This is a genomic window from Cryobacterium sp. 10S3, from assembly GCF_034344045.1.
GTDB lineage: Bacteria > Actinomycetota > Actinomycetes > Actinomycetales > Microbacteriaceae > Cryobacterium > Cryobacterium glucosi.
In genome coordinates, this window is record NZ_CP133773.1 from 2,572,922 (window position 1) to 2,630,592 (window position 57,671).

Consider the following 57,671-nt stretch of genomic DNA (forward strand, 5'->3'; position numbering starts at 1 on the left):
GTTCCGCGGCCCCGGGAAGGACCACGATGCCCTCGAGGTCGTCGAGTTCGAGTTCGAGTACCCGGCCGATCGACCACTCGATCTTGTCCTCGGGAACGAGCCTGGCGACCATCTGCCGGGCTGGCACCCCGTGTTCGGCCCCGGTGAACGACGGGCCGAGGCCCGCTTCGGCTCCCCAGCGCATCCACGCCCGGTTCACGGCCCGCGTCGAGTCGACCAGGGTGCCGTCCATATCGAAGAGGACCGCATCGAAAACCCGGCCGAGGAGAACGTGCCCTGTTGCACCATCCGTGCTGGTGCTCGTGCTGCTCTCCGTCATGCTTGCGGCGGTGGTGAGGCCCTGCTCCATGTGCTGTTTCCTTCCGTGAAGCCGCGATAGCCGGCTTCGGTACTCCTCCAATTCTCCCTCGTCTCCAGCCTCAGTACGCTGAACACCATGACTACAGCTGCCGTCGTCCCTCCCCTCGCCGCGAAGAAGCCCGTCGAACGCCTGCACCACAGCGACCTCTTCACCGACGACTACGAGTGGTTGCGCGACAAGGAAAGCCCGGAGGTCCTCGCCCATCTCGAGGCCGAAAACGCGTACACGGATGCCCGCACCGCGCGGCTCGCACCGCTCCGGGAGCAGCTGTTCGACGAGATCAAGGCCCGCACCCGCGAGACCGACCTCAGCGTGCCCGTGCGGGAGGGCCGGTGGTGGTACTACACCCGCACGGTGGAGGGCCAGGAATACGGCATCCACTGCCGCGCCCCGATCTCGGGCCCGGACGACTGGGCGCCGCCGATCCTGGACCCCGAAGCCGCCGACGCCGGAACGTCCGCCACCGTCCGGGCAGGCCTCCCCGGTGAGCAGGTGCTGCTCGACGACAACGCCGAGGCGGCCGGCCACGAGTTCTACGCCCTCGGCAGCTTCGACGTGAGCGCAGACGCCACCCGGCTGCTCTTCGCCGTCGACACCGAGGGTGACGAGCGGTACACGATCCGGGTGCGCGACCTCACGACGGGCGAGAATCTCACCGACGAGATCACCGATACCGGCGAAGACGCCCTGTTCGAACCGAGTGGCCGCTACCTCTTCTACACGACCGTCGACGAGGCCTGGCGCCCGGACACCGTCTGGCGGCACGAGATCGGCACAGACCCCTCGAGCGACGCGCAGGTCTTCCACGAACCCGACGACCGGTTCTGGGTCGGCATCGGGCTGACCCGCAGCCGCAAGTACCTGCTGATCGAGGCCGGCTCGAGCGTGACGACCGAGACCCGGCTGCTCGACACGAGCGACCCCACCGGCGAGTTCGCAATCGTCTGGCCGCGCCGCGACGGCGTCGAGTACGACGTGGAGCACGCCGTCCTCGCCGGGGAGGACCGGCTCCTCATCGTGCACAACGACCAGGCCGTCAACTTCGAACTCGTCGACGTCGCCGCCGGAGACCCGCACGGCCCCCGGCGGATGCTGCTGCCGCACGACGAATCCGTCCGGCTCGAAGGCGTCGACGCGTTTCGCGACTTCGTCATCGCCGAGTACCGGCGGGACGGCTTGACGCAGGTGGCGATCGCGTCGCTCGGGACCGAGGCCGAGGCATCCGCTGCGCCCGCCGACGCTGCCCGCCCGCTCACGTTCACCGAGCTTGCCTTCGACGAACCGCTCTTCACGGCAGGCACAGGGGCGAATCCCGAGTGGGAGCAACCGACGATCCGGTTCGGCTACACGAGCTTCGTCACCCCGTCGACCGTGTACGACCTCGTGGTCGCGACCGGAGAGCGCCGCCTGCTCAAGCAGCAGACCGTGCTCGGCGCGTACGACCCGGCGAGGTACGAACAGCGCCGCGAGTGGGCGACGGCCGCAGACGGCACCCGCGTGCCGATCTCGCTCGTCTACCGGAGTGACCTGGTCACCCCCGGCGAACCCGCGCCGACCCTGCTCTACGGCTATGGGTCCTACGAGATCAGCATCGACCCGACCTTCAGCATCGCCCGGCTCAGCCTGCTCGACCGCGGACTGGTCTACGCGATCGCGCACGTGCGCGGCGGCGGCGAACTCGGCCGGCTCTGGTACGAGCACGGCAAGGAGCTCGAGAAGCGCAACAGCTTCACCGACTTCATCGACTGCGCACAGCACCTGATCGATGTGGGGCTCACCGCGCCCGACCGGCTCGTCGCCGAGGGCCGCAGCGCCGGCGGCCTGTTGATGGGCGCCGTCGCGAACCTCGCCCCCGAGCTGTTCTCCGGCATCCTCGCCGGCGTGCCGTTCGTGGACCCGCTCACGTCGATCCTCGACCCCTCGCTGCCGCTCACGGTCATCGAGTGGGACGAGTGGGGAGACCCGCTGCACGACCCTGAGGTCTACGCGTACATCAAGTCCTACTCACCGGTCGAGAACGTTCGAGACACGCACTACCCGCGGATCCTCGCGGTCACGAGCCTCAACGACACCCGCGTGCTCTACGTGGAACCGGCGAAGTGGGTCGCGCACCTGCGCGAGGTCGGGGCGGATGTCCTGCTCAAGACCGAGATGTCCGCCGGCCACGGCGGGGTGTCCGGGCGCTACGCCCGCTGGCGGGAAATCGCCTTCGACAACGCGTGGATCCTCGATGCGGCCGGGGCGCATCCGCTGCCCTGAGCTGCGGGAGCGTGAGAGCATGGGGGAATGTCGCAGACCGGGCCCCCTGCACCGGCGCCGGGGTGGCGGATGCGCGCCCAGACCCCCGCTGGACCGCCCGCCGGAGTACTGGGGAGCGCTGCGGCTTCCCCGGGAACCGCCGCCCCGACGGCGATGGGACTCCAGTTCGAGCTGCGCGAGCTGACCCCGCGCACCGATGAACGCTGGCGCGGGCCGACGGCGCAGACGGTCACGAGCCTCCGCGGTGGCCACGGCACGCTCAGGCTCGGCGTGCGCCCGGTCGTCCTGAACGCGCGTGGCAACTGGGTGCGTGGCAGCGTGACATGGAACCAGCTGAGCTTCCACGTGAACCGGCTCGCCCTCAACCCCGAGCACAAGCGCTGGCTCAGCGAACTCTGGGCCCTGAACCGCGCGGTGCGCGGGGTGTACACGAACCAGGAGGCCGACTGGCTCTACCTCGACGACTTCGAGAGCTCCCTGCTCTGGGCCCACCTCGGCGAAGCGCGCCGGCTCGGGATCGCGCTCGTCGGCACGAAGAAGGGCGCGACCGTCACCGTGGCGGCGGAAGCTGTGGTCGCACTCGACGTGACACAATCCCCGTCCGAGACTGCGGCAACGGCTCCTGCTGGGAGCGCGCCCGGCCTGCGCCTGACCACGACACTCACGATCGACGGCAATGCGCAGCCCCCGGCCCAGGCCGGCGCGATCGGCAGCCACGGCGTCTACGTCTATGCGCAGACACCCCCCGCGTCGCCGACCTCGACCCCGACCTCGACGAAGTCCCCGCCCCGGTCCCCCGCCCTCGCCCTCTCCTTCCTCCTCGCACCCACCCGCGGCCCGCTCAGCCCGGAGCAGAGCCGCCTGCTCGGGGTGCCCGCCACCGTGGCCGTGCCCGCGTCCGAGACGGCCGAGTTCCTCGGCGACTTCTACCCGAGCCTCCGTCATGCGCTCCCGGTGACGAGCACGGATGCCTCGGTGACCTTCCCGGAGGCCGCCGCTCCCGTCCTGGTGCTCACCGTGCGCTTCCTCCCCAAGCAGGCGCTGAGCCTCGCCTGGGACTGGGAGTACCGCGAGGGCCGTGCCGTCACGCGCGTCCCGCTCGACGCCGGCCCTGGCCCCGGCCGCCCCGCCGGTCGGGACGCCTCCGCGGAGGCCGCGCTCATCGCGGCGGTCGAGTTGCGGACAAAGCACCTTCCTCCGCGCCGCGACGGTGTTTTCTCCGCAACTCACCCAGGCACCGCACCCGGCTCGCCTCCGGACACGCTCCGCGGGCTCGACGCGGCCGAATTCACCTCAGGGGAACTCCCCCGGCTCGACGAGCTGAGAGGGCTGCGGATCGACCGGATCGGCGCGGATCCGGGCTACCGCGAACTCACCGCGACGCCCGAACTGACCATCACCACGGTCGAGACGAACCAGAGGGACTGGTTCGACCTCGGCGTGATCGTCACGATCGACGGCCGCACCGTGCCCTTCGGCCCACTGTTCAAGGCACTCGCCCTGGGCAAGCCGAAGCTGCTCATGATCGACAACACCTATCTCTCGCTGCGCCAGCCCGCGTTCGAGCGCCTGCGGACGCTCATCGACGAGGCCCGCAGCCTCACCGAGTGGGAGACCGGGCTGCGGATCAGCCGCTACCAGGCCCAGCTCTGGGCGGAGTTCGAGGACCTCGCCGAACACACCGAGCAAGCAACGGCCTGGCGGTCCGCGGTGTCCGGGCTGCTCGAACGGACCCGCGCGGTCGACGCCGGCGACCGTGACGGCGACGGCCATGGCCTCCTCGAGCCCGTTCCTGTGCCCGAGGGAGTGACCGCGACCCTGCGCCCGTACCAGCGCGAGGGCTTCGCCTGGCTCGCCTTCCTCTGGAAGCATCGCCTCGGCGGCATCCTCGCCGACGACATGGGCCTCGGCAAGACCCTGCAGGCGCTGGCCCTGATCGAACACGCGACGCGCGAATCCGGCCCCGCACCCGCCGTACCGCGCCGCCCGTTCCTCGTGGTCGCCCCGACCTCCGTCGTCTCCAACTGGATCGCCGAGGCCGCCCGCTTCACCCCCGGGCTCCGCGTGCACGGCGTCGAGACGACCCAGTCGACCGTCCTCGGCCGCGGCGGCACGACGCTCACGGATGCCGTCGCGCACCACGACGTGATCGTCACCTCATACACGCTCTTCCGTCTCGACTTCGCGGCGTACCGAGCCCAGGGCTGGGCAGGGCTGATCCTCGACGAGGCGCAATTCCTGAAGAACCACGCCTCCCGGCTGCACGCCTGCGCCCGCGACCTCGACACGCCCTTCAAGCTCGCCATCACCGGGACGCCGATGGAGAACCGGCTTCTCGAACTCTGGTCCCTGTTCGCGATCGTCGCACCCGGCCTGTTCCCCTCCGCCCGCCGGTTCAGCGAGGAGTACGTCCGCCCGATCGAGAACCGCGACGAACACGGCGTGAGACCTGCCGGCACAACAGACGACGCCGGGCAACCCGGCAACCCGGCGCTGATCACCCGGCTGCGCCGCCGCATCCGCCCCCTGATCCTGCGCCGCACCAAGGACGTCGTCGCCCGCGAACTGCCCGAGAAACAGGAGCAGGTACTGCGCATCGAGCTGAATCCCCGGCACCGCGCGCTCTACGACACCTTCCTGCAGCGCGAACGGCAGAAACTCTTCGGGCTGATCGAGGACCTCGACGCGAACCGGTTCATCGTGTTCCGGTCGCTGACCCTGCTGCGGATGCTGAGCCTCGACCCGTCCCTGCTCGGCGACACCTACGCGGACGTGCCCTCGAGCAAGCTCGACGCCCTCTTCGACCAGCTCGACGACGTCGTCGCCGAGGGTCACCGGGCGCTCGTGTTCAGCCAGTTCACCTCGTTCCTCGGCAAGGCAGCCGCACGCCTCGACGCCCAGGGCACCCCGTACTGCTACCTCGACGGCTCGACGCTGAAGCGCTCAGAGGTGATCGACCGGTTCAAGAGCGGCACGGCGCCGGTGTTCCTGATCAGCCTCAAGGCCGGCGGCTTCGGCCTCAACCTGACCGAGGCGGACTACGTCTTCCTGCTCGACCCGTGGTGGAACCCGGCGACGGAGACGCAGGCGATCGACCGCACCCACCGCATCGGCCAGACCCGCACGGTCATGGTCTACCGGCTCGTGGCCGCGGACACCATCGAGGACAAGGTGATGGCGCTCAAGGAGCGCAAGGCGCGTCTCGTCGGCTCGGTACTCGATGGCGCGGGCCTCGACGGTGCGGCGACGGCAGCGGATGTCGGCGACGACTTCACCGCGGAGGACATCCGGGCGCTCCTCGCGCCCTGAGCCCCGCAGGCGGGGCTGGTGGCGAGCGGCCTAAGCGGTCGCGGGCAGCTCGGCGGCTATCGACGCGGCCCAGGCGTCGATGGCGACCCAGTCGCGGAAGTCGCCTTCAGGGAGCAGCTCCCGGCCGGCCGGGATCATCCGCACGAGCCGGTCGCGGCGGCGCAGCGCCTCCGGGTTGAGCGCCCCGAAGAAGACCTTGGTGCCCTGCGGTTCGAGCGCGGTCACGAACTCGTCGAATTGCTTCGGCTCGGCCTCGATGATCAGTTCGTGTCCCTCGGCGTCGCGGGTCGCGGTGCCGAGCGGGCCGCTGCTGAACAACCAGAGCGGGCGGGAGGTGAGCAGCTCGAGGTTGCCGCGGACGAAGTCGACGGCGTCCTTCCGCCAGGAGCCCATGTACGCGGCGCTCCCGATCACGAACGCGGTGTACCGGTCGGGATTCTCCACGACCGAGACCGGCTTCGCTTCGGCGTCGCGCCCTGCCTCGCGCAGCTTGCGCGCGATGCGCTCCGCGATCCCCTCCGTGGCACCGTACTTGCTCGAATACCCCACGAGAACCACCATGGTCCGCCTCCTGCGCCTTAGGTCATGCCTGCACAGCCATTCTGCTCCTCCCCGCGGCCCCGGCGCCCCTGGCTGCCGCCCCTCCTTCGGGAGGTGGTCCCGATAATCCGGTCTGTCCCGCTGATATGCTGGGCACACGCAGGCGGAGGGGCACCGGTAACCATGACAACGCTGGCTCGCCGCCTCGGCACGTTCGCCCGGTATGTGGCCTCATCAGGCAATTGGCTTGTCTGGTTCATGTGTCTCCTGCTCTCCGTCTATACCGTCGCGCTCGTCTCGCAGGGCTCGGAGTTCAGCCCCTTCGTCGATGTGTGGCTCGCGATCATCACGAAGCTGAGTCTTGTCGCCGTCGCCTGGACCGCCGTCGTCCGCGCGGGCTTCGACCGCCGCGAGATCGTGTTCTCGGCGAGCGCCATCACGATCGTCGTCGCAGCGGACAGTTACGCATACTTCCGGCCCGGAGACTCCGACCAGTCCCAGACCCTCCCCGACATCGGATACTTCCTCTTCTATCTCCTGATCGTCACGGCAATCGTGGCCCTCGCACGTCGGCAGCGCCGCCCGCCGGGCTGGCCGGTGCTCCTCGAGGGCGCGATCGGGATCCTCGGCGCCGGCTCCGTGCTCGCCGCGCTCCTCACCCCGATCCTCGACTCCGTGGGCACGACCATCGAGGCCGGCGCGACCGCCGTCGTCGTGACGTACCCGCTCTTCAACGCGATGCTCGTGCTCGTGATCGCCGGAACCGCCGCGACCCAGGGCCCGGATCCGCGCCGGCGCTGGATGCTGCTCGTCCTCGGGCTGATGATCTTCTCCGCGACCGAAATCGTCTACCTGCGCATCGGAGACGCCTACGTCACGGGCACCTCCCTCGACGCGGGCTGGGCGATCGGACTCGCCCTCGTCGCCGTCTGGATCGATGCTTCGTCGCGCCAGACCGAGACGCACAGCCACACCCAGGACAGCGTCGCGGCCGTCGCCGTTCCGATCGTCTCGACGGGCGCGGGCCTCGGCGTGCTGATCCTCGCGAGCCAGGTCCCGGTGACCGGCTTCGCCATCGGGCTGGCCGCGACCGCCCTCGCCCTCGCTTCCCTGCCACTCGTCTCCCGGCAGATCGTGCTGCGGCACCAGGCCAGGACCGACGATCTCACCGGGCTGCCCAACCGGCGGGCCCTGTACGGCGATGTCACGGCCCGGATCACCAGGGAGCCCCGCCGGCGCCGGGCCCTCCTTCTGCTGGACCTCGACCGGTTCAAGGAGGTCAACGACAGTCTCGGGCACAATGCGGGCGATCGCCTGCTCGTGCAGGCCGGCATCCGCCTGTCGAACGAGCTGCGCGAACAGGACTTGCTCGCCCGGCTCGGCGGCGACGAGTTCGCGATCCTGCTCGACGACGTCGGCCATGCCGAAGCCGTCGACTTCGCGATCCGGGTGCGCGCTGCACTCGCCGTGCCGTTCACCCTCGAGGGCATCGCCCTGCAGACCGGGGTGAGCGTGGGCATCGCCCTGTACCCGGATCAGGGCAGCGACCTCACCGGGCTGATGCGCAAGGCCGACATGGCCATGTACAAGGCCAAATCGACCCGCAGCGGCCACCACGTGTACCGCAGCAACGACGACAGCCACGGCGACCTGCGCCTGCGCACCCTCTCCGAACTGCGGCTCGCCCTCCAGGACGACCAGCTCATCGTGCACTACCAGCCCAAGATCGACCTCGCATCGGGAAGCGTCGCCGGCGTCGAAGCCCTCGTGCGCTGGCAGCACCCCACCCGCGGACTCCTCTTCCCCGACCAGTTCCTCGTGCTCATCGAGGAGGCAGGGCTCATGCACGCCCTGACGCAGCGGGTGCTCGCCGTCGCGCTCGACCAGGCGAGGGTCTGGTCCGCCGCCTGGGCCGGGGACCTGCCCCTCTCGATCGCCGTGAACCTGTCGGCGAGTTCCCTCGTCGACGCCGAGCTTCCCGAACGGATCGAAAGCCTCCTCGCCGAGCGCGGCCTGCCTGGCTCGGTGCTCGAACTGGAAATCACCGAGGACTTCCTCATGAGCGACCGGGACCGGGCCAGGGACATTCTGGCCAGACTCCGCGCGAACGACATCCGCATTTCGATCGACGATTTCGGCACCGGCTACAGCTCGCTCGCGTACCTCCGTGACCTGCCCATCGACGAACTGAAGCTCGACCAGTCCTTCGTCTTCCCGCTCAAGGACGACCAGCGCGCCGCGGCGCTCGTGAAGTCCTCGATCGAGCTCGCGCACGGCCTCGGGCTGCGCATGGTCGCGGAGGGCGTCGAGAACGCCGCCACCTACGGCGCCCTCGCCGGCTTCGGCTGCGACCAGGCCCAGGGGTACTTCATCTCCCGGCCGATCCCAGCGGATGCCTTCGACCGGTGGCTCGCTGACCGCCGGTCGGTCGCGGAGCCGGTCGCGACATGACGATCCTGCGCGGAGGGACGCGCACCCTGAAGTCGTCTCCGGAGCAGACGATGGACGCATCCGTCGGGCAGCCATCCAGCCGACCCCTGTGGATCATGGGCATACCGCTCGCCCTCTACGTCGTGATGCTCGTCGGCAAGGGCGGCGACTACAGTGTCCTCGTCGACTTCGTCCTCGCCGAGCTCGCTGGCCTGGCGACCGTCGTGGTCTGCTGGACCGCCGTCCGCCGGGCCGACTACGTCCGGCGAGAAGTGACACTCGCCGCCGCCGCCGTCACGTGCAATTTCCTCGGTGACGTCAGCTTCACCATCTCCACCCGGTTCCTCGGTGGGCCCGGTTCCCCGTCGGTCGCTGACCTGTTCTACCTGGCCTTCTACGGCCTGATCCTTGCCTCCCTCTTCGTCACCGCACGCCGGCAGCTCCGCAGGGTGCCCTGGGCGGCCTTCCTGAACAGTGCCGTCGGCTCGGTCAGTGTCGCCGCATTCATGGCCGTCCTCCTCAACCCGGTACTCGTCTCTGCTTCCGCCGAACCGGTGTCGCTCGAAACGCTCGTGAATCTCGCGTACCCGATGCTCGATCTGCTGTTGATCGCTGCTATCGCCGGCGTTGCCGCGCTCTACGGCCGACACGCCGGGCGCGCCTGGGTCTCTCTCATCGGCGGCCTCGTCGTCTACGCGGGCGCCGACGTGGCATACGCCCTCCTCGACGGCGGCTACTCCCTGGGAACCCTGCTCGATGCCAGTTGGGCGATCGGCCTGGCGCTCATCGCCGTCTGGGTCGACCGCGCGTCCTATCCCGTCGTCGCGGCGCCGCGGGAGCCGAACGGTGTGATGGCCTTCGTCGTTCCCGCGATCGCAACGGCCGCGGGACTCGGGATCCTGGTCTACGCGACCCAGAATCACATCTCGGCGCTCGCGATCGGTCTCGCGAGCGTGACCCTGGCCCTCGCGGTCATCCCGATGATCTCGCGGGAGCGGGGACTCAACCACCTCTCACGCACCGACGACCTGACCGGGCTGCCGAATCGCCGGGCCATGTATTCCGACGTCGCGGCCCGGCTCGCGTCCGACCGGAAGCAGGGCAGCGCGCTCCTCCTCCTCGACCTGGACCGGTTCAAGGAGGTCAACGACAGCCTCGGTCACGATGCCGGCGATCGACTCCTCGTGCAGGTGGGCGTGCGGCTGGCGCGCGAGCTCGGACCGCTCGACCTGCTGGCGCGGCTCGGCGGCGATGAGTTCGCGATCCTCGTCGCACGAAACAGGGATGGCGAGGCATCCGCTCTCGCCGATCGATTGCGGGCGGCGCTCGCCGTACCCTTCACGCTCGAGGGTATTTCCCTGCAGACGAGCGTCAGTATCGGCATCGCACTGTACCCGAGCCACGGCCGCGACCTGGGCGCCCTGATGCGCAAGGCCGACACCGCCATGTACGTGGCGAAGTCCACCGGCAGCGGGTTCCACGTCTATCAGTCCGACGACGACCGGCACAGCGAGGTGCGCCTGCGCACCCTTCAGGAACTGCGGGAGGCGCTCGTCCAGGACCAACTCACCCTGCACTACCAGCCCCGCATCGACCTCGACACGTCCGAGATCCATGCCGCCGAGGCTCGGATCCGCTGGAATCACCCGGTCCGTGGCCTGCTGCACCCCTCCGAATTCGTCGATCTCGTCGAGGACGCCGGCCTCGTGCGGGCGCTGTCGGAGGCCCTGCTCGTGCAGGCGCTCGACCAGGCCGCCGCCTGGCGGGACCGGGGACTGGACCTCGGCGTCGCGATCCGGCTTCCCCAGGCCGCGCTGATCGACGCCGCCCTCCCCGAGCACCTCGGCGCCATGATCGCGAATCGCGCGTTGCCGCCGTTCGTGTTGACTCTCGAGATCAGCGAGGAGTTCCTGCTCGCCGACCAGTCCCGGGCGCGCGCTGTGCTGAACCGGTTGCGAGGCCAGGGTGTGCGGATGTCTATCGACGACTTCGGGACGGGCTACAGTTCCCTCGCCTTGCTGCGCGACCTCGCCATCGACGAACTTCGCCTGGACGAATCGTTCATCGTCGCGATGGGACACGACGAACGCTCATCGACCCTCGTCAATTCCGCCATCGCCCTCGCCCACAGCCTCGGACTGCGAATGGTCGCCGAAGGCGTCGACAGTGACGAGGCATACGAGGCCCTCGTGCGGTTCGGCTGCGACTCCGCCCAGGGCAGCCTGCTCTGCGAGCCGCTTCCCGCCACCGAGTTCGACGCCTGGTTGACCGCCCGCCTTGTTGCGGAGCAGACCCGGGAGTAGAACGAGGAGTGGAGAGGAGCCGTATGTTCTGCTCCCAACGAAAGCTCGGACTTCCCGTCGTACTCGCCGTCAGCATGGTTCTGGCCGGCTGCGCGCCGTCGTTCCCCAGCCCGACGCCAGCCCCGACGTCCACGTCTGCTTCCACCCCCACCGCGTCCCCCACCGCCTCCCCGTCCGCACCCGGAACGGACAGCGCCACGCCGCCTCCCGACGACGCGACGGCGACCCCGCAGCCCGGTGACAGGGTCCTCTCCGCCCGGATCAGTTACGGCTGGGCCTGGCCGGGACCCGGGCAACCGGCAACGATCGGCCATGACATCGCGGTCCCGATCGCCCCGCCGCCGAGTCCGCCGCTCCCGTCACTGACCTCGATCGGTGCGGGTGCGCATCCGCTCGCCTCACCGCCATACGACCAGCTGAGCTTCCGGTTCGAGGGCGGCTTCCCCGGTTATGAACTCGAATACGTGCCGGTCCTGACCGGAGATGCGAGCGGCCTGACGATTCCGATGGACGGAACCGACAGCATCCTGCGGGTGGTGTTCCGCCTCGCGCAGGCCCACACCGAGGACGGTATCTCGAGTGTGCTCGAGGCTCCGCGCGAAGCGGTCGGCCTGGCCGCCATCACCCGGTACGCCCCGGCCGGGGACTTCGAGGGCACCGTGACCTACGGGATCGGGGTCGGGCATCCGGTGCCGAGCACAGTGAACACCGCCGTGCGGGTGTACGAGGTCGAGCGGATCGAGCAGGGCCGCCACCTCTACGTCGTGGCCGTGCAGGTCGACGCCAGCCCCTGGCGCTGACGAGCGGCATGCCAGAATCGTCTCATGGTGACTTCCCCGCCCGAACAGCCCACGCAGCCCGACCACGCCATGCGGCCCGAGCACACTGCGGCGGTCGTGTCGGTGAGCCTCGATGACGCGCACCGGTTCAGCAAGCCGGCCGCGCCCCGCATCCTCCTGCTCGAGGGTCTCGGCGTCGAGGGCGACGCGCACGCGGGTGCGACCGTGCAGCACCGCTATCACGTGAAGAAGGACCCGACGGCGCCGAACCTCACCCAGGTCCACCTGATCCCGTCCGAGCTCTTCGACGAGCTCGCCCACGACGGCTACACCGTGCGGCCCGGCGAACTCGGCGAGAACGTGACCACCTGGGGGATCGACCTCACCGGGCTCCCCCTCGGCACCCGGCTGCACCTCGGCGCCGACGCCGTCGTCGAACTGACCGGCCTGCGCAACCCCTGCTCACTGATCAACGGATACCAGGGCGGGCTGATGAAGCAGCTCATCGAAACGGATGCCGCCGGCCGCATCACCCGCAAGGCCGGCGTGATGAGCGTGGTCGCGTCCGGTGGTGCGGTCCAGCCGGGAGACATCATCCGGATCGAGCTGCCCGAGGGGGAACAGGTCCCCCTCGACGTCGTCTGAGACGACCGCTCGCGCGTCGGACGGCCTAAGCGGTGACCGGCTCCGAGGCGTGGAACCACGGCGGGTACACCGCGACCTTCGGGCGGTGACCGGACTCGGCGAGAATGCCGCGCACGACGTCACGGACCTTGTCATTCGCGACGGCGACGATGGTGACGAGCTCGAACGGGAAGGTCTCCTCGACGAGGAGTTCGGCCTCGAGGAGCGCTGCGGCATCCTTCTCGGCACGCAGCCGGCGGAGGACCCGGTCGCTCGTCTCCGGCGTCGCACCGACACGGGTCAGGGTGCCCGCTGCATCGCCGTCGGTCACGGCGATGACGCCGAGGGCGGGCTCACCGTGCCCGGACTGGGCCTCGACGACCTTCTTGACGGTGCTGACGAGGATCACGAAGTCGAAGTTCTCCGCATACGGGGCGTCCCTGGACAGGCGCGGGTCGCCGGTGTTCGTGAGGATGCTGTCCCAGATGGTCGCGTTCGGCGAGAGGAAGAACGGCACGAAGTGCGCGACGGTCGTGTTCTCGGTGCCGGCGATCAGCGTGCTGCGGCGCTTCTCACGGTTGGGAACGGAGGAGATGTCGACGGCGGGTCGCACGGCCCAGGCCTCGCTCGCGTCGGCGAGGAGGCCACCGCTGGCGAGGATGCCGGCGAGGTTGCGGATGTGGGTCAGGTGATAGATGCGCTGCTCGCCGACGTTGTCGGGGGCGGATTTCGGCCCGATCGACGACTTGGTCCGGGTCGAGGGGCGGGGGCGGGTCGCACTCGTCGCACCGGAGGCGCTGCTTGCCGGGGCGCTCCGCAGCGACGGAGGCTTCGAGGCCGTCTTCGAGCGCGCCGGCGACGGGGCGGACTTGGCCCGGCTCGCGCGAACCGCGGGTGTCGCGGGCACAGCCTCCGGAACCGGTTTCGGGAAACAGATGGCGCACAGGCCACCCTCGAGTCCGTGGATGCATTCGTTGCTCAAAGCCAGAAAACCTCTCGTGTTCGTGTCCCCCACATTCTTCGAATACCCGTGTTCGAAGACCACGACTCAACGCTACGGTGATTTTGCCCCGAGCGGTTACCGGGATCGGCCCTGAACCCGGTTATTGGATGCAGAACTCGTTTCCCTCGGGGTCGGCCATGATGTAGTGGAATTCCGGGAACGGCCCCCACTTCTCGTCGACCATGCGAACCACAGATGCCCCGAGCGCGACGATCCGATCCCGTTCCGCATCGATCTCGTCCCTGCTCGGCGCCCGTCCCGGTGTCGCGCTGATGTCGAGGTGCACCCGGTTCTTGACGGTCTTGCCCTCCGGGACCCTTTGGAAGAACAACCGCGGCAACAGGCCCTCCGGATCCCCGGCGATGCTGCGCGTCTCGAGGTCCGCGTCGGTGAGGTCGCTCGTGAGTACGAGTTCGCGCAGCTCCGGCGGCCACTCGGCTCGGGGATAGCCGAGTACGTCCGCCCAGAAGTGCGAGAGCTCGCGCGGGTGTGCGCAGTCGAACACGATGTTTCCGATCTTGCCGGCCATGGGCCCTCCTCGGGGTTGGGGTCTTCGCGACCACTATGCACCCTTACGTCGCTTCGGGCGGCGGTCTACTGTGGGCCGCAGCGGGTCCCTCCGGGGCCCGGCAACCGACCAGGGAGACTCCATGAAGGCCGAACAGATCACCCTCGAACCCCGCACGTTCCTCGGAGTCCACGAGGTGATCCCGATGAGCAGGCTGACCGAATATTTCGATCGCGCCTTTCGTACCTCCGCCGCCGAACTCGGCAGGCTGGGCGCCCACCCGAGCGGTCCGCCGATCGCGCTCTATCACGGCGCCCCCACGGATGCCGCGGTCGACGTGACCGCCGGATTCCCCGTCGTCGACGAGGTCAGTGCGACCCGGGCCGTCGAGGTCGTGCACCTTCCGTCCGGTCCGGCCGTCGAGACGTTCCACGTGGGCTCATACGAGACGATGGCCGAGACGTATGCGGCCGTGACGGACTGGATCACCGCGCAGAAGCTCACCGTCGCCGGGGACATGTGGGAGGAGTACCTGGTGGGTCCGGACGCCGAACCGGACCCTGCCAAGTGGCGCACCCGGATCGTGTTCCCGCTCGCCTGAGTCCGCCACGCTTTTTTCGAAACGCGGGCGCAACAATCACCCTCTAACATGAGCACGCGACCTGCGACCATGACGAGCCAGGAGAAGGCGATGTGAGAAGCTCCCGCTGGGAACGCGCGACCGACACTCCCCTGCTCGCGCTCGGAATCGCTTTCCTGATCGCGTACGCGACGCCGATCATTGCGCCGGAGATCAGTCCCGGCTGGCACCTGTTCCTCGAGTGGATCGAGATCGGCAGCTGGGCGGCCTTCGCGGTCGATTTCGTGGTGCGGGTAAGCCTCGCGGAGGATCGACGCGCGTTCATGCGCACCCATATCCTCGACCTTCTCGCGGTCGCCCTGCCGTTGTTCCGACCGTTGCGGGCCCTGCGGGTGGTCTCGGTCGTGATCCTGTCCACCCGCCGGCTGAGTAAGGTGCTCAAGAACCGCGTGATGACCTACGTGGGCATCACGGCGGTGTCGGTCTGGTTCATCGCGGGCCTCGCGGTGACCGATGCGGAACGGAACGCGACCGGCGCGAACATCGTGACGGTGTGGGACGGCTGGTGGTGGTCGTTCATCACGATGGCCACCGTCGGATTCGGGGACCACTTTCCCGTCACGACGGACGGCCGCCTCGTCGCTGTCGGCCTCGTGGTCACCGGGATCGCGCTGATCGGCACCATCACCGCGTACATCGCATCCTGGTTCGCCGCCGCCGGCCGCGAGGCCGAGGAGGCCATCAAGGTCGAGCTCGGCGTCAACGAGGACAAGATAGACGCCCTCACCGTGGAGATCGGCGAGCTCAAGGCCCTCGTCGAGCGCCTGGTCGGCCAGCCACTCCCGGCCCCGCCGACCGCGGACTGACGAGCAGGCTCAGACCCGCAGGCCCGCACCCGCACCTTTAGGTCCAGACCGGTCGCAGGCCGGCCGTCTCAGATGTCGAAGTCCGTGCTCGGCGGTGCAGCTGCGGTCTCGGTCGCGGTCGTCGTCGCGGTCCTCGCGACCGAGCGGGCGGCATCCGTCTCACGGATGCTCTTCCGCGCGCTCTGCCGGAGGGTCTGGCTCACGGGCTCCGCGGTGTAGGAGGAGGTCACCAAGATCGGCATGTGGTCGGATGTGCCGCGCGGGAGCGTCTCGACATTCTCGATGGTCAGGCCGACCGAGGTTGCGAGGTCGAAGTGACCCCTGAAGAACCGGTAGCGCGTGTATGTGCGGGTGTCGCTCAGGGTGAGGTCGTAGCCGGACTCCGTGACCTTGTCGCCGAGGTTGCCCTTGAAGATCGGGTAGTTGTAGTCGCCGACCATCAGCGTCGGCAGGCCGGGGCCGAGGCGATTGAGTTCCTCGTGCGCCGAACGGATCTGGTTGCGGCGCAGCGAATTGCGCGCGGTCAGCGGCGCAGCATGGAAGGACGCGACGACGAGCTCGCGATCGGCGACCTTGTCAACGAGCCGGGTGCCGATCAGGCGCTCGTGCGCCGGGCGCAGCACCATGTCGTGCAGGGACTTCTTGAGCGCGAAGGCCTGGGTGGTGACGGCGTCGAAGCGGTCCTGGCGGTAGTAGATCGCGAGGCCGAGCCGGTTGGTCAGGGTCGAGTCGGCGAGATGCAGGGTGCCGATGTCGTCGGGCAGTTCGAGGGTGTCCGCCTCCTGGAGGCAGAGCACGTCCGGCTCATAGGTGACGGAGAGCGCGGCGAGTTCACCGACCGCTCGGTTCTTCCGGAGGTTGTAGCTGATGACCCGCACGTCTCTGACCTGGCTTCCGACTCGTGGTGGTGATTCAAGCCTAACGCGCGCGGCTGAAAGGTTCACAAGGCTTCGGGACGCTTGAGTGGGCTACCGGTCAGTTCCCCACGCGTTCTGTGCCGGGGTCGTGCGGCGGCCTCAACGCCAGCCGAGACCCGGGGCGACGTGGGTGACGATGCTCTCCAGGAGGCGCGCGTTGTATGCGACTCCGAGCTGGTTGGGGATCGTCACGAGCACGGTGTCTGCGGCCTGCACCGCGGCATCCGTCTTCAGCTGGGCGACGATCTGGTCGGGCTCGCCGACGTAGCTTTTGCCGAAGCGGGCGAGGCCGCCGTCGAGGTAGCCGACCTGGTCCTCGGACTCCCGGCTGCCCGGCCGGCCGAAGTAGGCCCGGTCCTCTTCGGTGACGAGCGGCAGGATGCTGCGGCTCACGGACACCCGCGGCGTGCCGGTGTGGCCCGCGGCGGCCCAGGCTTCACGGTAGATCGCGATCTGCTCCGCCTGCAGGTCGCCGAACGGGACACCGGTGTCTTCGGTCAGCAGCGTCGAGCTCATCAGGTTCATGCCCTGCTCACCGACCCATTTCGCGGTCGCCCGGGTGCCGGAGCCCCACCAGATCCGCTCGCTCAGTCCCGGAGCCTGCGGCTGGATCGGCAACAGCGCCGTTCCAGCGGACATCTGCGGGTTCGGCGTCGCGACACCGGCCCCGATGATCGCCGCCCGGAAGACCGAGGTGTGCTCGCGGGCGACATCCGCGTCGGTCTGCCCGTCTGCGGGCGCATAGCCGAAGTTCTCGTAGCCGCGCTGCGCGGTTTCCGGTGACCCGCGGCTGATGCCGAGCTGGAGGCGCCCGTTGCTGATCAGGTCGGTGATCGCGGCCTCCTCGGCCATGTACAGCGGGTTCTCGTAGCGCATATCGATGACGCCGGTGCCGAGCTCGATCCGGTTCGTGCGCGCCGCCATCGCCGCGAGCAGCGGGAACGGTGAGGCGAACTGCCGGGCGAAGTGGTGCACACGCACGTATGCCCCGTCCACGCCGAGTTCCTCGGCGGCGACCGCGAGCTCCACCGTCTGGAGGAGGGCGTCGCGTGCGGTGCGGGCAAGGGAGCCCCGCACCGCCTGGTGGTGGCCGAAGGAGAGGAATCCGATGCGCTTCATGACCGGTGCAGCGCGGAGGGGCCGCCGGGTATTCCCGTCGCCCGCGCGGCACCACCGCTCCCCGGACTGGCCGCGCTACCCACGCTCCTTCCCGCGCCGCTTCTTCGCCGCGGGCACCCGTCGCACAGTGAGCCTGTCGAGGCGGCGTTCCACAACGGTGCCCTCCTCGAGGATCGTCGCGAGCGTGATGAGCTCGTCGACGAGTTCAGGGACCGGGCGCGCCTGGCAGCAGACGCACCAGCCGCGCGCGTCGAAACACGCGCGCAGGGCCTGCTCGTAGTAGTCCCTCGTGAGGCCGGGCACGTCGCATACCCGCGCCGTCGTCGTGGACTGGAGCGAGTTCATTCCGCTGAACGAGCGCCCGCAGCCGCAGTCCCCGTATGGGGCCCACCGGCTATACGGGCACGGCTCGAGCATCCACACGAGCTCACCCTCGATACAGCCGTTCGAGTCACTGCCGCGGGAGCCCTGCGTCGCCCCGGTGGCCACCAAAACCTTCATTTCCGTCCTCCTCGGTCTCGGCACGAGCCTCAGGGAGTGGATGGAATAACGCTAACAGTGGCCACCGACAGACGAACGGGTGGAGCGGCGCGGGCGAGCGACGGCGGGTCAGCACCCGACCGATCAGTAGTAGCCGAAGGACTCGGAGTGCGCCCAGGCAGAGCAGGGAGTGCCGTAGGCCGACTTGATGTAGCCGAGGCCCCAGCTGATCTGCGTCGCCGCGTTCGATGCCCAGTCCGAGCCAGCGGAGGCCATCTTGCTGCCGGGCAACGCCTGCGGGATGCCGGTTGCTCCGCTGGAGCTGTTGTACGCCTGGTAGTTCCAGCCGGATTCCCTCTGCCACAACTGACTGAGGCAGCTGAATTCCCCGCTGCCCCAGCCGTACTGGGAGGAGGCCATCGCACTCGCCGTCGCGCGCGCGCCGGCCGGGCTGTTGTCCCCCGACGATGACACGGACGCCGCCGCTTGCGGCGCAGCGGCCGCAGCAGCTGCCGCAGCCGCCTTCGCTGCTTTGGCCGCCTGGGCCGCCTGGGCTTCCGCGGCGGCCCTGGCGGCGGCAGCGGCTGCGGCCTCAGCGGCGGTCTTCTCGGCCGCAACGCGGTCGACTTCTGCGACCGCAGCCTGCACGGTCGTCGTCTCGGCCTTGGTCCGGGCGGTCAACGACTCGACCTGGTCGATGGGCAGGACCTGGAAACTCGCCAGCGAACTCGCCGCTGCGGTCAAAGTGGAAGCATCCACTTTGTTCGCGGCTGCGGCGACGACCTGGTTGGCGTCGACCAACGCAGCGGATGCCGCATCCTGGGCGTGTACCTTCGCGATCGAGGTGTAGACGGTGAGCTGGTCGTGTTGCCGGCCTGTCGCCGCTGCGACGTCGGCCGTTGCCGCGATCCGGCTCTGGGAACGGGTGGCCGCCTCGGCGGCCGCACTGACCGCGAAGCCGCTTCCGGCCACGATCGCGGCGATCGCGAGACCGGCCGTGACGAGGGTGAACCGTTTCGGGCGACGTCCCCTGGATCCGTTCCTGCGCGAGGCCCGGGTGTCGACCGGAGCCGAATCTGTTGGCGAATCTGGTGCGGATTGAGCTGAGTTCATGATTCCTGCCATCGAGAACCGGCTCGAAAACCGCCAGGTTCGCTGAGTGTCAGGCCCACGCTCTCGGTGACGGCGCGGGCGAATTGGCCATAGTGCAGACGCTTTCTGGCAAAGTCCCGACCAAAACCTCCACAAGTCATCCACGGGGTAACCGGTCAACCGGGTTCTGCAGGGGTGGCGGGCCGCACTAGTCCCGGCCCGCCGCCCTTGTTGAGCGCGATTCCGCTTTTCTGAGGTTTTCTCAGGAATGCAGGGGCCTATTTCCGGCCACGGGCATCCGGATCGGTGGAACGCGGCTCCCGATCAGCGGGCACTCAGTAGTAGTTGTAGGCCTCGGAGTGCGCCCAGGCCGCGCACGGCGTCCCGTAGGAGGCGGCGATGTAGCCGAGACCCCACGCGACCTGCGTCGCGGCGTTGGTGGCCCAGTCGGAGCCGGCCGAAGCCATCTTGCTCCCCGGAAGAGCCTGCGGGATACCGGTGGCCCCACTCGAGTTGTGGGCCGTGTACGACCAGCCGGACTCCCTCTGCCATAACTGCACGAGGCAGCTGAACTGGCCGTCGCCCCAGCCGTACTTCGAGGCGGCCAGGCCCTGGGCCACCGCCTTCGCGCCCGCGGGCGTGTTCGCTGAGGCGAGGGCCTGCAGCCTTTGGGCCTCTGCCGAAGCGGCTGCGGCAGCGGCCTTCTCGGCGGCGACCCGGTCTGCTTCGGCCGCAGCGGCTTCGACGCTTGTCGAGATGGCGGCCGTGCGCTGGGTGAGCGACTCGACCTCGTCGATGGGCAGGACCTGGTAGCTCGCGAGCGAGCTCGCGACGTCGCTCAGGGTGGTCGCGTCGACCTTGTCCTTGGCGGCAGCGAGCACCGCGTTGGCCCTGTCGAGCGCGACGGCGGCGGCGTCCTTCGCGTGCACGGTGGCGATCGAGTCGTACACGGCCAGTTGGTCGTGCTGGCGGCCGGTGCTCGCGGAGAGGGCTGCGGTGGCGGTCACGCGGTCCTGGGCGGCGTTCGCGGCCTGAAGGGCGTATGAGCCCCCGGTGACGAGGGCCACGGCGACGGCGGAGGCCAGGGAGATGGCGATGATCCGGCGAGAATGCGGTGAGCGGCGGGGTGGTGCTGAATGCGATGTCATATAGTCCCGGTGTCGCAAACGCGGGCGCACGAACAGGGCTCGTGGGCCAGCGCTCACTGGTCTCGGGCCCACGCGCTCGGATGCTGCGCAGGCGAATCGGCCATAGTGGCCGGGATTCCTGCACAAACCCTCACTTTTTCCTCCGAAAGTCATGGGTATCGGGGCGCGTTCCGCACGCGTGCCCCGTCAGGCTCCGCGACGAGCCTGTCTAAACTCGAAGAATCGACATGTTCATTCCGGTCGATATCCGCGGACGTTCCCACGACGCTGAAGATCACGAGGTTTCATCATGACCGCGCACGACATCGTCCTGATCCGGCACGGGCAGACCGAGTGGAGCATTTCCGGTCGGCACACCGGCCGCACCGACATCCCCCTGACCGACCTCGGTCGGCAGCAGGCGGACGCGCTCGGCGAGATGCTCGACGGCGAGGCGTTCCCGACGGTCTTGTCCAGCCCGCTTCAGCGGGCCTGGGAAACCATGGAGCGCGCGGGATATGCCGCGCAGGGCATCGCTTCCCAGGACATTCTCGAGTGGGACTATGGCGTGTTCGAGGGGCGCACGACCGAGGCCATCCGCCGGGAGATCCCGGACTGGTCCGTGTGGACGCACTCGATGACCGGCGGCGAGTCCGCAGACGAGGTCGGCGCGCGTGCCGACCTCGCGATCGAGCAGTGCCTCGCAGCTCCGGGCCCGGTCGCCGTGTTCGCGCACGGACATTTCCTGCGCATCATGACGGCGCGCTGGATGGGCCTGCCTGCCTCCTCGGGGAAGCACTTCAGCCTCGGGACCGCCACGGTGTCCACCCTCGGCTGGGAACGCGATAACCGTGTGCTGCAGATGTGGAACGACGCCTGCCACCTGAACTCGATGGACCCGGTTCTCTGACGTACCGTTCCCGGCCGCGCGTTAAACCGCAAACGCGGCGTCCAGGGGCCGAAGCACGTCCTGGACGCCGCAGTCTTTGTGCGACTCGCTCTCGCTGAGTCTTACTTCCGGCCGGCACCCGTCAGAGCGGATGCTGCGCTGGCGGCGATGAGGCCGCGCACGAGCTCGAGCTGGGCGTCGTCCGCGAAGGACGAGCTCAGGCCGACGACGCTAACTCCGGAGGAGAGGAAGTCGGGCGCGTTGAGCGCGGTGACCCCTCCGGTAGCGATGAAGTTCATGTCGGGGTACGGCCCCTTCATCGACTTCGCCCAGTTCGGGCCGAGGATCGAGGCCGGGAAGACCTTGACCCAGCGGAGGCCGAGCGCACGAGCCTGGAGGATCTCGGTCGCAGTAGCCACCCCCGGAAGATGCGGGATGCCGCGGCGAACGCTCTCCGCGACGATCTCCGGGCTGAAGCCCGGGGAAACGGTGAAGGCGACGCCGACCTTCTCGGCGGCGTCGAGCTGCTCGAGGGTCGTGACGGTGCCGGCGCCGACGACGAGGCCGCGCTCGGCGGCCGCCTCGGCGACGGCCTTCAGGACGGGAACCGCGTCACTGGTCTGGATCGGGATCTCGACGTGCTGGACACCGGCATCCCAGGCGCGCTCGGAGAGGCGCACGGATTCGGTCAGCGAGAGCCCACGCAGAACGGCGAGGACGGGAATCCGGAAGAAGTCTCCGGGGAACCACTCATTGGTGGGAAGGGCGGTTGTGCTGGTCATACGGTCAGTCTCCTAAGATCGGTGAGATCGGAATGTGAGTCGTGGGTGTCGGGAGCGTTCCCGACGGCGGCCGGGGATCCGGCGCCGGATCCGGCGGCGGATCCGGCGGCGGCTGCGGGAGTTGCTGCGAACAGCCCGTGGCCGGGCCGGAAGTCCTCGCGGCTGCCGAGCGCCCAGGCGGCGAGCGAGTGCCCGTGGTTCAGGCGGACTTCGGACGACTCGCCGTTCATGAGTGCGGACAGGTAACCGGCGGCGAACGCGTCTCCGGCTCCGACCGGCTCGACGACCTCGACCTTGTGGGCAGGGACGACCGTGGTGAGGCGGGTGCCGTCGGGCAGAAGCGCGTACTCCGTCGCGTCGACGGCTCCGTCCTTGACGACGAGGTAGGGCACGTCGGGCAGCAGGGCGCGCACGTCGTCGGAGGTGACGCAGCCCCAGATGGTGGCGGCTTCGTCGAGTCCGACGAGGACGACCGTCGCCTTGCCGGCGAGCTCACGCAGCCGGGGACCGGCCACGCTCACGGGCCAGAGCTTGGACCGGTAGTTGACGTCGAAGGACACCGAAGTGCCCCACTCCGCCGCGTGGTCGAGCACGTGTTCCACCAGGGCGGAGCAGCTCGGCGACAGCGAGGGCGTGATGCCGCTCGTGTGGATCAGGTGGGCGGACTGGAGGGGCCAGGCCCCGGCATCCGCCACGCCCAGCTCGGAGGCGGCGGAACCCGCACGATAGTAGAAGACGTGCGCGCCGGTACCGGTGTCCGGCTCCTTGAGGTACAGGCCGGTCGGGCTGACCGCGGTGCGGTTCACCCAGCGGGTGTCCACTCCCCCGCAGTCGAGCGTCGAAATGATCTTGGTGCCGATCGGGTCCTGGCCGACATTGCCGGCCCAGGCCACGTGGTGGCCGAGCTCGGCGAGGTGCGCGGCGACGTTGGACTCCGCCCCGCCGACGCCGAGGCGGAAGCCCTCTGCGATGTCGAGCGACGTCGTCGAGGTGGGGGTGAACATGCCCATGGTCTCGCCGAAGCAGACCACCTGCGGTTCGCCCTGGTCGGCGCCGGAGGCGACCGGGTTGCCCGGCTCCTCCTGCAGTGCCTGGGCGCCTGCTTGCTCGTCGGTCATCAGGTCACCGCTCCGATGTGCCACGGCACGAACTCTTCCTGGCCGACGTTGAACTCTTCGCTCGTGGTCTGCTTTCCGGAGGCGACGGCGATGATCATGTCGAGGATCTCGGCGCCGACCTCTTCGACGCGGGCGGTGCCATCGGCGATCCGTCCGGCGTTGATGTCGACGTCGTCGCCCTGGCGCACGAACAGCGCCGTGTTGGTGCCGACCTTGATGCTCGGGGTGGGCTTGCAGCCGAAGACCGAGCCGCGGCCGGTCGTGAAGACGACGACCGTCGCACCGCCGGCGACGAGTCCGGTGACGGACACCGGGTCGTAGCCGGGGGTGTCCATGAAGCCGAGGCCCCGGGTGGTCATCGGTTCGGCGTATTCGTAGACCGCTGCGAGGTCGGCGCGGCCGGCCTTCGCGACGGCGCCGAGCGACTTCTCCAGGATGGTGGTGATGCCGCCGGCCTTGTTGCCGGGAGAGGGGTTGTTGTCCATGGTGCCGCCACCGGTGACGATGTACTTCTCCCACCAGTTGATCCGGTCGATCAGCTTGAGGCCGACCTCGCGGGTCGTGGCGCGGGCGGTGAGCAGGTGCTCGGCGCCGTAGATCTCAGGCGTCTCGGCGAGAACGGATGTTGCGCCGTTGGCGACGAGGACGTCCGAGGCCCAGCCGAGGGCCGGGTTCGCGGTGATGCCGGAGTAGCCGTCGGAGCCGCCGCAGTTGAGGCCGAGGACGAGTTCCGAGATGTCGATGGGTTCGCGGCGTCGTTCGTCGAGCTTCTCCGCCATTTCGAGGATGGCTTCGACGCCCGCTGCGACGGTGGCGCGCATGCCACCGGTCTCCTGGATGGAGAGGGTCGTGACGAGGGTGTCTGCCGGAAGCTCGCCCTGGCCGAGGATGACGTCGGCCGGGGTCATTTCGCAACCGAGGCTGAGCACGAGCACTCCGGAGATGTTCGGGTGGGCCGCGTAGCCGTTGAGGGTGCGGACGAGCATCTGCGCACCCTCGCTCTCGAGGACCAGGCCGCAGCCGCTCTGGTGCGTGAGGGCGATGACGCCGTCGACGTGCGGGAAGCGGTCGAGCAGGTCGCCGCGGAAGCGGTCCGCGATCAGCTTCGCGGTCGTGCCGGAGCAGTTGACCGTCGTGAGGATCGCGATGTAGTTGCGGGTGCCGGCGCGGCCGTCCGCCCGGCGGTAGCCGTCGAAGGTCCGGCGGGCTCCCGTCGGGGCGGGCAGCTCGGTGTGCACGGTACCGAACTCGTGCACGCGGGCACCGAGGTCCATACCGAGGTTCTGGCTGTGCACGTGTTCGCCGCGCACGATCGGCGCCGTTGCGGTGCCGATCGACTGGCCGTACTTGAGGACCTTCTCCCCGACCGCAACCGATCCGAGTGCGATCTTGTGGCCGCTCGGGACGGCCCCGATCACATTCAGAACGCTGTCCCCCAGGGTGATGGCTTCACCGGGAACGAGGTCCCGGAGGGCAACGGCGACATCGTCGCCTTCCGCCATGACGAGCACGGATGTGCCGGTCGCAATGCTGTTGATGTGGCTCATGAGATCTTTTCTCTCGCTGGGAAGCGGTCGGGGAGGGTACTGCTGGCCGGATCAGGCCTTGGCGGCGATTTCTTCGCCGATGATGCCCTTTTCCCAACGACCCTCTTCGAGGTCGATGGCAATGGCGTGGTACTTGTCATCGCTCAGGCTGTACAGGAAGTAGATGATGACGGCGGCGATGGTGAGCGCGATGGCCGGGTAGATCGTCATGACGGCCTTGATGCCGAAGAGCGTCTCCGGGGACTGCGAGGTGGCCTTGGCGACGTAGCCCGTGATGGCGAGCATGCCGGCGCCGACGAGGGCGGCGAGGGACTGGGCGACCTTGCGGGAGAAGTTGAACGCGGCGTAGGTCATGGTCTCCTTGCGGACACCGGTGTGCCATTCGCCGTAGTCGATCGTGTCGGAGACGAAGGCCCAGGTGACGCCGTTCGGGATGGCCAGCGCGGCGTACCCGATGGTGACGAGGATCATGAACGTCCACAGGTTGGTCGGGATGATGAAGTTCAGGCCGTTGGCGACGATGGAGACGATGAATCCGGCCATGGCCGTCTTCTTCTTGCCCCACTTGGCGACCATCTTCGGGATGAACATGATGCCCACGATGGAGGCGCCGATCATGACGAGGTTCAGGACGGCCTGGAGGGCGATGTTGCCGAGGTTGTACTGGGCGAAGAAGATCATCATCATGTTGTTGACGTTCATCGAGGAGATGGTGAAGAGCGTCATGAGCACGAGGGCGAGGAGCGGCTTGTTGGTGAAGATCGCCTTGGCGTAGTCCTTCATGCCGTTCTTCTCGAAGCCGACTGCACGGTTGACGTACACCCGTTCCTTGGTGCCGCGGTAGCAGATGTAGAAGGACACGACGCCGACGATGGCCATGACCATCGAGGCGAACATGAAGTTCTGGGCGGTCATGCCGCCGAAGATCATCATCATCGGGATGAACGCGAAGCCACAGATCCACTGGGCGCCGAGCGAACCGGCCTGGCGGCTGGTCGCGAGCTCCGCGCGGTCCTTGATGTCGCGGGTCATGACCGAGGCGAGGGAGCCGTACGGGTCATTCGTGAAGGAGTAGATGATGCCCCAGACCGCGTACGTGCCGGCGGCGAAGGCGATCTTCCAGCCCATGTCCACGTCGGGCATCGTGAAGGTGACGACGGTCATAACGGCGAGCAGGATGGAGGAGACCATCATGACGGGGCGGAATTTTCCGCGCTTGCCGAAGCGGCGGCTGTCGATGAATGCGGCCGCGAGCGGGTCCATGCAGGCATCGAACAGTTTGCTGAGCGTAAAGATAAGTGCGACGACAGCGGGCGCGATGCCGGCGGTGTCGATCCAGAACTTGGTCAGGTACGACTGTCCGAGGTCGAACATGAAGCCGTTACCGAAGTCGCCGAAGCCATAGGCGACCTTCTCCTTGCGGGAAATGCGATCAATAACGGTGACGCCGGCGGAGCCTTCGGGGCCGGTGGCTCCCATGGCGCCGGGCAGGCCCTTGGTGGATGTACTCATAATGCGGATTCACTCCTATGTGCTGGATTTAATGGGGTCGTGCTGGTTCGTGCTGGTCGTGCTGTTTCGTGCTGTTTCGTGCTGTTTCGTGCTGAGGTACTGTGCGGGTGGATGCTTCGAGCGGGTCGTGAACGTCCTAGGTGCCTGCTCGGAGCCGAACGGGCTAGAACCCGAAGTAGGTGTTCGCGTTGTTGTACGAGATGTCTTCGACCATCTGGCCGAGGATGGCCTCGTCGTCGGGAACTTCGCCGAGCTCGACCCATTCGCCGATCAGTTCGCACAGGATGCGGCGGAAGTACTCGTGGCGCGGGTAGGAGAGGAAGCTGCGGGAGTCCGTCAGCATGCCGACGAAGTTGGAGAGCAGGCTCTCCTCCGCGAAGGTGGACAGCTGCAGGCGCATTCCGTTGCGGGTGTCGTTGTGCCACCAGGCGTTGCCGAGCTGGAGCTTCTGGACGACGTCCTTCTGGTAGGAGGCCATCAGGGTGATCAGCGGCAGGTAGTCGTTGGGGTTCAGCGAGAAGATGATCGTGCGGGGAACCGCATCCTCGGATTCCATCGCGTTGAAGAGCTTGGCGAGCGGCTCGGCGATGTTGCGGTCGTTGATCGCGTCGTAACCGGTGTCGGCGCCCATGCGGGCGAAGCCCGGGTCGTTGATGTTGCGCATCGCGTGGATGTGGTACTGCATCGTCCAGTCCTTGGCGCTGTAGATGCGCATCAGGGCCTTGAGCAGTGCCGTGCGGTACTGCGCGATCTCGGTCGCGGTCAGGGTGCCGCCGGAGAGGGCGGTCGTGACGATCGTGTCGAGTTCGGCCGGGGTGGCCTCTTCGTAGACGACGATGTCGAGGGCGTGGTCGGACAGGCGTCCGCCCATGGAGTGGAAGAAGTCGACGCGCTGGGTGAGGGCCTCGACGATGTCCGCGAACGCGGTGATGCTGACGCCGGCCGCGGTGCCGAGGGTGGCGATGTACGCCGCGTACCCGGCCTGATCGATGTTCAGGGACTTGTCCGGACGGAACGCCGGGAGCACCTTGAAGGCGCTCTCAGCCTTGAGCAGCTCGTGGACGTGCAGGTCATCCGCGGGGTCGTCCGTCGTGACGACGACCTTCACGTTCATGCCCCGGATCAGGCTGCGGCGGGAGAACGCCGGAGTCGCGAGGAGCAGGTTGGCCGCGTCGTAGATCTCGCGGGCCGTCGCGCGGCTGATCACGGTGTCGATGCCGAAGAAGCGCTTGAGTTCGAGGTGCGCCCAGACGTAGAGCGGGTTGCCGAGCGCCTTTTCGAGGGTGCCTGCCCAGGCGTAGAACTTGTCGAAGTCGGCGCCGTCTCCGGTGATGAGGCTCTCGGGGACCCCGTTGGTGCGCATCAGGCGCCACTTGTAGTGGTCGCCGTAGTTGTTGCCGCCGAGCCAGGCTTCGGTGATCGTCGCGAAGTTGCCGTCCTCGAGGATCTCCTGGGGGCTCAGGTGGCAGTGGTAGTCGACAATCGGCATGTTCTTCGCGTGATTGTGGAAGAGCTTCTTCGCCATCGGCGTGGTCAGCAGGAAATCGTCATTCAAAAACATCAGAAACAGTCCTTCGTTCCGTACAGTCGTTGTGGTGAATCAGTCGGTGGGTTGATTCGGCCGATCAGGCCAGGAGCGCGATGGTCGCGCGGGCACCCAGGGTGCGCAGGTTGTCGAGGCCGGTGGTGACCTCGGCGACGAGGCCGGGGAGTTCGGTGAGGTCGCGGCCCCAGAGCGAGTCATCGCTCAGGATCGCTTCGACGTAGTCGGCCGTCACGTTGCTACCGGTCGCGGTGGCCGTCGCGTATGCGGCGTGGAAGGTGGCGAGCACCTCGTCGCTGTCGACGGGGACGACGGTGACCGCAGCGTCGCCGCTGTAGGTGAGCAGCAGTGCCGAAAGGGCCAGGGTGACGCGGGGAGGGAAGGTTCCGACCTTCTCGTGGAAGTTGACCAGGATCGGCAGCAGGCGGGACTTGTACTTCGAGATGCTGTTGAGCGCGATCGAGGCGAGCTCGTGGTGCATGAAGCGGTTCTCGAAGCGTTCCTTGACGGACTCGGCGTATGCGGCGAGTTCGTCGTGCGGCAGGTCGATGACCGGCATGATCTCGTCGTACATTTCCGAGTTGACGAACTGGGAGAACTCGGGGTCGATCATCACGTCGCGCACGGTCTCGACGCCGGCGAGGCGGGCGATCGAGGCCATTGTGGTGTGCGGGGCGTTCAGCAGGAACACCTTGCGTTCGCGGTACGGCGTCATGTCGTCGGTGACGGTCACGTTGAGGCCGGCCTTCGCGAGCGGGAGGGACTCCGTCAATGACTGCGGTCCTTCGATGACCCAGAGCAGGAATGGCTCGGCCTTGACGATCGACTGGTCGTCGTAGCCGAATTCCTCGGCGAGCTCGGCGGCGCGGTCGGCCGGGTAACCGGGAACGATCCGGTCGACGAGGCTGGAGTAGAAGGTGTTGTCGGTGTTGACCCACTGGACGAATGCTGCGTCGAGCTCCCAGAGCGCGGCGGTCGCGAGGACGGATTCCTTGAGCTTGTCGCCGTTGTGCTCGATGAGCTCGCACGGGATGATCTGGAAGCCCTTCTTGCCGAGGGAGAAACGCTCGAAGAGGAGCGCGGTGAGCTTTCCGGGGAAGCTGTGCTGGGGCTTGTCATTGAGACGGTCGCGGTCGTCGAAGGCGATGCCGGCCTCTGTCGTGTTGGAGAAGATGAACTCGATGTTGTCGTCGTTGGCGAGGTCGAGGTACTTCCGGTTGTCGACGTACGGGTTGACCGTTCCGGTGACCACGGTGATGACCTCGTGGCTCTGCACGTCCTTGCCATCCTGAAGGCCTTCGAGGAGGACCGTGTAGAGGTTGTCCTGCTCCTCGAGGGAGGCGACGCGGCCGCCTTCGATGGGCTGGACGATCTTCACGCCGCCCTGGAACAGTCCCTGGTTGTTCATCTGCTGCAGCTGCCAGTCGACGAACGCGCGGAGGAAGTTCCCCTCGCCGAACTGGATGGCCTTCGTGGGCAGTTCCGCGATCGCGGGAACAACGCTCTTGGACAGTCTCTGCATGGTCTTCGTGTTCCGTTCGGTAGTAGTGGACGTGACGGTGACCTGCATGGTCGACGTCGCTCCGGGATCCAGGGTGATGAAGTGGGCGCCGACGTTGCACGTCTCTGCGCAGGCGGTTTCGGTCCACTCGTCGGTTCCGTAGTCTGCGATGGCGGCGGCCTTGATGCGGCCGGCGTTCCAGATGACCGTCTGCGCGGCGCCCTGCGAGACGGCGCGGATGATGCGGTCGTTCGCCGGGTCGCTGAGTTCGAGCGCCTCGGGCATCGGGTAGAGGCGATCGATCTCATCGCCGGTGAAGCCGAGCGGCAGGAGGGACGAGCCCTCGGTGGCCGGCTTGGTCGAGCGGTCCGTGTAGCCGAACGTCTCGAGGCCGGTGAGGGTGCTCGTTGTGACGTCGCCGACGGCGAAGTAGGTGTGGAAGGCTTCCTCGAACGCGAACGGGGTGGCACCGTCGTTGCGGACGGACAGCTCGAGGCCGAGCTCTGCGCCCACGGTGACCGTGTAGTGCGCGGTGAAGGGGTGGAATCCGGCGGGAACGCCGACGCTGTCCTGGGTCAGTTCGAAGACGAGCTCTGTGGCAACGGCGCCGGTCGCGGTGTCCAGGGTGCGGGAGTCGACGAGCGACCAGGTGGAGAGGCGAGCCCAGCCGTGGTTGGGAGCGGAGGCATCCGTGCCGTTCGGGCCGAACCAGGGGAAGCAGAGGGGGACGCCGCCGCGGATCGGGTCGGTGTCGGAGAAGACGCCGAAGGTGCTCATCCAAAGGACCGGCATGCCGCCTGCGGGAGTCCAGTCGGCGACGTGCGCGCCGTGCAGGTAGATCAGGGCGGATGCCGAGGGTGTGGTGACTTCGACGGCGGCGAGGCCGCCGTGGCCCTCCACCAGACGGATGCCCTGTGCGAGCTGCTGGGTTGTCATGCGTACTCCTCTTTGAGGCGAGAAACGTGAGGCGAAAGTGTGGCGGAGCCTGATAATCGTTCCGCTCAGCAGAACGCGTGTCCGTCAGATGAAACACTAGCACCGGTTAACACGTTCGTAACAACTGCTTTCGCGGTAGAATTGCCGTATTGAGTTCCATCGGGCAGAACCGCCTTTTCATGGTGCACAATGCACAATCTTTGGCCGCAGGAGGACAAAATGTCAGCGACTTTGATCGACGGATCTCACACCTCGGGCGAGGCCGGCGAGCCCGCGAAGGACAGCGCAGCCCGCAAACTGCTGCGCGTGCTCGAAGCCGTGTCGAACCCGGGCGAAACGCACCGGCTGAGCGACCTGGTTAAGGAGACCGGCCTGTCGAAGACGAGCGTGTTCCGTCTGCTGTCCGAACTCGTCGACGACGGCTATGTCAGCCGCACGTCGGACGGCGCGTACACACCCGGACGCGCGCTTCGGTTGCTCGGCCTGCGCCTGACTGCCAGCACGGAGGATTCGGACCGCGTGCGCACCCGGCTGCAGCGCCTCCAGCAGGACGTGCACAGCACCATCCACTTCGCCCTCCGCACCGGCGACTGGGCCACCTACGTTGAGAAGATCGAGGACACCGCGCAGCCGATCCGGATGGCGTCCCGCGTCGGCGCCCAGATCCCGTTGCACTCGACCGCGATCGGCAAGTCCGTTCTGGCCTACCTGCCCGAGAGCGAGGTGCGGCGGTACGCCGCCAACACCGGGCTGCCGCGGCGCACCGACAACACCATCACGGACGTCAACCGTTTGCTCGCCGACGGCGAACTTGTGCGCAATCGCGGCTTCTCGATCGACGACGAGGAGAACGAGGAGCACATCCGCTGCATGGCGACGCCCGTTTTCGACACCCGGCACAATCTGCTGGGCGGAATCGGCATCACCACAATCGCACCATTGGTGACGCAGGCGAAACTCGAGTCATACGCCCCCCTGCTCCTCACCGCGGCGCGCGACATCATGTCACTCGTCTAGCTCTGGCCGTTGCGTGGGGAGCGTTTCGCGGCCACGTAGGTCTGTTCCGATCCGACTTTGCGGACGCCCCCCTGGACAGGAATCGCTCATCGGGTAACCTATCGATATCTCTGGACGATTGAAGCTGACCGACTTTCGTTATGAGCCCTTGACCGGGTTTTCCACAGGTGATTCATGGGCATGCGGATGCCTCAAGAATGTCGGTGGTCGTCCGTAGAGTAACCGGTATGACAACTGAAAATACCTCAGAACCTCAGCCCGAAAGCACGGCGGAACCCCCGCCCGGGACCCCTCCCGACAGTCCTCCCGACACCTACCTCAACCCCCGGCATCTCAGCCTGGTGGAGCCGTCCCTCGCCGATTTCTATGACGCGATCCGGGAGGCGGACCGGGAGATGAACCGGGCCGCCGCGAAGCGGGCGGCCGCGATCTACACCGCCCAACGGGTGCTCGCCGATGTCGGCCGGGCCCGTGCGGAGGCCGCAGAACGCGCCGGCGGCCTCCGCACGCCGTGGTCGCCGGAGGAGGCCACGAAGGAGGAGTTCACGTGCGAGGTCGGCGCCCTGCTGCGGCTCCCGCGCCGGACGGCGGAGACCCTGATCGAAGCCAGCCGCACCCTCGCGGAGGACCTCCCCGTGACCCGGGAGGCCCTGGCCTCCGGGGTGATCAGTTACCGGCACGCGCAGGTGATCATGGAGCAGGCCTGGGGCATCCGCGTCGCTGATGACCCGGAAGCGTCCGCGCGGGCGCGTGCGGTGTTCGAGGAAGTCCTCGTGCCCGACGCGGAAGTGCTGACCGTGGCGAAGCTCGCCGATCGGGCCCGGAGGGTGCGGGAACGCACCCGCCCGGAAACCATCACCGCGAGGCACCAGAAGAGTGTGGAGGATCGGCACGTGGTGTTCCAGGCCCTCAACGACGGCATGGCCTCCCTGTATCTGACCGGGAATGCGGAGAAGGTGCAGGCGGCCTACCACCGCACCCTCGACACGGCGCTGACCCTGCAGGGCCCGGAGGAAACCCGCACGCTGACCCAGCTGGCGGCGGACGTCCTCACCGACGTCCTGATCGGCGGGGTCACCCCGGACGGACTCGGTGCCGGGGTGGCCGCGCAGGTCAACGTCACCGTTCCGGTGCTGACCTTGCTGGGGAAGAGCGAGGAGCCCGGGTATCTGTCCGGGTACGGGCCGATCGACCCCGACACCGCGAGGCGTCTCGCGGCCGGGGCGCCGAGCTTCACCCGGCTGCTCACCCACCCGGAAACCGGGGTCGTGCTCTCCATGGGACGCGACACCTACAAACCACCCGCCGCGCTCAAGAAGTGGCTCGAGGTGCGCGATGAAACCTGCACCTTCCCGGGCTGCCGGCGCTCCGCCAAGCGGTCCGATCTGGACCACAGTGTGGAGTGGCAGCACGGCGGGGAGACCGACGCGATGAACCTCGCCCACCTCTGCCCGTATCACCACGCGGTGAAGAGCTACACCCGGTGGACGCCGAGACACCTCGGCGATGGTCGCATCGAATGGACCTCCCCGGCCGGGTACAGCTACATCGTCGAACCCTCCGCCGACATGAGACCACCCCGGAAACCCAAACCCGCACCGAAACCACCGGTCCCGATCGTTGACGTCTGGAACCTTGACCCCGCACCCGAAGACCCCGAAGACCCGACACCGTTCTAGGTCGCTTGCCCACGCGGGCTCCGCGAAGCCGTCCTTTCCGAGGAGGCAGAGCCGCTCCTGGTGGATCGGAGGCCGGGCGCGGAAAACGCGATGCGGCATCTGCGAGGTGTGCGGCCACGAGCTGGTCCAGCTCAGGAGGGGCCCTTGAGGAAGGCGACGATTCGTTCGCCGACCACCGGCCAGTCAGCACCGAGCCAGACCATGTGGCTGTCCGCATGACTCTCAATGAGTTCGGCAGCACGGATGCTTGAGGCGAGCGAACGCGACTGTGCGAAGGGCACTCCGCCGTCGGTTCGGGTGGCGATCACGAGGGTGGGCTGATCGACCAGAGCGGTGACATCGGGGGTGGGGCGCAGGTCGTTGACAAACCCGCGTCCGGAGCGCATCCGCCGGAAAAGTGTGAGGAGTCCGGCGCGAGCGTCCGGATCCAAGCCGGCCAGGACCTCGCCCACCGGACGGGTGGACAGCGCTCCCATCATCATGCGCAGGCACATGGAGGGAGCGAACCGGGCGAGCGCGTGAACCAGGCCCCAGGTGACCCTCCCGGTCACGCCGTTGAATCCGATCCGGGCTCCCAGGCGAGTGACCGGGTCCGGGTACGGAAGCCAGCCGACTGCACTGATCAGGACCAGCCGGTCGACAAGGCCGGCGTGTCGCGCGGCGAACGTTGCGGCGGTCGGTCCCCCGCCGGAAATGCCGACGACCGCCGCGACCCGGGTGATGCCCAGGTGCGCGCACAGGTCACCCACGACATCCGCGAATCCGGTCACGGTCGTCCCTGTGGACAGCGGAGTGCGACCGTAGCCGGGTCGGGAGGGTGCGAGCACGGAGTAGCCGGCGGCGGCGAAGACGTCCTCGCCGACCGCGATCCCGGCCCGGAGGTGTCCGCCGTGGAAGACCACGATGACCGGGTCCGCGCGAATATCGAGCCGGTACTCGACTGGCCCCTCCGCCAGGCGCGTCGTCCGCAGCATCCGCCCGGGCCTGCCTACCGCCGCACGATGGAGCGCAGCAGCCGCATTGCGACCGAGAGCGAGGCCATGTCGTCCTGGCCGAGGGCGTTGACCTCGTCGAATACGCTGCGTGAGCGGGCGAGCTTTTCGGCGTTGAGTGCCTCCCAGGCGAGGAGACGGTGTTCCGCGCTTCCCGAATCCGTCGCCTCGAGCACGGCCGTGGTGATGTCGGCGACCGTCGAGTAGAGGTCGTCGCGCAGCGCCGCGCGGGCGAGGGCCTGCCAGCGGTCCGTGCGCGGCAACGCGGTGATGCGCTCGAGCAGGTTGTCCACGCCGAACCGGTCGTAGACCGTGTAGTACACGGACGCGACGTCCCCGAGCTGTTCGCCGGACTGCGCCGCGATCTTCACGACGTCGAGCAGGGCGAAGGCCTCGAAGAGCTGGGTCCAGCGGTGGCCGAGGCCGGACGGCAGGCCCCACTCCTCCGCCTTGACCAGCAGCGACCCGAGCCGGGCCTGGTCGGCGCCGCGCACGTAGTCGCCCAGGTGCGCGCGGACGAGCGCGATCTGCGGCTTGTACTGCGCCACGACCTCGGCGACCGGTTGCGAGCCGCCGTGGTTGACCTGCCAGCGCACGGCCCGGTCGAGCAGCCGGCGGATGTCGAGGTGGATCGCCGTCCAGTGCTCCGTCGGGAACGACTTCGGCAGGGCGCTCAGCTCGGCGACCATGGTCTCGAGCTCGAAGATCTCCCGGAGCGCGACGAACGCCCGGGCGATCGCCGCGGGGGTCGCGCTGGTCTCCTCCATGGCACGGAAGGCGAAAGTCACTCCCCCGAGGTTGATCATGTCGTTCGCGACGACGGTCGCGATGATCTCCCGGCGCAGTGGATGCGTGTCGAGCTCGGCGTCGAAGCGTTCGGCGAGCTGGCGCGGGAAGTACCGGCGCAGGGTGCCGCGGAACCACGGGTCGTCCGCGAGGTCGCTGTCCCGGAGCGCGGTCGTGAGCTCGATCTTGGCGTAGGCGGCGAGCACCGAGAGCTCTGGCGAGGTGAGCCCCTGGCCGTGGTCGATCCGTTCGTGCAGCTCCGTGGTGGTCGGCAACGCCTCGAGCTCGCGCTTCAGGTCGCCGGATGCCTCGAGCGCGTCCATCAGGCGTTCGTAACTCGGGCTCCAGCTCGCGACCTTGACCCGGTCGTTCAGCAGCAGGATGTTCTGGTCGACGTTATCCTCCAGGACCAGCCGGCCGACCTCGTCCGTCATCGCGGCGAGGAACCCGGGGCGCTCTTCGGCGCTGAGCCGTCCGGCCGCGACCATCCGGTCGACGAAGATCTTGATGTTGACCTCGTGGTCGGAGCAGTCCACGCCGGCGGAGTTGTCGATCGCGTCGGTGTTGAGCAGCACCCCGGCCAGGGCGGCCTCGATGCGGCCGCGCTGGGTGAGGCCGAGGTTGCCGCCCTCACCGACGACCTTGACGCGCAGGTCGCGGCCGTCGACGCGGATGGCGTCGTTCGCCTTGTCGCCGACCTGCGCAGCGGTTTCGGTGCTCGCCTTGACGTAGGTGCCGATGCCGCCGTTGTAGAGCAGGTCGGCCGGTGCCGTGAGGATGGCGCGGAGCAGTTCCGGCGGGCTCAGGTGCGTGACGTTTTCGGGCAGTCCGAGGACGGCGCGCACCTCCGCCGAGATCGGGACCACTTTGGCCTGCCGCGGGAACACCCCGCCGCCTGCGCTGATCAGGCTCGTGTCGTAGTCCGCCCAGGAGGACCGGGGCAGTTCGAAGAGCCGGCGCCGCTCGGCGAACGACACGGCCGGGTCGGGGTTCGGGTCGAGGAACACGTGCCGGTGGTCGAAGGCCGCCACGAGCTTGATGTGCTCGGAGAGCAGCATCCCGTTGCCGAAGACGTCTCCGGACATGTCGCCGATCCCGACGACGGTGAATTCCTCGGTCTGGGTGTCGAGGTCGAGTTCACCGAAGTGGCGCTTGACCGATTCCCAGGCGCCGCGGGCCGTGATGCCCATGGCCTTGTGGTCGTAGCCGATCGAGCCGCCGGAGGCGAAGGCGTCGCCGAGCCAGAAGCCGTAGTCGGCGGAGAGGCCGTTGGCGATGTCGGAGAACGTGGCGGTGCCCTTGTCCGCGGCGACCACGAGGTAGGAGTCGTTGTCGTCGTGACGCACGACGTTCGCCGGGGGAACGACCTGCTCACCGGCATCCGTCAAAACGAGGTTGTCGGTCAGGTCGAGCATGCCGCGGATGAAGGTCTTGTATGCATCGATGCCTTCGGCCAGCCAGGCGGCCCGGTTGACACCGGGGTCGGGCAGCTTCTTCGCGAAGAACCCGCCCTTGGCGCCGGTCGGCACGATCACGGCGTTCTTGACCGTCTGCGCCTTGACGAGGCCGAGAACCTCGGTGCGAAAGTCTTCGCGCCGGTCCGACCAGCGCAGCCCGCCGCGGGCGACCATGCCGAAGCGCAGGTGCACGCCCTCGACGCGCGGCGAGTACACCCAGATCTCGAACATCGGCTTCGGGAACGGCAGTGCCTCGATGCGGCTCGGGTCGAGCTTGATGCTCAGGTAGGGCTTGTTCTGGAAATAGTTCGTGCGCAGCGTCGCCTCGATGAGGTTCAGCAGCACCCGCAGCACCCGGTCGGCGTCGAGGGTGGCGACCTGTTCGATGGCCGTGGCGAGCTGCGCGCGCACCTCCTCGGTGCGACGGATGCGTTCGGTCTCGTCCCGCGCGGGGTCGAACCGGGCCTCGAAGAGGTCCACGAGCCCGCCAGAGACCGCGGGGTTGGCGAGCAGGGTGTCGCCGACGAAGTCGTAGGAGTTGGTGTTGCCCATCTGGCGCAGGTACTTGGCGTAGCTGCGGAGGATGACCACGCGGCGCCAGGGCATGCCTTCGCGGAGGACCAGGCGGTCGAGTCCGTCCGACTCGATGGCCCCGCTGACCGCTGCGCCGAAGGAGTCGGCGAGCAGGTCGCCGGTGCCGACCGGGTCGACGCCCGCCGGGTAGCGCAGGCCGAGGTCGTAGAGGAAGAATTCACGCCCGTCGGAGGTCTTGATCTCGAAGGGCACCTCGTCGAGAACCTCGATACCGAGGTTCTGGAAGTACGGCAGGATCTGGCTGAGGCTCTGCGACTCCATCATGTAGAGCTTCACCCGGGCGTCTTCGGCGGGCCGGTCAGCGGCGTTCGGGGAGAGGTAGACGTGCACGCCCGGGCGAGGCGAACCCGTCACGGATGCCGCGGCATCCCGCGCGACCGCACTCTTCAGGCCCGCGGCGTATGCCTCGAACCTGCTGATGTCGACGAGGGCGTCCTCGACTTCATAGTCGACCTGGTAGCTCGGCGGGAACGCCTCTGCCCAGAGGTGCGCGAGCCTCGTGTCGTGCAGCTGCTCGGTGATCCCCTCCGCCCAGGACCGCACGGCCATGGCCAGGCGGGGTTCGAGTGCCGCGGCGAGCGCGGCGACGTCGTCGGCCGTTCCGACAGCGGCCGTCTTCGGCAGGCGGATCCGGTAGAACAGGCGGGCGAGGGTGGACTCCGTCATGCGGGCCTCGAAGTCGAGGGATTCCGCGGAGAAGGTCTCGGTCAGTTCCTTCTCGATCCGGAGGCGCACCGCCGTCGTGTACCGGTCGCGGGGGAAGTAGACGAGGGCGGACATGAAGCGGCCGAACAGGTCCGGGCGCAGGAAGAGCCGGGTCCGCCGGCGTTCCTGCAGTCGCTGGATGGCGACGGCCGTTGCGACGAGGGTGGGCACGTCGATCTGGAAGAGCTCATCGCGCGGGTAGGTCTCGAGGATGCCGAGCAGGTCCTTGTCGCTGTGCGAGCCCGGCGGGAAGCCGACCTCGGCCATGACGGCATCGATCTTCTCGCGCAGGATCGGCACGTCACGCACGGAGCTCGTGTACGCGCTCACGGCGAAGAGGCCGATGAAGCGCTGCTCCCCGTTGACGTTGCCGTTGGCGTCGAAGCTCTTGATGCCGATGTAGTCGAAGTACGCGGGACGGTGCACGCTCGAGCGGGAGTTGGCCTTGGTGATCACGAGGGCGCGCCGTTCGCGGGCCATCGTGCGCCCGGCATCCGTCAGGTGCTGGATCTCGTGCCCGTCTTTCACGGCGCGCAACAGGCCGAGACCGCTGTCGTCGCGGATGGAGAGGACGTCCTCGCCGTCGACCGTCTCGAGGTCGTATTCGCGGTAGCCGAGGAAGGTGAAGTTGTCCTGGTCGAGCCAGTGCAGCAGGTCCCTGGCTTGCGCCAGGTCGGGGATGCCCTCGGCGTGCGGCAGCTTCCCGAGTGCGTCGGCGATCTGCACGGACTTCGAGCGCATCGCGGGCCAGTCGTCCACGGCGGCCCGCACGTCGTGGAGCACCCGCGCGATCCCCTCGGCCAGGCGCTCGCGGGCCTCGACGCTCGCACGGTCGATCTCGATCGCGATCCACGACTCGAGATGCGGCGAGTCCTCCTCGTTGCCGAGCAGGTGGGAGATGTCGGGCATCGCGGAGGTGTCGCCACTCGAGACGCCCGCGTTGACCGGCATGCGGGTGACCCTGACGAGCTCGTGGGTCTCCCGGTTGCGGGTGACGACGAGTAGGGGGTGCACGACGAGGTGGATGGCCGCGTGCTGGCGGACCAGTTCGGCGTTGACCGAGTCGACGAGGAACGGCATGTCGTCGGTGACGACGTAGAGGATGCTGCGATCGGTTTCGGTCCGGATCTCGATGTTCGCCGTCTTCGGTGGCCGGGTGAGGGCGACCTGCCAGTGGCTCTCCGCCCGTGCGCGCAGCGTGGCCGGGTCGTATTCCCTGGCATCGTCACCGAGGTGCTCGTAGTAGTCGGCGACGAAGGCCTCGGTCGTCGACGCTTCGGTGTTCGACAACGCACTGGACAGTTCGGACGACGATTTTGACGACATTGACAAAAGGCACCCATTCGCTTCTGATCCCGCTCGCTCTTGAACGAGGACCGCTTGGACCCCCATCGTAGTTTCGTTCGCCGAAGCTCGCACATCGCCCCCTGTCGATGAGTCAGGAACTGCGAACTGACCTATCGGGCTGCTATGAGTTTGCCTATACTCGCGAGAGTTGACACTCGGGCTCCACGCCGCGAATCGGATGATGTCGCTCCGGTCGCTCCTGACAACACCACACACGCACTCCACAAGGGAGTCCACCACCATGAAACTCACGTCTGTCCTGCGCGCCATCGCCCTGATGTCGGTCCTCGCCTTCGCGGGAGGTGGCGCGGTGACCGCGGTGACCGCGGCCGCCGCGGATCCGGGCGTCGGGCACGCCGCGGCATCCGTCCCCAGGAACTCCGCACAGGGCGCGCACCCGAGCGGGGTGCTGCAGGTCGCCGTCGGCCCCTCACCGTCCGGCATCACGCCGACGAGCACCTCGGGCACGCCGGGGATCGGGGGCGTGCCGACGGCCAATATCGTGGGGTCGAGCGGCACGATGAAGGACTTCCTCGTGTCAGTGCTCGGCGACGTGGATGCCTACTGGACCGGCGTGTGGAAGGACGACGGCCGCCCGGCACCCTTCGTGACCTATGCCTTCCCCGCGGCGGGCGAGGTCGTGCCGTCGATGTGCGCGCCGGGCTTCTCCGATGACATGAGCGCGTACTACTGCCTGTACGACGACAAGATCACGGTGTCGCAGAGCCTCGCCCAGAAGATCTGGGACGGAACCCTCTACGCGAACACCGACGGCACGAGGACCCATAAGACCGGCGACTTCTCGGTCGCTTACGTCGTCGCGCACGAGTACGCGCACGAGCTCCAGAACGAAATCGGCATCTTCAGCACCGCCGGTTCGATCTACCCGGTCTACAAGATCGAGCTGCACGCCGACTGCTGGGCCGGGGTCTGGGCGAAGTCGGCGGAGGACGAAGGGATCCTCGACCAGGGCGACATCAAGGAGGCCGGCCAGACGACTCTCGACCTGGGCGATTACGCCTTCGACAACCCCCAGCACCACGGCACCCCCGAGCAGCGCAACGAGGCCTTCCTGGAGGGGTACGACGGCGGCAGCGAAGGGTCCTGCGACGGTTGGCTCAACGACACGTACTGACGACACCCCTTAATGGGGGTAGACAGGAGTCGTTGAAAATAGCGGGACGCTGCAAGGCTGGATGTATGTCCGATTCTCAGCAAACAGTGAGTTCACCCCCAGAATTCGGCGGAAGCAACCTCCCGCCCGCACCGCCCGTGCCGCCCGTTGCACCCGCGCCGCTCGCCCCCACGAGCAACCCCTTCGGACTGGTATCCCTCATCGTCGGCGCCGTCGCCTTCGTGGGCGCGTTCATTCCAATCGTCAATTACGTGTCCGGGTTCGCCGCCATCGCCGGGCTCGTCTTCGGAATCATCGCCGTGACCAGAAAGGGCAAGCCGAAGGGTCATGCGAAGGGCGGGATCGCGGCATCCGGTGTCGCCCTTCTGCTGTCGATCGTGCTCGCGATCGTGTACACGATCGGCTTCGTCGCCGCCGTCAATGACGCCCAGGGCCTGAAGTCGGGCACTTCCTCGAGCGACACGTCCGGCGACAGCTCGGACTCGGGTGACAGCCTGACCGACCCCACCGAGGTTCCCTCGAACGAGGGCGAGGTCGGAACCCGCACCAACCCGGCCCCGATCGGCACGACGATCGCAACGACCGCGGACGGCGAGCCGGAGTATGAGATCACCCTCGGCGCCCCGACCCTGAACGCCGACGCGATCATCGCCGCTGAGAACCAGTTCAACGACGCCGCACCCGCCGGCATGCAGTACGCCATGCTGCCGATCACGGTCACCTATCAGGGCACCACGACCGGCACCCCCTGGATGGACCTCGACGTGTCCTTCGTGTCCGCCGCCGGCACCACGCACAGTGAACTCGACAGCTCGGTCGTCGGCCCCGCGCCGCTGTCCGATATCAACGAGCTCTACCCCGCCGGAACGGCGACCGGCAACGTCGTGATCGCCATCCCGACAGCGGATGCCGCGACCGGCACCTGGGTCATCTCGCAGTCGTTCAGCGACCAGAAGTTCTACTCGGCAGCACAGTAGGCCCATCCGCACTGTTCCGTTGCGGAGAAAGCACCCTCGCCCACGCGACGAGGGTGCATTCTCCGTGACTGAGGCGTTGAGGGCGCTTGTCGGGCCGCCCGGAAGTACGGTTGCGGCCCGCGATGAGGGGACTACGCTCTCCGGTGGAATGATCCACTCGCGGCTTCGGCCCGCTCGGCTCCTGCCGCATGTCATTACTTCAAAGGAGAAGATGTCATGGAATACATCACGTGGTTTGCCCCCATCCTGCCCGGCAAGACCGAGGCCTGGCAGTCCTTCGCCGCAGAGATGGCCGGCGCGCGCCGCGAGGAGCACGAGCGGTCCCGGCGTCGGATGGGCCTGCATCGCGAGGTCGCCTCGCTCATGTCGACCCCGCAGGGCGACTTCGTCGCGCTCTATCACGAGGCCGACGACCTCGCCAGGATGTTCCGCGACTTCGCCACCTCCCAGGACCCCCACGACGTGTGGTTCCGGGACAAGATGATCGAGTTCCACGGCCTCACGCCCGAGATGCTGCAGGGTCCGCCGCCCGCGCGACTGGTCCTCGACTACAACGAGGAGACCTGGGCCAGGCAGGGCGCCGGCCGCGGCGAGAGGCGTGGCGAGGCCCGCACCTCCGACACCGAGTAGGACTCCGGCGCTCCGGCGGCGTCCCAGCGGCCGCTCGTAGGATGAGGGCATGCGCGCAATTCTGGTACCCGTACCCGGAGGGCCCGACGCCCTCACCCTGTCAACCGTGGCCGAACTGGAGGTCGGGCCCAGGGACATCCGCATTCAGGTCGCCGCCGCCGGCGTCAACCGGGCGGATGTCTCCCAGCGGCAGGGCTACTACCCATCGCCCGCCGGGGCCCCGGCCTGGCCGGGCCTCGAGGTGTCGGGGATCGTGACGGAGGTCGGCAGCGCGACAACGCTCTTCGCCGTCGGTGACCGGGTCTGTGCGCTGCTCGCGGGCGGCGGCTACGCGGCCGAGGCCGTCGTGCACGAGGAACTCGCCCTGCCCGTGCCCGAAGCGATCGACCTCGTCGACGCGGCAGCGCTGCCCGAGGCGCTCGCGACGGTCTGGTCCAACGTGTTCCTCGCGGCGGGGCTGCAGAGCGGCGAGACCCTGCTCGTACACGGCGGAGCGAGCGGAATCGGCACGACCGCGATCCAGCTGGCCCGGCTGGCCGGCGCGCGCGTCGCGGTCACGGCAGGCTCCCCCGAGAAGCTCGCGGTCTGCCGCGACCTCGGCGCAGACATCCTGATCGACTACCGCAGCCAGGACTTCCCCGCCGAGATCGACCGTGCCACCGAGGGGCACGGCGCCGACGTGATCCTCGACATCATGGGCGGCTCGTACGCGGCGCGCAACATCGCCGCGCTCGCGCTCGACGGGCGCATCATGGTGATCGCCAACCAGAGCGGCCAGGACGCCGTCTTCAACCCGATGTACCTCATGCAGAAGCGCGGCCGCTACTGGGGCACGACCCTGCGCGCCCGTCCGTTCGCCGAGAAGGCCGCGATCATCGCAGCCCTCCGCACGGATGCCTGGCCCTGGCTCGAATCCGGGGCCTTCCGTCCCGTGATCGACAGCCGGTACCCGTTCAGCGAGGCGGCGTCCGCGCACTGCCGGATGGAGGCATCCGCCCACGTGGGCAAGATCGTGCTCGTGCCCTGACTCAGGCGAGGAAACCCAGAATCGCGACGGCGGCGGCGAGCACGAGCAGGACGACGTTGACGCCGAGCGAGGAGAGCTCGCCGCGACGCACGTGAACCGTGATGGCGCCGATCTGCAGGAGCACGAGCCCGATCGCGGCGATCGGAGTGAAGACGGGCGCGATTCCGGTGGCGAGCGGCAGAATCACGCCGAGGGCGCCGAGCAGGCCGAGCGCCCCGATCACGGTGACCTGGGGCTCGGTGAAGTCCTCGACCCACGGCATCATCGGCTGCAGTTGGGCCTTGCTGCGGACGACCTTGATACCCCCGGCCATGAGGTAGACGACGGTGAGGAGGACCGCTGTGATCCAGAGGGCGAGAGTCATGGCATCCGTTTCGTTGAGTTTCCGGTGTTTGTCTGGGAGTCTGGCAGGTGTGACTTGCCCGTGATTGTTACGATTGGTGCCTAACATCACGAGTGGTTACTTTTATACCGCACGGGCCCCACGCACTGCTCTGTGCCTTGGGCACACGGAGGTAAGAAATGGAGTTCCGTATGACGACAACGGACGTACACGCCGCCCGGATGGACGACATCTGTTCCGGCGAGGGCGACGACGGACGGGTCGTGCGCGACTTGCTCGAACACCTCGGCGACAAGTGGACCCTCCTCGTCGTGGGGATGCTCGAAGGCGGGGCAATCCGGTACTCCGAACTCAAGAACCGGGTGCCCGGCATCTCCCAGCGGATGCTGACGCTCACCCTCAAGAAGCTCGAGCGCGACGGACTCGTGAGCCGGGAGAGCTTCCCGGAGATCCCGCCGCGGGTCGAATACGAACTCACGCCGCTCGGACACACGCTGCTCCCGCCGGCGATCGCGTTCGCGGCGTGGGCGCACGACAGTTCCGCCGAGATCCTCGCCCGGCGGGCCGAGTTCGACGCGCGGGTGACCCGGTGATCGGGACGGGAGCGGGCGCGGGCGCGGGCGCGCCGACCGTGATCGAGACCACGGTCGATGAACTCGCGGCGCGCGTGCGCCGGGTGCTCGCCGGGTCGGCCGACGCTGTGCCGCGCATCCTGCTGGGGCTCTGCGGCGCGCCGGGCTCGGGCAAGTCAACGCTCGCGGCGGCGCTCGTCGAGCGGCTCGGAGCCGGGACCGCCGTGATCGTGCCGATGGACGGTTTCCACCTCGCGACCGACCTGATTCGCGGCACGCCGCTCGCCGAGCGCCGCGGCGCGATCGACACCTTCGATCCCGGCTCGTACCTGTCGCTGCTGCGCCGGCTCCGCGCCCGCGACGAGGACGTCGTATACGCCCCTTCGTTCCGCCGCGGCCTCGAGGAGCCGATCGCGGCATCCATCGCCGTACCCCGCGGTGTGCCGGTGGTCATCACCGAGGGCAACTACCTGCTCGCCGATGCCCCCGTCTGGCGCGAGCTGCGCGGCGAACTCGACGCGGTCTGGTTCATCGACACGCCCGACGCCGTGCGGCTGCCGCGGCTGATCGGCCGGCACGTGAGCTTCGGGCGCGACGCAGCGGATGCCGCGGCGTTCGCCCGCGGGAGCGACCAGGCCAACGCAGACCTCATCGACCGCACTCGCGAGCGGGCGGACCTGATCCTGCGGCTCGCCGACTGACCCGAATTCGGAACGCCCCGGAGTGGGTGTGGGGGCGAGCCTCCGGTTACGCCTAGGCTCAGGTGACCCGGAAGGCCGCCATGACGCCCGCACCAAAGAAGCCCACCACCCTCGAAGCGAAGATCAGGCGGTTCGTCGGTTCGCTCAGCATCCGCTCCCGGGTGATCGGCGGCGTCGCCGGGGTACTGCTGGTCGCTCTCGTCGCCGGTGGGGTCGCCGCGGCCACGCGCCCGGACGGCGGCCGGCTCGCCGACACATCGGCGGCGAGTTCGAGTGCGAGCGCGACCCCGACGAGCTCGAGTTCGATCGTGAAGGCCACGGCCACGGCCACGCCCACTGCGGCGGCGTTCACCGAGGAATCGCCCGCAGACCCCACGAGCGTCACCGCAGCCTCCGATGCTGCGACGGTCGCGATCACCGACACCTCGGCGACGAACGGCCTGGCCGTCACCCTGCTCGCGACTCTCGCGGTCAAGGGCAAGGCGCCCAAGACCGGGTACGACCGGGTCGGCGACTTCGGCACCGCCTGGCTCGACGTCGACCGCAACGGCTGCGACACCCGCAACGACGTTCTCGGCCGCGACCTCACGAGCGTCGTCAAGTCGGGAACGTGCACGGTCATGACCGGCACGATCGTCTCCCCGTACACGAACGCGACGATTTCCTTCGTGCGGGGAGCGGCGACATCCGCCCTCGTGCAGATCGACCACGTGGTGCCGCTCGCGAACGCCTGGCAGACCGGCGCGCAGCAGCTCAGCCAGGCGCAGCGCGTCTCGCTCGCGAACGATCCGCTCAACCTGCTCGCGGTCGACGGGCGTTCCAATGAGCAGAAGAGCGACGGCGACACCGCGACCTGGCTCCCCGCGAACAAGTCATACCGGTGCCACTACGTCGCCCGGCAGATCTCGGTCAAGGCGACCTACGGCCTCTGGGTGACGCAGGCAGAACGGGATGCGATGACGCGCGTCCTCGACACCTGCCCCAGCGAGCCCGCCCTCACGTCCGGATTCACGCCGGCACCGGCACCCGCACCCGTCGTCGTCGCCCCGGTCCCCGCGGCGCCCGCCCCCGCCGCCGCCCCCGAACCCGCGCCGGTCGTCGCCCCGGCCCCCGCGCCAGCCCCCGCGCCGGCCACGGCCTACTACAAGAATTGCGACGCCGTCCGCGCCGCCGGAGCCGCGCCGATCCACCCCGGCGACCCGGGCTGGCAGTCCAAGTTCGACCGCGACGGCGACGGGATCGGCTGCGAGTAGCCGCCCCCTTCGCGAGAGTGCACTTTTGGCCCTTAAACCAGCGGTTTAAGGGCCAAAAGTGCACTCTCGCGGAGTTCGAGAGGCGCGACTCAGAGGCGGGTGAGCTCGAAGAGGACCGCCTGCTCGGGGGCGAGGAGCGGAGCGGGCAGTCCGACCTCGGCGAGCACGGTGCCGCTCAGGGTCACCGACCCGTGCTGCAGCCAGGCCGGCGCGGCATCCTGGATCACGCGCGGCTCAACCGACGGCACGCCGGACTCCCCCGCCCCGGAAGGCTCAGCGCCCGGGTCGACTGCCCCGCCGATCGTCAGCGGCCGCACCGTGTACCGCGCGTCCTGGTCGAGCCCGGGGAACCGCAGCGAGGCAGGCAGTGCGGTCCGCGGCGCGGCGAGCGCGACGTACGCGAACACAGCGGATGCCCCGTCGCAGGCTACGACGCCGTGCAGCTCGAGCGCGGGGTCCGACGCATCCGCGTGAACGACGACGCCCGAGTGCAGCAGCGGACGAAGCCGTTTGTATTCCGCGATCCACCCGGCGACGGCCTCGAGCTCGCCGGCCGAGGCACGGGTGAGGTCCCACTCGATGCCGGCGCTGCCGAAGAGCGCCGTCGCCAGCCGGAAGCCGAGCGACGCGGTGCGGCCCGTGGTGTGCGCGGTCGCGGCGCCGAGGTGCCCGCCGAGGTACTCCGGCGGCACCAGCACTCCGGTGTACCGCTGGATCTGCTGCCGCTCGAGCGGGTCGTTGGTGTCGCTTGTCCAGACCCGGTCGACGAGCGGGAGGATGCCGAGGTCGATCCGGGCGCCGCCCGAGGCGCAGGATTCGATCTCGAGTCCCGGGTGCGCGGCGCGCAGCGTGCCGAGCAGCCGGTAGACCGCCTCGGTCTGGCGATGCGCCGATCCTCCGAGCAGGTCTCGGTTGTGGTCCCACTTCAGGTAGGCGATCGGGTACTGGTCGAGCAGGGCCGTGAGCCGGGCAAGCACGTACGCGAAGGCATCCGGGTTGCCCAGGTCGAGCACCCGCTGGAACCGCCATTCGAGCGAGCCTTCGGCGCCGAGCACCCAGTCCGGATGCGCCCGCGCGAGCTCGGAGTCGAGGCTCACCATTTCCGGTTCGACCCAGAGCCCGAAGGAGAGACCCGCCGCGTGCACCCGCTCGACCAGCGGGTGCAGGCCGCCCGGCCAGGTCACGGGGTCGACGAACCAGTCGCCGAGCGCGCGTTTGTCGTCTGTGCGGCCGGTGAACCAGCCGTCGTCGAGCACGAAGCGCTCGACCCCGACCCGCGCGGCCGCCTCGACAAGCCGGGTGAGCGTCGGCAGGTCGTGGTCGAAGTACACGGCCTCCCAGGTGTTGAGCACGACCGGGCGCGGGTCGTGGATCGTCGCCCACGACCGAATCCACGGATGCAGCCGCGCCGACAGCCCGTCGAGCCCGGCCGCCGAGTACGCGGCCACGGTCCAGGGTGAGGTGTAGACGGCCCCGGCTGGCAGGGCCAGTTCCCCGGGGGCGAGCAGTTCGCCGCTGCCGAGGGTTGCGGCGCCGAGCGCCGAGCGCTCCGCCCAGACCCGCTTGTCGCCGCTCCAGGCGAGGTGCACCGCCCAGACCTCCCCACGGCGGAACCCGAACCCGGGCACCCCGGCGACCGAGAGGAACGGGTCGTCGTGGCCAGGCCGGCCGTGCCTGCTCTCGCGGCTCCAGACGCCGTGCGCGAGCGTCGTGCACTGCGGACGGCGTTCGTGGCTCCACAGCCCGGTGAAATCGAGGAGTTCGCCGGCCCGGTCGGGTACGGGCAGGGTCATGTCGAGCGAGCCGAGTTCGAAGTCGGTGTCGCCCGTGTTGGTCAGGGTGTGCCGCACGCGCAGCACGCCCTCGACCGTGAGTTCAAGGTCGGTCGACACCGCGACGGATGCCGCGGCATCCGCCGTGTCGATCCGGAGCGAGCGCGCACCCCGGCGCTGCACCGCCTCGAGCCGCAGCGCGAGATCCGCCGGCCGACCGGAACCGATCGAACCGGCAGAACCGGCAGAACCGGCGGAACCGGCGACGCCGCGCCGGAAGCCGCTCAGCCCCGGCCGGCCGCTCCACCCTTCGGCGAGCGTCGGCAGCAGCGAGAGCCGCAGGGGTACGTCGATCGAGCTCGGCGGGACCGCGGGAATCGCGGCATCGGCGAGCGCGGCCAGCTCGGGCCCGGAGAGGGCACCGAGGTCGGCGCCCCAGTGCACGATCGCGGGAACGGCCGTGCCGCGGGCGTCCAGCACAAGGCTGGTGCCCGCGGCACGGAGGTAATACAGGCCCGCCGGGGAGTCCGTCGACGGAGTGTGAGTCACGTGGATCGCTGCTAACTGCTCACACTGCGTGAACGGGTCGGTACGGATCGCTCCCGGGGAGCTGCTGGGGAGCTGCTGGGGAGCTGCTGGGAGAGCCCTACTTGTTGACGGGAATCGACTGCGCCGTCATGGCCGCAATCGTAGCCGTCTGGCCGGTCTTGAGGGCGTCGATCAGGGTGCCCTTCTTGGTGACCGCGGCCTTGAACCCGTCGGAGACGTCGTTGTACGTCTGCGTCATGGTCGGACCCCAGACGAAGTCGGGCGAGACCTGCGAGGAGGCCTTCGAGAAGACGTCGTAGATGGCCTGGCCACCGTAGAAGTCGACTCCGGCCTTGAGCGCGGGCAGTTCCAGACCGGACTTGGCCGCCGGGTACAGGTTGGCGGACTTGTTCAGCAGGGTGAGCGCCTCATCGGAGGTGTTCAGCCAGAGCGCGAACTTCGCGGCCTCATAGGGGTGCTTCGATCCCTTGAAGACAGCGGTCGAGGAACCGCCCCAGTTACCGCTGGCCGTGTCGCCGGCGGCCCACTGCGGGGACTCGGCGACGGCCCACTTGCCGGCCGTGTCCGGTGCGCCGCTCGCGATGGAGTTGGCGCCCCAGGCGGCGGAGTTCCAGGTCCAGTCGCTGCCGGTGTTGTAGGCGTTGTTCCACTCGTCGGTCCACGGCGGGTTGGTCGAGACGAGGTCCCGGTCGATCAGGTCCTGCCAGTACGCGGCGACCTTCGCCGTCGTCGGGTCGGTCAGGTTCACGGTCCAGTTGGTGCCGTCGTTCTTGAACCAGGTGCCACCGGCCTGCCAGACGAGTCCGGCGAACTGGTTGATGTCGCTCTGGGAGAAGTTAGTGATGTAGCCGCCGGTCGCGCGGATCTTCTCTGCGGCGGCGGTGTACTCGGCCCACGTGGTCGGGATGGCGATGTTGTTGGCCTTGAACAGGTCGGCGCGGTAGAACATGGCCATGGGGCCGGCGTCCTGCGGGATCGCGTACACGGCATTGTCCTCGCCGAAGTTGACCTGTCCCCAGGTCCAGTCGACGAAGTCCTTCTTCGCGTCGAGCACGCCGGCACAGGCGGCGAGGTCGGTCAGGCCGTCCTGCACGCGGAAGTTTGGCAGCGCGTCATACTCGATCTGGCCGAGGTCGGGCGCGTTGCCGGCCTTGAGCTGATTGAAGAAGTTCTGGTAGGTGCCGCCGTTGCCGTTGGGTCCGGTCTGCACCTTCACCTGGATGTCGGGGTTCGCCTTGTTCCACACGGCGACGGCGTCCTCCATGCCGGGGACCCAGGTGGTGAAGGTCAGGTCGACCTTGCCGGTCGACGGTGCGCAGGCTGCGGCGGCGGTGCCGGAGCTTGTCGTCGAGGCGGAACAGCCGGTCAGCGCAACCGAAGCTGCGGCGAGCAAGGCAACGGCGACCGCTCTTTTCTTCATTCGCATGTGTCTTCTTCTTTTCTCTTGGGAAAGGAACCGTCCGGCATTCCGGGCGGGTGGTGCTGTGGGTGAAGCGGAGGTGAGGTGAGGGGGCTACTTGACCGAGCCGGCGCTGAGGCCGTTCCGCCAGAAGCGTTGGAGGAGCAGGAAGATGATGATCAGCGGGATGATCGACAGCAGCGCGCCGATCAGCACGTAGTCGCGCAGCACGGGGATCTGGTTCACCTGCGAGTTCCAGCCGTAGAGCCCGAGCGTGACCGGGAACAAGGTCTCGTCGCGCAGCATGATCAACGGCAGGAAGAAGTTGTTCCAGATCGCGACGAACTGGAAGAGGAACACGGTGACGAGGGCGGGCACCATCATCCGCACCGAGACGGTGAAGAAGGTGCGCACCTCGCCGGCACCGTCGAGGCGGGCCGCCTCGATCAGTTCGTCCGGCACGCTCGCCGAGGCGTAGATGCGGGCGAGGTAGACCCCGAACGGGCTGACCAGGCTCGGCAGGAACACCGACCAGAACGTGTTGGTGAGGCTGATCTGGCTGAAGATCAGGAACAGCGGCAGCGCGAGCGCGGTTGCGGGCACGAGCACCCCGCCGAGCACGACGTTGAAGATCAGTTCGCGCCCGGGGAACCGGTACTTGGCGAGGGCGTACCCGCACATGCCGGCGATGATCGTTCCGACCAGGGCACCGAGCCCGGCGTACAGCGCGCTGTTGAGCATCCACTTGAGGTAGACGCCGTCGCGGTAGCTGACCAGGGCGCCGATGTTCTGGAACAGGGAGAAGTCCGCGAACCAGAGCGGGTTCGTGCCGGTGAACTGGGCGCGATCCTTCGTGGCGGCGACGAGCAGCCACCAGACTGGCACCAGGAAGTAGAGCGTGAAGACTCCCATCACGATCATGGCGCTGGCCCGGGCGAACGGGTTCTCCCGCTGGGCACGTGGGGCCGAACCGGGGGTCGAGCGGATGCGACGGGCCGGCCGCACCGGGCCGGGGGTGGGGGTCAGGGTGCTCACTGGGCTTCCTTCCGCTGCGTGAACTTGAGGAATGTGAACGAGAGCACGAAGGTGGCGAGGGCCAGCACCACCGAGAACGCGGCGGCGAGGTTGACGTTGGGGATCGACGACGTCGTGTACACGGTGAGGTTCGGCGTGAACGTGCTCGTCACGGCGGAGCTGAAGCTCCGGAACACCTGCGGCTCGGCGAGGAGTTGCAGGGTTCCGATGATGGAGAAGATCGCGGTGAGCACGATCGCGGGCATGATCAACGGGATCTTCACCGACCAGGCGATCCGCAGCTGCCCGGCGCCGTCGAGACGGGCGGCCTCGTAGAGCTCGGTCGGGATGGCCAGGAGCGCCGAGTAGATGATGAGCATGTTGTAGCCGACGTAGACCCAGGTGACGACGTTCGCGATGGCCCAGAGCACGAGGTCCGCCGAGAGAAAGTTGATGTTCTGGGTGACCGCGCTGAACGGCGACAGGTTCGGTGAATAGAGGTAGCCCCACATGATCGCGGCGATGACGCCCGGTACCGCGTATGGCACGAAGAACGCGAGGCGGAAGAACTTCTTGCCGCGCACGAGCGGGGAGTCGAGCAGCAGCGCGAACAGCAGCGCGAGCCCGAGCATGATCGGCACCTGCACGGCGCCGAAGGCGAGCACCCGGCCGACGGACTGCCAGAACGGGCCGTTCTGGAAGACCAGGACGTACTGGCTGAGTCCGCCGAAGACCTCGGTCGCCGCGCCGAAGGTGCCCTCGCGCTTGATCACGAGCAGGGATTCGTAGATCGCGTACCCGATCGGCACGAGGTAGAACAGGGAGAACAGGGCGCCGAAGGGGAGCACGAAGATCAGGATCGCGCGCTTGTGCTGCACCCGCGGCTTCGCCGGGCGGGGGCCGGGCCGGCCGGCGAGCCGGCGGGCCGTGCGGGTGTCGCCCGGGACATCCGTGAATCGGGCGGTGGAAGCACTCATGCTGCCGTGTCCTCTCTGATGACGCGCACGGCGCCGGCCGGTACGCGCACAATGCGGTCGACGGCGGCGTCGGTGACGAGTTCGTGCCCGCTGGCGGCGATCTCGATCTCGGCGTGGCCGTGGTTGATGACGAAAAGGTAGCTGTGCGTCGCATCGGCGCGACGCACGACCTCGATGGTGCCGTCCGATTCCGGGCCGAGGGCGGTGACCCGCGCAGCCTGGGCGACCGTGCGCATCACCTCGCGCAGGGCGTCGGGTTCGAGTGCGGTGGCGAGATACCAGGCGGTGCCCCGGCCGAAGCCGTTGCGGGTGATCGCCGGGACGCCGGGCAGGGGGCCGTCGCGGTAGCTCGCAACGGCGGTCGCGCCGTCGAGGCGCAGTCGCTCGGTCCAGAGGCCGGCAGTCGCCCCGGAGTCCAGGCTCAGCGTCCGGCCGGGGAGCAGCGGGGAGAACTCCTCGACACGGATGCCGAGCATCTCGCGGAACGCGCCGGGATAGCCGCCCGGGCGGACCCGGTCGTCCTCGTCGACGATGCCGCTGAAGAAGGTGACGAGCGCGTGCCCACCGTTCGCGACATAGTCGGCGAGACCGGCGGCATCCGCGTCGGTGACGAGGTAGAGGGTGGGCACGACGACGAGGCGGTAGCCGCTCAGGTCGGCGTCCGGGGCGATCACGTCGACCGTGATGCCGAGACGGTGCAGCGCGGTGTATGCGGCGTGCATCTGGCCGAGGTACTCGACCGACTGTGACGGCCGGGATTCGCCGTCCCCGGCCCACCAGGCCTCCCAGCTGAAGACGATCGCGGCATCGGCGATGACGCGGGTGCCTGCGATGTCGCCGAGCCGGTCCAGGATGGCGCCGAGGTCGACGACCTCGCGCCAGAGCTCGGTGTCTGTGCCGGCGTGGGGAACCAGCGCGGAGTGGAACTTCTCCGAGCCCTGCAGCGAGGCCCGCCACTGGAAGAAGCAGACCGCGTCCGCGCCGCGGGCGACGTGGGTGAGGGAGTTGCGGGTCAGTTCGCCCGGCGCCTTCGCGAGGTTGTGCGGCTGCCAGTTCACGGCACCGGTCGCCTGCTCCATCAGCAGCCACGGGGCCCCGCCGGCGAGCCCACGGGTGAGGTCCGCTGCGAAGGAGAGCTCGGTGACGGGGTCGCCGAGGCGGTGGTCGAGGTAGTGGTCGTTGGCGACCACGTCGACCTCGGGCGCCCACTGCCAGTAGTCGAGGTTGCGGATGTGGGCGGTGACCATGAAGTTGGTGGTGACCGGCACCGCACTGTGGCGGCGGATGACGTCGCGTTCGCTGCGGTAGTAGTCGAGCAGCTCGTCGGAGCTGAACCGGTGGAAGTCGAGCACCTGGCCGGGGTTGCGGCTCGAGAGGGTGAGTCGCGGGGTGAGGATCTCGGACCAGTCGCCGTAGTGCTGGCTCCAGAACGAGGTTCCCCAGGCGGCGTTGAGCGCGGCGATGGTGCCGTAGCGCGCCTGGAGCCAGCGCCGGAAGGCCAGCGTGCTGTCTTCGTCGTAGCAGAGCGCGTTGTGGCAGCCGAGTTCGTTGGACACGTGCCAGAGCGCGATCGCGGGGTGCCGGCCGTAGCGCTCGGCGACCTTCTCGACGAGGGCGAGGGCGTGCTCGCGGAACACCGGCGAGCTCGGGCACCAGGCCTGGCGACCACCGGGGTAGCGGATGCTGCCGTCCTCGGTCTCCGGGAGGATCTCCGGGTGCAGCGTGGTCAGCCACGGCGGCGGCGAGGAGGTGCCGGTGCCGAGGTTGACCCGGATGCCGTTCGCGTGCAGGAGCTCGATGATCGTGTCGAGGTTGGCGAAGTCGTACTCCCCCGGCCTCGGCTCGATGTGTGACCAGCCGAAGATGTTGATCGCGACGAGGTCGACGCCGGCCGCGCGCATCAGCCGCATGTCCTCGGCCCAGGTCTCCGGGCCCCACTGCTCGGGGTTGTAGTCACACCCGTATGCGATGCCGTCGTGGGCGAACGGGACCGCGGATGCCGCCTCGTTCTGGACTGCTGCTCGCGCGTTCATCGGCTCCCTGACGTCGTTGGCACCGGCATCCGCCGGATGATCTGTGAACGTGCACAGACCGGGTGGAAAAAAAGACCCTGCGGCCGATCTGTGAACGTACACAGAGTAAGTACGGATCGCGATCCGTGTCAAGGACCATTTCGCGAAACGGGCGATACAGTTATCGAATGGTGACCAATCCGGGGCGGCGCAAACGTGCCACGATCCACGATGTCGCCCTCGAGGCCGGGGTCTCCCGCGGCACGGTGAGCCGGGTCGTGAACGACGAACCCTACGTGTCCGCCGAGGCGCGGATCGCGATCGAGGCCGCCATCGAGAAGGTCGGCTACGTGCCGAACACAGCGGCCCGCAACCTCGTCATGCAGCGCTCGCAGGCGATCGGTTTCATCGTGCACGAACCGCACTCGCTCTTTCTGGAAGACCCCAACATCGGTGAGATCCTGCTCGGGGCCAACGCCGCGTTGTCCCTTGCCGACTTCCAGATGGTCTGCCTCATCATCGACTCCGAGCGGGACACCGACCGGGTCGCCCGGTACCTGAGCGGCGGCTTCGTCGACGGGGTCATCGTCGTGTCGGCCCGCAAGAATGACCCGATCACGCGCATTATCGAGAAACTGGGACTGCCGTCGACGTTTGTCGGGCATCCGCCGGACCTGCGGCAATTGCCGTTCGTCGGCATCGACAACCGGAGCTCCGCACGTGCGATCACGGAGCGCCTGCTGGCCACCGGCCGCACGCGCGTGGGCATGATCGCCTCCGCCCTCGACCGCGACTCGGGAGCCGACCGGCTGGCCGGGTTCACGGATGCCCTCGGTCCCCTGTTCGACCCGGCCCTCGTGGCCCGGGTGCCGTTCTATGCGTATGCCGATGGTGTCGCGGGCATGCGCGCGCTGCTCGCCGCCGAGCCCGGACTCGATGGGGTGTTCGCGGCATCCGATGCCGTTGCTGCGGGCGCGCTCGAGGCGCTGCGCGAGGCCGGGCGCAGCGTGCCGGGGGACGTCGGCGTCGTCGGCTTCGACGACAGCGCCTGGGCGCTCCGGTGCCAGCCGTTGCTCTCGACCGTGCACCAACCGGCCGCCGGCCTCGGCGAGCGGGCTGCCGAATCGGTGCTGGCCCAGCTGCGAGGCGAGGAGCCAGAGCTCGGCGGCATCCTGCTCACCACCCCGATCGTCTGGCGCGACTCCGCCTGACCCGCCCTGCCCTGCCTTGCACCCGTCTCCCTCCCTCGCGAGAGTACGTTTTTGGCCCTTAAACCACGGGTTTAAGGGCCAAAAGTGTACTCTCGCGGGAGGTCGTGGCCCGGTTCGTGGAGCGGGAGGGGGAGGGGAGGGGCGGGCGGCTAGCGGCCGAGCCAGCCGCCGTCGACGGGGAGGATGATGCCGTTCACGTAGTCCGAGGCGGCGGAGGCGAGGAAGACCGTCGCTCCGGTGAGGTCGGCTGGGGTACCCCAGCGGGCGGCGGGGATCCGCTCGAGGATGGCCCCGGACCGGCCGGCGTCGTCCTGGAGGGCCTGTGTGTTGTCTGTTGCGAAATACCCGGGGGCGATGGCGTTGACGTTGACGCCGAGCGGCGCCCACTCGTTGGAGAGCGCCTTGGTGAGTCCGGCGATCGCAGACTTCGAAGCCGTGTACCCGGGCACGTTGAGCCCGCCCTGGAAGCTCAGCAGTGAGGCGGTGAAGATGATCTTGCCGTGGCCCTGCGCGATCATGGTGCGGCCGATCTCCCGGCTGAGCACGAACTGGCTCGAGAGGTTGACGGCGATCACGCGGTCCCACATCTCGTCCGAGTGTTCGGCGGCGGGGGCGCGCGCGATCGTGCCCGCGTTGTTGACGAGCACGTCGATCGGGCCGAGCGCGGTGATCTCGGCGGCGAGCGCGGCGACGGCGTCCCGGTCGGCGAAGTCGGCGTGCAGTGCGGTGAACCGGCGGCCGAGTGCGGTGACCGCGGTCTCGATCGCGCTGCGGCGCTCGGGCATTCTCGACGAAACGCCGACGATGTCCGCGCCGGCCTCGGCGAGTGCGACGGCCATGGCGAAGCCGATGCCGCGGCTCGCGCCGGTGACGACGGCGGTCTTGCCGCTGAGGTCGAAGAGGTTCAGAACACTCATGAGTGATTTCCTAACGTTGTGGTCGCGAATGCGCTTCCCTGGTAGCCGAGGGCCTGGGAGATGGCCGCCGCGGCCTTCAGTAGGGGGCCGGACATCGCCTCGATCTGCTCGTCGCTGTGCTCGATCGACAGCGTGGACACGCTGAGCCCGTAGCGGACGGTTCCGGTGTGGTCGAAGAGGGGCGCCGCGATGCAGGCGATTCCGGGCACGTTCTCGCCGCGGTCGCGGGCGGTGCCGCGCGAGCGCACGCCGGCGATCTCGCGGCGGAAGGCGTCCGGGTCGGTGATCGAGGCATCCGTGATGCGGGCGAGGCCGGCGCTCGCGATGATACGGTCGACGGTGTCGTCTGGGTAGCTCGCGAGGATGACCTTGCCGATGCCGGTGGTGTGCAGCGGGGCGGCATGGCCGACGCGGGAGGGCATTGTGTACGGTTTGCGGGAGTCGCTGCGCATCACGTAGACGATCGAGTCGCCGGCGAGGTAGCCGATGTGCACGGTGCAGTCCACGGTCGCGACGAGGTCGTCGACGAAGGGTTGGGCGATCGCGGAGATGTCGACGCCGGCGAGGGCGCGGCCGGCGATCGCCAGGATCGCCGGGCCCGGCAGATAGCTGCCGGCGGGGTCGGTCGCGAGGAACCTCTGGGTCACAAGGGTAGCGAGCAGGCGGTGCACGGTGGCCTTGGGCAGGCCTGTCGCGGCGACGACGTCCGAGAACCGCGGGTGCTCGAGGGCCGCCTCGAGCACGATTAGGATGCGCTCGGCTGCGCCGGCAGGGGCGGCAGGGGCGGCAGGGGTGGCGACCCGGACGGCGGCGGGGGCCGACGGCATCCGCTCGCCGGCCAGGTCAGCAGTCATCAGGAAACGGCGGTGATGTCCACGGCGTCCATGTCGTCGAAGGACTGGTTCTCGCCGGCCATGGCCCAGATGAAGGAGTAGTTCGAGGTGCCGACGCCCGAGTGGATCGACCAGCTCGGCGCGATGGTCGCCTGGCGGTTGGCGACGATCAGGTGGCGGGTTTCGGTCGGCTCGCCCATCAGGTGCACGACGCGGGCGGCCTCGGGGAGGTCGAAGTAGAGGTAGGCCTCCATGCGGCGGTCGTGGGTGTGCGCGGGCATGGTGTTCCACATGCTGCCCTCGTGCAGGCTCGTCACGCCCATCACGACCTGGCAGCTGCGCACGCCGTTCTCGTGGATGTACTGGTTGAGCGTGCGGCGGTTCGAGGTCGACTGGTCGCCGAGCTCACGGACGATACCGGTTCCCGCGGGCACGAGCGTGGTCGGGTATTCGGTGTGGGCAGGCGCGGAGAAGATGTAGAACCGGGCGGAGTCTTCGGTCTCGGGCGCGGCGCTCGCACTGTCCGAGATGAATTCGACGACGGATGCCCCGCGGCCGATGTACAGGCACGATCCGTGTCCGAGGGCGAACGGCACTCCATCGACGACAACGGTTCCGGATCCGCCGACGTTGACGATCCCGGCCTCGCGGCGCTCGAAGAAGTGGTCGGTCCGCAGTTCGGGGAAGCTCTCGAGGGTGAGCGGGGCCGTGACGGGGCTGACCCCGACGAGGATGACCCGGTCTTCGTGGGAGTAGACGGCGCGCAGCTCGTCGTCGACGAAGAGGTCGGTGACGAGGAAGCGTTCGCGCAGCTCGGCGGTCGTCATTCCCCGGACTTCGGTCGGGCTGGTGGCATTGCGGATCTGCACGGAGACTCCTTGCGCTTCACGGCCCCAAAATGGAACTTAGTTCCATTCTGGGCGCTGGCGCGTCCTCAGTCAAACCGACCGCGGCCGTCAGACTGGTGCGACGAGCCTCGAACGGGGGCTCCGGCTGCGGCACGGCCAACCGATAGCCTGACGAGAGGTGCGCTGGTGAATCCCGTGGATGCCCAGCCGATGTCCCACGATCACCGATGAAGCGAGGACCGCATGCGCACCGGCGCAGGAACCGACACGACCTCCACTGCCGACGGGTCCACAGTGCGGGTCCCCGCGCGGTCCCGGAAACAGCGAACGTGGTTCTTCCTGACACTCGCTGTCGGTCTCGCGACTCTCCTTACCGCCGGGATCGGCATCCCGCTGACATCGGCCGAACACGATCGGGTCGTCGCCGAGAACACCAAGCGTGCGACCCTCGCGGCGACAGCCGCACGAGCCGTGAGCGAACTCGCGGCGCTGCGCACCGAAGTCGCCCTCTTCGTTCTCCCCTTGGATGACTTCGATAGGCGCCTGGTCGGTGTCGTCGACCCGGCCCTGATCGCACAGCTGAACGTCGCCCGAGACCGACTGAGCTTGGCCGCTCACGGCGGCTACGCCCGGGCGATCGCCGAAGCTCACTCCGTCGTCGTGCGTCGGCTCCAGGCCATCGCGGAGGCGGAAGCCACCGCAGCGGAGACCGCGGTCGGTGTGCAGACCGCTGCCGATCAAAACGCCCGGGATGCTGTCACCGCGGCCGTTCGCGCACTGCGTGCCGCGGCCATCACCC

46 protein-coding genes (2 of these 46 running past the window's edge) are annotated in these 57,671 nt (G+C 68.4%); 20 read left to right on the forward strand and 26 right to left on the reverse strand.

The annotated features are described in order from the left end of the window. Positions 1-349 carry the start of an HAD-IA family hydrolase gene (locus tag RHM57_RS12015; RefSeq protein ID WP_322140920.1) on the reverse strand. 380 nt of this gene lie to the left of the window's left edge, so only the first 349 of its 729 coding nucleotides appear in the window; it begins with the start codon at positions 347-349; its stop codon lies off the left edge, out of view. Between the two features lie 87 nt (positions 350-436). Here RHM57_RS12015 and RHM57_RS12020 point away from each other — a divergent pair, with 87 nt between their 5' ends. Both RHM57_RS12020 and RHM57_RS12025 read left to right on the forward strand, forming a co-directional pair. Continuing rightward, positions 437-2,620 (forward strand): S9 family peptidase, encoded by a 2,184-nt coding sequence (locus tag RHM57_RS12020; protein ID WP_322135374.1) that lies wholly within the window; start codon positions 437-439, stop codon positions 2,618-2,620. 27 nt (positions 2,621-2,647) lie between these two features. Further along, complete coding sequence (locus RHM57_RS12025; RefSeq protein ID WP_322140921.1) at positions 2,648-5,929, forward strand: DEAD/DEAH box helicase; 3,282 nt, start codon at positions 2,648-2,650, stop codon at positions 5,927-5,929. Between the two features lie 30 nt (positions 5,930-5,959). On the opposite strand, the gene RHM57_RS12030 is transcribed toward RHM57_RS12025, so the two are convergent. After that, positions 5,960-6,490 (reverse strand): flavodoxin domain-containing protein, encoded by a 531-nt coding sequence (locus tag RHM57_RS12030; protein WP_322135370.1) that lies wholly within the window; start codon positions 6,488-6,490, stop codon positions 5,960-5,962. 162 nt (positions 6,491-6,652) lie between these two features. Between RHM57_RS12030 and RHM57_RS12035 the strand changes: the two genes are divergently transcribed. The 4 genes from RHM57_RS12035 to RHM57_RS12050 all read left to right on the forward strand — a co-directional run bounded on the left by RHM57_RS12035 (position 6,653) and on the right by RHM57_RS12050 (position 12,626). Then, positions 6,653-8,920 (forward strand): putative bifunctional diguanylate cyclase/phosphodiesterase, encoded by a 2,268-nt coding sequence (locus RHM57_RS12035; protein WP_322135369.1) that lies wholly within the window; start codon positions 6,653-6,655, stop codon positions 8,918-8,920. After that, positions 8,917-11,202 (forward strand): putative bifunctional diguanylate cyclase/phosphodiesterase, encoded by a 2,286-nt coding sequence (locus tag RHM57_RS12040; RefSeq protein WP_322135368.1) that lies wholly within the window; start codon positions 8,917-8,919, stop codon positions 11,200-11,202. The genes RHM57_RS12035 and RHM57_RS12040 overlap by 4 nt, the downstream gene beginning before the upstream one ends. Before the next feature lie 23 nt (positions 11,203-11,225). Next, a complete protein-coding gene (locus RHM57_RS12045; protein WP_134559578.1) occupies positions 11,226-12,002 on the forward strand; it encodes a hypothetical protein in 777 nt (258 codons plus the stop codon). Between the two features lie 69 nt (positions 12,003-12,071). After that, positions 12,072-12,626: an MOSC domain-containing protein gene (locus tag RHM57_RS12050; protein ID WP_322137279.1), complete on the forward strand. Its 555-nt coding sequence runs from the start codon at positions 12,072-12,074 to the stop codon at positions 12,624-12,626. A gap of 25 nt (positions 12,627-12,651) precedes the next feature. Here RHM57_RS12050 and RHM57_RS12055 read toward each other — a convergent pair whose 3' ends face one another. Continuing rightward, a complete protein-coding gene (locus RHM57_RS12055; RefSeq protein WP_322135367.1) occupies positions 12,652-13,512 on the reverse strand; it encodes a DarT ssDNA thymidine ADP-ribosyltransferase family protein in 861 nt (286 codons plus the stop codon). 196 nt (positions 13,513-13,708) lie between these two features. After that, complete coding sequence (locus RHM57_RS12060; protein WP_134445926.1) at positions 13,709-14,137, reverse strand: VOC family protein; 429 nt, start codon at positions 14,135-14,137, stop codon at positions 13,709-13,711. A gap of 121 nt (positions 14,138-14,258) precedes the next feature. Here RHM57_RS12060 and RHM57_RS12065 point away from each other — a divergent pair, with 121 nt between their 5' ends. After that, a complete protein-coding gene (locus RHM57_RS12065; RefSeq protein ID WP_166787227.1) occupies positions 14,259-14,717 on the forward strand; it encodes a GyrI-like domain-containing protein in 459 nt (152 codons plus the stop codon). A gap of 92 nt (positions 14,718-14,809) precedes the next feature. Continuing rightward, on the forward strand, positions 14,810-15,562 hold the full coding sequence (locus RHM57_RS12070; RefSeq protein WP_322135366.1) for a potassium channel family protein: 753 nt from the start codon (positions 14,810-14,812) through the stop codon (positions 15,560-15,562). Between the two features lie 68 nt (positions 15,563-15,630). On the opposite strand, the gene RHM57_RS12075 is transcribed toward RHM57_RS12070, so the two are convergent. The 5 genes from RHM57_RS12075 to RHM57_RS12095 all read right to left on the reverse strand — a co-directional run bounded on the left by RHM57_RS12075 (position 15,631) and on the right by RHM57_RS12095 (position 20,318). After that, positions 15,631-16,440: an endonuclease/exonuclease/phosphatase family protein gene (locus tag RHM57_RS12075; protein WP_134445929.1), complete on the reverse strand. Its 810-nt coding sequence runs from the start codon at positions 16,438-16,440 to the stop codon at positions 15,631-15,633. A gap of 138 nt (positions 16,441-16,578) precedes the next feature. Beyond that, positions 16,579-17,598: an LLM class flavin-dependent oxidoreductase gene (locus tag RHM57_RS12080; RefSeq protein ID WP_322135365.1), complete on the reverse strand. Its 1,020-nt coding sequence runs from the start codon at positions 17,596-17,598 to the stop codon at positions 16,579-16,581. 75 nt (positions 17,599-17,673) lie between these two features. Then, on the reverse strand, positions 17,674-18,099 hold the full coding sequence (locus RHM57_RS12085; protein ID WP_134445931.1) for a hypothetical protein: 426 nt from the start codon (positions 18,097-18,099) through the stop codon (positions 17,674-17,676). 123 nt (positions 18,100-18,222) lie between these two features. Then, complete coding sequence (locus RHM57_RS12090) at positions 18,223-19,191, reverse strand: phospholipase (protein ID WP_322135364.1); 969 nt, start codon at positions 19,189-19,191, stop codon at positions 18,223-18,225. Between the two features lie 314 nt (positions 19,192-19,505). After that, positions 19,506-20,318: a hypothetical protein gene (locus tag RHM57_RS12095; RefSeq protein ID WP_322135363.1), complete on the reverse strand. Its 813-nt coding sequence runs from the start codon at positions 20,316-20,318 to the stop codon at positions 19,506-19,508. Positions 20,319-20,607: 289 nt separating this feature from the next. Here RHM57_RS12095 and RHM57_RS12100 point away from each other — a divergent pair, with 289 nt between their 5' ends. Then, positions 20,608-21,207 (forward strand): histidine phosphatase family protein, encoded by a 600-nt coding sequence (locus tag RHM57_RS12100; RefSeq protein WP_322135362.1) that lies wholly within the window; start codon positions 20,608-20,610, stop codon positions 21,205-21,207. A 101-nt stretch (positions 21,208-21,308) separates the two neighbouring features. On the opposite strand, the gene RHM57_RS12105 is transcribed toward RHM57_RS12100, so the two are convergent. The 6 genes from RHM57_RS12105 to RHM57_RS12130 form a co-directional block, all read right to left on the reverse strand. Continuing rightward, entirely contained in the window at positions 21,309-21,968 is a 660-nt protein-coding gene (locus tag RHM57_RS12105) for a bifunctional 4-hydroxy-2-oxoglutarate aldolase/2-dehydro-3-deoxy-phosphogluconate aldolase (RefSeq protein WP_134559592.1), read from the reverse strand. Next, positions 21,965-23,086: a sugar kinase gene (locus RHM57_RS12110; protein WP_322135361.1), complete on the reverse strand. Its 1,122-nt coding sequence runs from the start codon at positions 23,084-23,086 to the stop codon at positions 21,965-21,967. Before RHM57_RS12110 ends, RHM57_RS12105 begins: the two co-directional genes overlap by 4 nt. Next, entirely contained in the window at positions 23,086-24,633 is a 1,548-nt protein-coding gene (locus RHM57_RS12115; RefSeq protein WP_134559596.1) for a UxaA family hydrolase, read from the reverse strand. The genes RHM57_RS12110 and RHM57_RS12115 overlap by 1 nt, the downstream gene beginning before the upstream one ends. 51 nt (positions 24,634-24,684) lie before the next feature. After that, a complete protein-coding gene (locus RHM57_RS12120) occupies positions 24,685-26,145 on the reverse strand; it encodes a glycoside-pentoside-hexuronide (GPH):cation symporter (protein ID WP_322135360.1) in 1,461 nt (486 codons plus the stop codon). A gap of 163 nt (positions 26,146-26,308) precedes the next feature. After that, positions 26,309-27,706 carry a glucuronate isomerase gene (uxaC, locus tag RHM57_RS12125; RefSeq protein ID WP_322135359.1) on the reverse strand — a complete coding sequence of 466 codons (1,398 nt, stop codon included), beginning with the start codon at positions 27,704-27,706 and terminating at the stop codon, positions 26,309-26,311. A gap of 64 nt (positions 27,707-27,770) precedes the next feature. Further along, a complete protein-coding gene (locus RHM57_RS12130) occupies positions 27,771-30,125 on the reverse strand; it encodes a tagaturonate reductase (protein ID WP_322140922.1) in 2,355 nt (784 codons plus the stop codon). Positions 30,126-30,344: 219 nt separating this feature from the next. Here RHM57_RS12130 and RHM57_RS12135 point away from each other — a divergent pair, with 219 nt between their 5' ends. Together RHM57_RS12135 and RHM57_RS12140 are read left to right on the forward strand one after the other, a co-directional pair. Then, positions 30,345-31,142, forward strand: a complete 798-nt coding sequence (locus RHM57_RS12135; protein WP_166787229.1) for an IclR family transcriptional regulator — start codon at positions 30,345-30,347, stop codon at positions 31,140-31,142. A gap of 227 nt (positions 31,143-31,369) precedes the next feature. Continuing rightward, positions 31,370-32,821: an HNH endonuclease signature motif containing protein gene (locus RHM57_RS12140; protein WP_322188234.1), complete on the forward strand. Its 1,452-nt coding sequence runs from the start codon at positions 31,370-31,372 to the stop codon at positions 32,819-32,821. Between the two features lie 131 nt (positions 32,822-32,952). On the opposite strand, the gene RHM57_RS12145 is transcribed toward RHM57_RS12140, so the two are convergent. Together RHM57_RS12145 and RHM57_RS12150 are read right to left on the reverse strand one after the other, a co-directional pair. Continuing rightward, entirely contained in the window at positions 32,953-33,795 is an 843-nt protein-coding gene (locus RHM57_RS12145) for an alpha/beta hydrolase (RefSeq protein ID WP_322135355.1), read from the reverse strand. 14 nt (positions 33,796-33,809) lie between these two features. Continuing rightward, entirely contained in the window at positions 33,810-38,681 is a 4,872-nt protein-coding gene (locus RHM57_RS12150) for an NAD-glutamate dehydrogenase (RefSeq protein WP_322140923.1), read from the reverse strand. Between the two features lie 262 nt (positions 38,682-38,943). Here RHM57_RS12150 and RHM57_RS12155 point away from each other — a divergent pair, with 262 nt between their 5' ends. From RHM57_RS12155 to RHM57_RS12170, 4 genes are all read left to right on the forward strand, one after another. Next, on the forward strand, positions 38,944-39,837 hold the full coding sequence (locus RHM57_RS12155; RefSeq protein ID WP_322135352.1) for a neutral zinc metallopeptidase: 894 nt from the start codon (positions 38,944-38,946) through the stop codon (positions 39,835-39,837). Positions 39,838-39,923: 86 nt separating this feature from the next. Then, positions 39,924-40,814 carry a DUF4190 domain-containing protein gene (locus tag RHM57_RS12160; protein WP_322135351.1) on the forward strand — a complete coding sequence of 297 codons (891 nt, stop codon included), beginning with the start codon at positions 39,924-39,926 and terminating at the stop codon, positions 40,812-40,814. 216 nt (positions 40,815-41,030) lie between these two features. Beyond that, complete coding sequence (locus tag RHM57_RS12165) at positions 41,031-41,444, forward strand: DUF6176 family protein (RefSeq protein ID WP_322135350.1); 414 nt, start codon at positions 41,031-41,033, stop codon at positions 41,442-41,444. A 49-nt stretch (positions 41,445-41,493) separates the two neighbouring features. Beyond that, positions 41,494-42,471, forward strand: coding sequence for an NAD(P)H-quinone oxidoreductase (locus tag RHM57_RS12170; protein WP_322135349.1), 978 nt, complete (start codon positions 41,494-41,496; stop codon positions 42,469-42,471). Between the two features lies 1 nt (position 42,472). On the opposite strand, the gene RHM57_RS12175 is transcribed toward RHM57_RS12170, so the two are convergent. Beyond that, entirely contained in the window at positions 42,473-42,835 is a 363-nt protein-coding gene (locus RHM57_RS12175) for a DoxX family protein (RefSeq protein WP_322135348.1), read from the reverse strand. Positions 42,836-43,005: 170 nt separating this feature from the next. Here RHM57_RS12175 and RHM57_RS12180 point away from each other — a divergent pair, with 170 nt between their 5' ends. The 3 genes from RHM57_RS12180 (at position 43,006) to RHM57_RS12190 (ending at position 45,340) form a co-directional block, all read left to right on the forward strand. Then, a complete protein-coding gene (locus RHM57_RS12180; RefSeq protein ID WP_241975404.1) occupies positions 43,006-43,407 on the forward strand; it encodes a winged helix-turn-helix transcriptional regulator in 402 nt (133 codons plus the stop codon). Further along, the gene (locus tag RHM57_RS12185) at positions 43,404-44,087 is read left to right on the forward strand and encodes a nucleoside/nucleotide kinase family protein (RefSeq protein WP_322135347.1); all 684 of its coding nucleotides are present in this window, start codon (positions 43,404-43,406) and stop codon (positions 44,085-44,087) included. Before RHM57_RS12180 ends, RHM57_RS12185 begins: the two co-directional genes overlap by 4 nt. An 80-nt stretch (positions 44,088-44,167) precedes the next feature. Further along, positions 44,168-45,340 (forward strand): GmrSD restriction endonuclease domain-containing protein, encoded by a 1,173-nt coding sequence (locus RHM57_RS12190; protein ID WP_322135346.1) that lies wholly within the window; start codon positions 44,168-44,170, stop codon positions 45,338-45,340. An 89-nt stretch (positions 45,341-45,429) separates the two neighbouring features. Here RHM57_RS12190 and RHM57_RS12195 read toward each other — a convergent pair whose 3' ends face one another. From RHM57_RS12195 to RHM57_RS12215, 5 genes are all read right to left on the reverse strand, one after another. Continuing rightward, on the reverse strand, positions 45,430-47,661 hold the full coding sequence (locus RHM57_RS12195; RefSeq protein WP_322135345.1) for an alpha-galactosidase: 2,232 nt from the start codon (positions 47,659-47,661) through the stop codon (positions 45,430-45,432). A gap of 97 nt (positions 47,662-47,758) precedes the next feature. Continuing rightward, entirely contained in the window at positions 47,759-49,087 is a 1,329-nt protein-coding gene (locus RHM57_RS12200) for an ABC transporter substrate-binding protein (RefSeq protein WP_198413369.1), read from the reverse strand. Between the two features lie 87 nt (positions 49,088-49,174). Beyond that, positions 49,175-49,981, reverse strand: a complete 807-nt coding sequence (locus RHM57_RS12205) for a carbohydrate ABC transporter permease (protein ID WP_134446013.1) — start codon at positions 49,979-49,981, stop codon at positions 49,175-49,177. 110 nt (positions 49,982-50,091) lie between these two features. Then, entirely contained in the window at positions 50,092-51,051 is a 960-nt protein-coding gene (locus RHM57_RS12210; RefSeq protein WP_134445948.1) for a carbohydrate ABC transporter permease, read from the reverse strand. Continuing rightward, positions 51,048-53,084 carry a beta-galactosidase gene (locus RHM57_RS12215; RefSeq protein WP_322140924.1) on the reverse strand — a complete coding sequence of 679 codons (2,037 nt, stop codon included), beginning with the start codon at positions 53,082-53,084 and terminating at the stop codon, positions 51,048-51,050. Before RHM57_RS12215 ends, RHM57_RS12210 begins: the two co-directional genes overlap by 4 nt. A 167-nt stretch (positions 53,085-53,251) precedes the next feature. On the opposite strand from RHM57_RS12215, the gene RHM57_RS12220 reads away from it, so the two are divergent. Further along, entirely contained in the window at positions 53,252-54,274 is a 1,023-nt protein-coding gene (locus RHM57_RS12220) for a LacI family DNA-binding transcriptional regulator (protein WP_134445950.1), read from the forward strand. A gap of 149 nt (positions 54,275-54,423) precedes the next feature. Here the strand turns inward: RHM57_RS12220 and RHM57_RS12225 are convergent, their stop codons facing one another. The 3 genes from RHM57_RS12225 to kduI are packed head-to-tail and all read right to left on the reverse strand — an operon-like array spanning position 54,424 to position 56,893. Next, positions 54,424-55,191: an SDR family NAD(P)-dependent oxidoreductase gene (locus RHM57_RS12225; RefSeq protein WP_322135344.1), complete on the reverse strand. Its 768-nt coding sequence runs from the start codon at positions 55,189-55,191 to the stop codon at positions 54,424-54,426. Next, positions 55,188-56,045: an IclR family transcriptional regulator gene (locus tag RHM57_RS12230; RefSeq protein ID WP_322135343.1), complete on the reverse strand. Its 858-nt coding sequence runs from the start codon at positions 56,043-56,045 to the stop codon at positions 55,188-55,190. The genes RHM57_RS12225 and RHM57_RS12230 overlap by 4 nt, the downstream gene beginning before the upstream one ends. Then, entirely contained in the window at positions 56,045-56,893 is an 849-nt protein-coding gene (gene kduI, locus RHM57_RS12235; RefSeq protein ID WP_134445951.1) for a 5-dehydro-4-deoxy-D-glucuronate isomerase, read from the reverse strand. The genes RHM57_RS12230 and kduI overlap by 1 nt, the downstream gene beginning before the upstream one ends. Positions 56,894-57,115: 222 nt before the next feature. Between kduI and RHM57_RS12240 the strand changes: the two genes are divergently transcribed. Continuing rightward, positions 57,116-57,671 carry the 5' portion of a hypothetical protein gene (locus RHM57_RS12240; RefSeq protein ID WP_322135342.1) on the forward strand. Its footprint extends 437 nt past the window's final position, so only the first 556 of its 993 coding nucleotides appear in the window; it begins with the start codon at positions 57,116-57,118; the stop codon falls past the right edge of the window.

What these genes read in the sequence shown, in the direction of transcription:
- RHM57_RS12025 (WP_322140921.1), top strand. Translation starts at nt 2,648, where the DNA reads ATGTCGCAGACCGGGCCCCCTGCACCGGCGCCGGGGTGGCGGATGCGC.
- RHM57_RS12145 (WP_322135355.1), bottom strand. Translation starts at nt 33,795, where the DNA reads ATGCTGCGGACGACGCGCCTGGCGGAGGGGCCAGTCGAGTACCGGCTC.
- RHM57_RS12225 (WP_322135344.1), bottom strand. Translation starts at nt 55,191, where the DNA reads ATGAGTGTTCTGAACCTCTTCGACCTCAGCGGCAAGACCGCCGTCGTC.
- RHM57_RS12040 (WP_322135368.1), top strand. Translation starts at nt 8,917, where the DNA reads ATGACGATCCTGCGCGGAGGGACGCGCACCCTGAAGTCGTCTCCGGAG.
- RHM57_RS12060 (WP_134445926.1), bottom strand. Translation starts at nt 14,137, where the DNA reads ATGGCCGGCAAGATCGGAAACATCGTGTTCGACTGCGCACACCCGCGC.
- RHM57_RS12110 (WP_322135361.1), bottom strand. Translation starts at nt 23,086, where the DNA reads ATGACCGACGAGCAAGCAGGCGCCCAGGCACTGCAGGAGGAGCCGGGC.
- RHM57_RS12230 (WP_322135343.1), bottom strand. Translation starts at nt 56,045, where the DNA reads ATGACTGCTGACCTGGCCGGCGAGCGGATGCCGTCGGCCCCCGCCGCC.
- RHM57_RS12215 (WP_322140924.1), bottom strand. Translation starts at nt 53,084, where the DNA reads ATGAACGCGCGAGCAGCAGTCCAGAACGAGGCGGCATCCGCGGTCCCG.
- RHM57_RS12220 (WP_134445950.1), top strand. Translation starts at nt 53,252, where the DNA reads ATGGTGACCAATCCGGGGCGGCGCAAACGTGCCACGATCCACGATGTC.
- RHM57_RS12085 (WP_134445931.1), bottom strand. Translation starts at nt 18,099, where the DNA reads ATGAAGGTTTTGGTGGCCACCGGGGCGACGCAGGGCTCCCGCGGCAGT.
- RHM57_RS12165 (WP_322135350.1), top strand. Translation starts at nt 41,031, where the DNA reads ATGGAATACATCACGTGGTTTGCCCCCATCCTGCCCGGCAAGACCGAG.
- RHM57_RS12100 (WP_322135362.1), top strand. Translation starts at nt 20,608, where the DNA reads ATGACCGCGCACGACATCGTCCTGATCCGGCACGGGCAGACCGAGTGG.
- RHM57_RS12200 (WP_198413369.1), bottom strand. Translation starts at nt 49,087, where the DNA reads ATGCGAATGAAGAAAAGAGCGGTCGCCGTTGCCTTGCTCGCCGCAGCT.
- RHM57_RS12050 (WP_322137279.1), top strand. Translation starts at nt 12,072, where the DNA reads ATGCGGCCCGAGCACACTGCGGCGGTCGTGTCGGTGAGCCTCGATGAC.
- RHM57_RS12175 (WP_322135348.1), bottom strand. Translation starts at nt 42,835, where the DNA reads ATGACTCTCGCCCTCTGGATCACAGCGGTCCTCCTCACCGTCGTCTAC.
- RHM57_RS12210 (WP_134445948.1), bottom strand. Translation starts at nt 51,051, where the DNA reads ATGAGTGCTTCCACCGCCCGATTCACGGATGTCCCGGGCGACACCCGC.
- RHM57_RS12205 (WP_134446013.1), bottom strand. Translation starts at nt 49,981, where the DNA reads ATGATCGTGATGGGAGTCTTCACGCTCTACTTCCTGGTGCCAGTCTGG.
- uxaC (WP_322135359.1), bottom strand. Translation starts at nt 27,706, where the DNA reads ATGTTTTTGAATGACGATTTCCTGCTGACCACGCCGATGGCGAAGAAG.
- RHM57_RS12105 (WP_134559592.1), bottom strand. Translation starts at nt 21,968, where the DNA reads ATGACCAGCACAACCGCCCTTCCCACCAATGAGTGGTTCCCCGGAGAC.
- RHM57_RS12170 (WP_322135349.1), top strand. Translation starts at nt 41,494, where the DNA reads ATGCGCGCAATTCTGGTACCCGTACCCGGAGGGCCCGACGCCCTCACC.
- RHM57_RS12090 (WP_322135364.1), bottom strand. Translation starts at nt 19,191, where the DNA reads ATGAACTCAGCTCAATCCGCACCAGATTCGCCAACAGATTCGGCTCCG.
- RHM57_RS12065 (WP_166787227.1), top strand. Translation starts at nt 14,259, where the DNA reads ATGAAGGCCGAACAGATCACCCTCGAACCCCGCACGTTCCTCGGAGTC.
- RHM57_RS12020 (WP_322135374.1), top strand. Translation starts at nt 437, where the DNA reads ATGACTACAGCTGCCGTCGTCCCTCCCCTCGCCGCGAAGAAGCCCGTC.
- RHM57_RS12030 (WP_322135370.1), bottom strand. Translation starts at nt 6,490, where the DNA reads ATGGTGGTTCTCGTGGGGTATTCGAGCAAGTACGGTGCCACGGAGGGG.
- RHM57_RS12140 (WP_322188234.1), top strand. Translation starts at nt 31,370, where the DNA reads ATGACAACTGAAAATACCTCAGAACCTCAGCCCGAAAGCACGGCGGAA.
- RHM57_RS12080 (WP_322135365.1), bottom strand. Translation starts at nt 17,598, where the DNA reads ATGAAGCGCATCGGATTCCTCTCCTTCGGCCACCACCAGGCGGTGCGG.
- RHM57_RS12180 (WP_241975404.1), top strand. Translation starts at nt 43,006, where the DNA reads ATGACGACAACGGACGTACACGCCGCCCGGATGGACGACATCTGTTCC.
- RHM57_RS12150 (WP_322140923.1), bottom strand. Translation starts at nt 38,681, where the DNA reads ATGTCGTCAAAATCGTCGTCCGAACTGTCCAGTGCGTTGTCGAACACC.
- RHM57_RS12120 (WP_322135360.1), bottom strand. Translation starts at nt 26,145, where the DNA reads ATGAGTACATCCACCAAGGGCCTGCCCGGCGCCATGGGAGCCACCGGC.
- RHM57_RS12095 (WP_322135363.1), bottom strand. Translation starts at nt 20,318, where the DNA reads ATGACATCGCATTCAGCACCACCCCGCCGCTCACCGCATTCTCGCCGG.
- RHM57_RS12035 (WP_322135369.1), top strand. Translation starts at nt 6,653, where the DNA reads ATGACAACGCTGGCTCGCCGCCTCGGCACGTTCGCCCGGTATGTGGCC.
- RHM57_RS12155 (WP_322135352.1), top strand. Translation starts at nt 38,944, where the DNA reads ATGAAACTCACGTCTGTCCTGCGCGCCATCGCCCTGATGTCGGTCCTC.
- RHM57_RS12115 (WP_134559596.1), bottom strand. Translation starts at nt 24,633, where the DNA reads ATGAGCCACATCAACAGCATTGCGACCGGCACATCCGTGCTCGTCATG.
- RHM57_RS12130 (WP_322140922.1), bottom strand. Translation starts at nt 30,125, where the DNA reads ATGACAACCCAGCAGCTCGCACAGGGCATCCGTCTGGTGGAGGGCCAC.
- RHM57_RS12190 (WP_322135346.1), top strand. Translation starts at nt 44,168, where the DNA reads ATGACGCCCGCACCAAAGAAGCCCACCACCCTCGAAGCGAAGATCAGG.
- RHM57_RS12045 (WP_134559578.1), top strand. Translation starts at nt 11,226, where the DNA reads ATGTTCTGCTCCCAACGAAAGCTCGGACTTCCCGTCGTACTCGCCGTC.
- RHM57_RS12135 (WP_166787229.1), top strand. Translation starts at nt 30,345, where the DNA reads ATGTCAGCGACTTTGATCGACGGATCTCACACCTCGGGCGAGGCCGGC.